The sequence below is a fragment of the Microcoleus vaginatus HSN003 genome, assembly GCF_022701255.1.
GTDB classification, from domain to species: domain Bacteria; phylum Cyanobacteriota; class Cyanobacteriia; order Cyanobacteriales; family Microcoleaceae; genus Microcoleus; species Microcoleus vaginatus_B.
On record NZ_CP031705.1, the window covers coordinates 4,907,025 to 4,964,552 of the forward strand.

Genomic DNA, 57,528 nt, shown 5'->3' on the forward strand with positions numbered 1-57,528 from the left:
CTCGGTCTGGTCTACAATCTTGCAGCGCTTCGTAGACGCTTGACCACTCACGCCGAAATAAGGGATTGAGGGCTAAATCTCCTAAACATGAGACGTGGCGAGTCGTCATTATCGCGTCTGCTAGTTCAAAGGTGGCGTCTTTGGCATTGCCGAGACATTCATAAGCTTGTTGACGAAATTCCCGTAATTGTTCAAACTTCATGGCAGGTAGATTTGAGATTTTTAGCTGAATTCTCAATCTTCTACCCTTACGCTGTCTGTTGAAACTATCGCAGACAGTTTTTTTTTGAGGTTGTCAGCCGAAGAGAACGTCAACGGTCGTCGGCATCTATGCTAGTGGTTGAGCCTCATAGCTCTTCACCAGCGACCATTGCCGTTCTTAAGTTGAAATCTAACCGTGCTTTAAGAGGTGCTTAGTCTAAACTCCAGTTAGTTGGCGGGAGCGACAATGAAACGCTCTTGGGCGGACGCGGTAATGACTCTTTGTCGGGTCGTGCTGGGAATGACTTGCTCAATGGTGGAGATGGCATCGACACAGTATCTTACAGTGGTGGAAGAGCGGGCGTCTATCTCCAGTTGGGGGCAGTCGGCGACGGGTCTGGGTTAGGTCGGGCTTCCGACGAGCTAGGTGGCATAGACTCGCTCTCCGGCATCGAAGTAGCGATAGGTTCTAGGTATAACGATACTCTCCTTGGTGGAGACGGCAGCGAAACGTTGATTGGCGGGGAGGGCGACGACTTATTGTTTGGCTTCAGCGGCGATGACTATCTCGTTGGTGGCAGCGGGGCTGACAAGTTTAGGCTTTGGAGGAGTTCGGGAATAGATACTGTTGCTGACTTCAAGCAAGGTGAAGATAAACTTTTGGTACGTTCTGGCGCTCCGTTTTTGGTAAGTTCTCGCTTTCCGTTTAGGGTACGTTCTCGCGCTCCGTTTACAGACATAATTTCTCAGTTGAATGGTTCAGATACCGAGATTCGTCAGAATGGCCAAATCATCGGAATTCTGAAGGGAGTTCAGATCACAATCACCGCCAGTGATTTGATTACTGGGTGATTGTATTATCTGCGTTGATCGGCGTTAATCTGCGGTTAAGAGTTCCAAGTTATTCTGGCTGTTGTTTCGGCAAAATATACCGCAGATAAACACAGCACAAAAATATAGCGACTCGGCCAAAAAATATAGAGACGCGATCGCCCGCGCCTCTATAATTACTAAAAGTTAAAATTCAACACCAAAGTTTTGTCAAAACTTTGACTACATCCGGAACTGTTCTACTTCGGGAGTATAGCCGATCGGCAAAACGTAATCCAGATTCTCGTGGGGACGAGCAATTATGTGATACGATAGCAACTTTCCGCCATCGACCTTTTTAACTGATTCAATTCCAGCAGCCACTGCTGCTTGCACTTCAGAAACATCTCCTCGCACTATAATTGTCCAGTAGGCGCGGGTTATTTTCTCATAGCGAACTAAAGTAACACTGGCTGCTTTCACCATTGAGTCCGCAACTTCTACTGCAGCGGGAAATCCTAAGACTTCAACCATTCCCAGTGCAACACCCATTACAACATTCTCCTAAATTTCACAAGATATCTGACACTCATTGTATGTGAAATTGTTGACAGAAATTGGTTCCGAGGATTTTGGTAAGCTAGAAGTCCGATCGCCCAAAATTAAAAAAGCCCCTCAAAAGCCCCAGGAACTGTTGCGGCATTTAAATCCAACAGCAGGAAGCGCGCCGGAAAGCCCGCCACACAGTGTGGCTTCGCACAGCAGAGTTCAGCGGAACCCTCGCACTCCGGTATCATTCGGATGTAGCTATCTGGTTTAGTACAGCCGAGCCAAGTGGGACACTCGCACTCCGGTATTATTCGGATGTAACTGGATTTGATATGACTGAGGACTAATAACTGAGGACTGATGAGTGATTCAAAACTCGTCTAGCAACCACTCCGAGGCTCTTTCACCCAAATCTAGAGGAACGCTGACAGCTTTACCCAAGCGGGGGCGATCGCGAGTAGTGACGATGTATTCTCTCACCTGTTCTGTGCTCCCCCAGCCGTTGAGGTAATTGGCCACCGCATCCAAATGCTCGAAATAATCAGCCTCCGTCATCGGAAAAGATGCCTGTTCTAAATATTTCCACATAACTTGCACAAAAATCTTGCCCCGTGTTCGCCGCAATCTGATATCGTAAGACTTTCCCCATTTTTCTAGCAGTAGTTGGTGTAAATCCTTGCCCGTCATGGTTGCTCCTGAGTTAATCCATTAAACAATAAAAGACAAAGTTCAAAAAATGTAATAATACTCTAATAAAGGCTGGAAGGCGCATTCTTAAAAGGAATTTTCGCGGCCTAAAATTTGTGCGAGCAGATTAACGGCAATTATCCTCCTTCCTCTGCACGTACAGGTTCGCTAACAGCTAACAAACAAACAAACGTAACTTAAAACCGTAAAGGCAGGTCATGGCTCAATCTTCTGCTGGAAATCCCGATGTTCCCGATATGGGGCGTCGCCAATTTATGAATTTGCTGACGTTCGGTACAGTCACAGGTGTGGCACTGGGCGCACTCTATCCCGTTGTCCAATATTTTGTTCCTCCGTCGAGTGGGGCAGTTGGTGGCGGAGTGACAGCTAAAGATGCTTTGGGTAACGACATCATCGTTAGCGAATATTTGGCTTCGCACCCTGCGGGCGATCGCAGCTTAGCCCAAGGTCTCAAAGGCGACCCCACCTATGTTGTGGTGAAAGAAGACCAATCTATCGCCGACTACGGCATCAATGCAGTCTGCACTCACTTGGGTTGCGTCGTGCCTTGGAATGTTAGCGAAAACAAGTTTATCTGTCCTTGCCACGGTTCTCAATACAACAATGAGGGCAAAGTGGTGCGCGGCCCCGCGCCTTTGTCTCTGGCCTTGGCCCACGCCACTGTCGCAGATGACAAGATCGCTTTTACAACTTGGACTGAAACAGATTTCCGCACCGGCGAAGCACCTTGGTGGTCTTAAACTATTTTGGATTTGAGATTTGAGATTTTAGATAGGGGGTGAATGGTGAAAACCACAGATAAGTGCATCCCTAAAGCAGTCTAATAATCCAAAATCCAAAATCCAAAATCCAAAATCCAAAATCCAAAATCCAAAATTGTCTGACCTTTGAGATTGAATACTCTAATGCCACAAACTAATTTATCTGCGATATTTCGCCGCAGTGCCAGGACGATCGCGAAAACAGCCTTAATTGCGATCGCAGCTGCAGGATTTTTCCTCACCAGCGACATCGCACTTCCCCAAGCAGCATTTGCTTACCCTTTCTGGGCTCAGCAAACAGCACCCGCTACTCCCCGCGAAGCAACAGGCCGCATTGTCTGCGCTAACTGTCACCTCGGTGCAAAAGTGACTGAAGTTGAAGTGCCGCAATCTGTTTTACCTGACACAGTGTTTGAAGCTATTGTCAAGATTCCCTACGATACTAGCGTGCAACAAGTTGTCGGCGACGGCAGCAAAGGTGGCTTGAATGTCGGCGCAGTTGTGATGTTGCCCGAAGGTTTCAAGATTGCTCCCGAGGACAGAATTCCCGAAGAAATGAAGGAAAAAGTCGGCGATCTTTACTTCCAACCTTACAGCGAAACCCAAGAAAATATTCTTTTAGTGGGCCCAGTGCCGGGAGAACAGTACAAAGAATTGGTATTCCCAGTTTTGTCGCCGAATCCGGAAACTGACAAGTCCGTTCACTACGGCAAATACCAAATTTATGTTGGTGGCAACCGCGGTCGCGGTCAGGTTTATCCTACTGGCGAAAAGAGCAATAATACTGTTTACAATGCTTCGGTAGCTGGCAGCATTTCTAAGATTGCTCAACCTGAAGATGGCGGTTATCAAGTGACAATTCAACCTGCCGAAGGTGCAGCGGTTGTTGAGACGATTCCTGCCGGGCCAGAACTGATTGTTTCCGAAGGACAAACAGTTGCAGCAGGCGAACTTTTGACGAACAATCCTAATGTGGGCGGCTTCGGTCAAAAAGACGTGGAGATCGTGCTGCAAAGTGCCGATCGAGTTAAAGGATTGATGGCTTTCGTGGCTTTGACCATGCTGGCTCAAATTCTGCTGGTTCTCAAGAAGAAACAGGTCGAAAAAGTTCAAGCTGCTGAAATGAATTTCTAAATGCGGCTGTAATTAGTTGGGTAAGGTGCTCTGTGCACACCCAACTGTTAGGTAAGTAGGGCGGGGAATACCCGCCTTATTCTTTGATAAATAACCAGTAAAATAATGTTAATTGATGAGAAAATAGTTGAAGTAGGCTCGCTGAAATGGTTTTATCGGGAAACAAATCCGGTTAACGCCACTGGTAAACTGCCCGTACTGCTGCTGCACGGTTTGCCGTCCCAGAGTTTTACCTGGACTGTAATGATGCCGGATTTGGCTGCACAGGGATTTAGATCGATCGCCCCAGATTGGGTGGGCTACGGGCGATCGACAAAACCAGACAAACGCGACTTTGCCTACACTCCCGATGCTTTTGTTGACGCCCTCTCTGGCTTTATTCAAGCTATAGAATTAGACCGATTTTACCTCGTTGTCCAAGGATTTTTAGCTTCAGCCGGCATTCAATACGCTTTACGCAATCCCGATAAAATTGAGCGTCTAGCCATCATAAATACACCAGTTTCACCTGATATCAAATTGCCTTGGAAAATGCAGCAGTTGGGACTGCCTTTTATTGGCGACATGATGACGCAAGACCCGCTTTTGGTTGACAGAACTCTCGAAGGCGGCAGCCGCCAGACAATATCAGACAAGGATTTAGATGTTTACCGCGGCCCGTTTTTGAAGAGTTCGGATGCAGGTCGATCGCTGATGAATACTGTCCGCAATATTCAATTGCCGCAGTCAATGGCCGAAATTGAATCCGGCTTGAAAGGATGGACTCGACCAACTTTATTTGTCTGGGGTTTGACAGATCCTTGGCTGAGTGTTGAACCTGTTCAAAAGCTAGTCGGTTCCCTGCAAAATGCAGAGTTAGTCACACTGGAACAAGCGGGGCATTATCCTCAAGAACATTGGTCAGACAAAGTTGGCAATTCTGTGATCACTTTTCTGCGCCGCCAGGAGGTAAAATAATATTTTGTACATAACTCTCGGTGCTAGGTCAGTGAACCAGCTCCTCACCGAGCTGCATTCCCAGCCTCTTCCTGAGAACGAGAAATCTAAAATCTAAAATCTAAAATCGATATGACTCGTCCCCGTTCAATTTTTGCCTTGATGATGGCGTTTTTGATGGCTTTTCTGGTTAGTTGCAGCAGTGTCGAAGCAAAAGTTCCAACGACTTACACAGCAGCCCAGACCCAGCAAATTCAGCGCTATGTTCCTACCCTGACAGAGTTCCGATCGCGCATGGATAGACTGGGAACCCTAATTCAACAACGGAATTGGGTTGATACCAGAACTTACATTCACGGGCCTCTAGGCGACTTGCGGAACACCATGAAAACCGTCTCTGCGAGTTTGTTGCCTAGTTCTAAACAACAAGCTGTTGATTTAACTAAGAGTTTGTTTACCGATTTGGTTAACATTGATCTTGCTGCTAAAGAGCTTGACTATGCAAAAGTCACGACCAGCTATCAAAAAGCTGTCAATGATTTCGATAGCTTCTTGCAGCTACTTCCTAAAGCTTAATAGCTTTAGGGCTTGGCAATGGATTGGTGTCAAATTAAGACTGAAACCCATAATAAATATCGCTTGTAGTCGAGTCTAGATCCCCCCTAACCCCCCTTAGTAAAGGGGGGACAAGAGTATTCAAACTCCACCTTAAAAAGGGGAAAGAGCATCCAAAGTCCCCCTTATTAAGGGGGATTTAGGGGGATCGAGACTTCGAGACAAACGATAAAAACATAGGGTTTTACTGTTAATTTGACACGCTTTGCGCTCAGAACCCTACCAGAAACTTCTATAAAATCTAAAATCTAAAATCTAAAATTGAATGGTTCGCGTTGCAATTATTGGTTGCGGTATTATTGGGGCTTCAATCGCCTTTGAACTCAGTCAATTTCCCGAACTAAAAGTTACTGTGTTCGACAAACAGCCGCCGGCACAAGCTTCTACTGGCGCGGCACTCGGTGTTTTGATGGGAGTTATCAGCCACAAAACTAAGGGTAGAAATTGGCAGTTGAGGGAAACCAGCCTTCAGCGCTACGAAACTTTGATTCCCGAATTGGAAGCAGTTACGGGGCGAAAAATTCCTTTTAACAAACAAGGAATTTTGATGCTTTGTTCGGAGGGAGAGGATTTAAGTAAGTGGGAAAAATTGATAGCAACTCGCCGTTCTCAAGGTTGGGAATTGGAACTTTGGGATGTGGAACGAGTGCGTGATCGCTGCCCTCATCTCTCTTTAAACGATCGCATTATTGCTGCGATTTATTCGCCTCAAGACCGGCAAGTCGATCCGACGGCGCTAACTTTGGCTTTGGTTGATGCTGCTGAACGAAATGGGGTAATTTTTGAGTTTGGCGTGGAAGTTGAAGGAATTACTGAGTTGAATTCTCAGGTGTCTCAGATTCAACCCCCATCTTCCATTACTGTCAATATGTCTTGTGGAACAGGCATCTTGCCTGTTATTGAAAATTTCGATCGACTAATTGTGGCCGCTGGTTTGGGTTCTGCTGCTGTGACAGCATCGTTAAATCAGTTGGTTGACATTCGCCCAGTGTTGGGACAAGCGCTGCATTTGCGATCGGCCAAGCCTTTAGGAAACCCGGATTTTAGGCCAGTAATTACTTGCGATGACGTTCACATTGTGCCTTTGGGAAATCAGGAATTTTGGGTGGGGGCGACGGTGGAGTTTTCCGAAAATGGCGGGGAAATTCAGGCGAATGCTGATATGTTGGCGCAAGTGATGGCGCGGGCGAGTTTGCTTTGTCCGGGCTTAGCAGAAGCTGAAATAATCAGGAAATGGTCTGGATTGCGCCCGCGGCCGGAAGGGCGGCCGGCCCCAGTTATCGAGACGCTTCCCGGTAACGATCGCGTTCTCATCGCCAGTGGCCACTATCGCAACGGTGTTCTGCTGGCCCCTGCAACAGCGCGATCGATTCGAGAAATGATTTTGCAATAATTAACAAATCTTAATACAATCAAGATAGCCATTCATATCTTACATTAAAAAATGTCCGACAAACCTTTAGGTAAGCCGCGCTCTTTGTGGCGAGTAATTTTGCTGTCTGGAGTCAGCTTGCTGCTATATTACGGATGGTACAAATGGATTATTCAAGAAGAATTGCGTCGCTATAACGGCAGCGGTTGGTCTGGAACTCTTTGCTTGCTTCCCTTTGTTTTAGGAGTAGCCGTCCCCCAAGCTTTGCGGATATTTGACCCTGACGTTCCCGGATGGTTTGGTTGGTTTTCCCTCCTCGGTATTGCCTGGATTTATATCGTGCAGTTCAAACTTTACAACACAGTTAATGAATTGTACCGCCAAGAAGGAATCAAAGAACCGCTAACAGTTTGGTGGATTTTTGTACCTGGTTTAAATTTAGTTGTAGGCTTGCGGCAAATTCACTTTTTGAGTCAGTTTTGGGCGAGAAAACAGGGAATTGAAGTTAAGGATAACTTAGCCGAAAGCATTCCTTTTCTGTCAGCTAACGCTTAAGGGGAAATTTTTTACACTGATATCATAAGTTTGTAGGGTGCGTCAGTAATCATAGCTCGATTTTCCAATCATTTACCTGACGGAGGTACCCTACAAGTTTATACTAAGAGTAAAAAGTGGTTTGACGCGCGAATTAGGGCGGTAAGATGCGCCTCGCCGCACATTAGATAATTAGGTTCTGCATCCATGACTGAATCACCAAAACAGATTCGGCAAATCCGCAAGAATGAGTTTGAGTTCCGGTTCATTAACCCGCTTAATTGCTTTAGGAATACTTACCCACTGCCGCTTTCTCTTGCTAGCTTCCGGCCAATTTTCTAGAACTGCGTACACTTGCATTAAAAATACTTCTACCTGACAAGTATAGCCCGACTTTTGATACTCGTAAGTTCCCAGCAAATCCGGGAACACTTTACCCAACAAACCTGCTTCTTCCCAAGCTTCCTTGGCGGCGGAATCTTGGGGAGTCATGTCAGGTTCAATTAATCCTTTAGGAATCACCCAACGCTTGCTAGCGGAAGAAGTAATCAGCATTACTTCAATTTCTCCGTCTTCAATGCGATAGGGAATTACCCCCGATTGCTCAATCAGTAAAGCGGTTTTTATACTCATGATGTATGCAATATGTCTGGGTGCAAAAGTTGCTGCAACCTCATGAACTGTTTACCACTAAAAAATAAACCTTGCATCCTGATGCTAGATGAGTCCGGATTTGAGACAAGAACAAAATGGGGAATAGAGATATTTAGCTTTTAGACTTTGTGGAAAGTAGCAAATTTAAATGCACTCCCGCTGAACAATAATATTATTATAATAAGCGCGCGCAATCCTCTACCTACAAGCAGATAAAAGCCGATCGCCAATATCGGCTTTTATCTGCGTTGGTAGGATTTTACACCTAATCTTTCTTCGCCTTAGCCTCCAAATTTTCCATCCGACTCCTCAAATCTTGATTCTCCTTTTTCACCTGGTCTAATTCCTCCCGCAACTGCTTTACCGCTGCATCAGAACCAGCATTTTTCTGCACTCTTTGCACAGCTTCATCAGCCATGCGGCGAACGCGACCATCGGGAGTTTGGTCAGCTAAAGAACGCAAAATGCGAATTGCTTTGCGAGTTTGCATTTGTCCTAGTCCCGCTACTACAGAGACTTGAGTCAAGAAAAAAGTCTCTTTAGATAATTCTGCCAATCGCTGCAAAATCCGTTCTAAATTGACCTTGGTTTGACCAGTCGAAATTGTGCCCAAAGATCGAATTGCAGCCAAGCGCAAAGCTTGCGGAGTACCGGCGGCTGTGTATTTCAAAATTAGATTCAGCGCATCTTCAGAAGTTTTCATCTGCGCCAAACCTGCGATCGCACCCGATCGCACAACCTCATTCCAGCCCTGACGCTCTTTCAGCACCAATTTTAACTCTTTCAGTACCTGTTCGTCGGTCGGTTTTTCGTCGGGGTTAGCCCCTGCAATGGAGCCCATAGCACTCGCTGCTGCTGCTTCTACGTAATAGCTGTCGTCGCCTTTTTCGACGATCGATCTTAGCGCTTTATAAGTTTCGTGAGTTTGGATTTTACCCAGCGCATTCACCACAGCACGACGCACACGAGCATCTTTATCTTTTAAACCACTTACTAAACCTTCAAAAACTTGGTCGAGTTTAATTTCAACTAACTGACCGGCAACTTCCGCCCGCACTGCCCAAAACGGCTCTTTGTTGAGAACTTCTGATAGCGTTTTCACTGCTTCCAGTCCTCCCTTTTTCGCCAAAGCTTGGGCCGCGTAAATCCGGGAAACCGGGTCTGGATCGAACTGCAACTGAGCTTTGAGCTCCGCAACTCCATACTCTAAAGCAACTGTTTTTAAGTAACTATTGCCGACATCGAAACTGATAAACGCCGGCTTCTCTTCTAGGGGGAAATAGAAGCTTTGCTCGCGTTCGTATATTCTGACTGTGAAAGTTTTTAGGTTAGCAGTAGAACGTGAATAACTGTTATCTTCTGCATCTTTTTCCGGCTTGTAACCGAAGCCGATCGGAATTTTTAGGTCAAAGACATCTTTGCTGTTGCCGTTGTCATTTTTGCTATCTTTTACCTGAGTTTGGGTAACAGTAACTTTTGCTAATTTGCTGTCGCCATCCCAGGAATAACCAACTTTATAATCTGGATGACCGCCACGATAAACGTACTGGTCAAACAAAAACATGAGATTGCGACCAGTAGCCTTTTCTATCGCCCTGAGCAAATCGATCGTTTCTACAGTTTTGTGAGCGTTATCCCGCACAAAAGTGTGAATTGCTTTGTAAAATAATTCGTCGCCCAACTCGGCGCGAATCATGTGATAGACGCAAGCGCCTTTTTCGTACAAATGGCGATCGTACAATTCAATTGCTTCGCGGTAAACGTGAGTAACGATCGGGCGCCGATAGCGGGAACTGTCTTCAGCCAAATAATTACGGGCTTCATTTAACATATAGTAAGCCGCGTCTTCTTTGCCGTATTCTTTGTCAGTCCACAGCACCTCAGAATAAGAAGCCATGCCTTCTTTTATCCAAGCATGAGACCAATGTTTAATTACTACTAAATCACCGAACCACTGGTGAGCCAATTCGTGGGCAACTAAGCTTTCAGTGCCTCGATTGTCGAGGGTGGCACGTTCATCTAACAAGCACCTATCTGTTAGCAAAGTTGTGGAAGTATTTTCCATACCGCCGAAGATGAAATCATCGACGCAGACTTGAGCGTATTTGGGAAAAGGGTAAGGATAGCCAAATGCTTCAGAGAAGAATTCAATCATTTGAGGCGTTTTGCCCATGCTGCGCTTAGCGTCTGCTTCGCGGCTTCTTTCCACGTAATAATTAACTGGTTTGCCGTTCCATTCGTCTTTGATTTCGGCGAAATCTCCGACTGCTAAGGTCATTAAATATGTCGGGTGTACCTGGGTTTGCGACCAGTGATAAATTTTATCGTCGCCTTCGTTTTTTGTACTAATTAATTCGCCGTTGGAAATAGCAAAGAGTTGTCTCGGAACTTGCACTCGAATTTCCGAAGTAGCAAGTTGTCCAGGATAGTCGAAACAGGGAAACCAGAAACGGGAATCTTCGTCTTCGCCTTGAGTCCAAACTTGTGTTGGTTTGTCTGGATAGTTTTTGTCCGGGCCGACGAAATAGAGGCCGCGCTGGGGTTTTTCGACCGAGTATTCGATCGCAATTGTAATTGGTTGGTAAGCTTCGGTTGGTTCGTGTAGTTGAATTTGCAGCACTTCGCCATCGCTGTCGAAATTTTGCTCAATTTCGCCGACTTTTACTGATTTGATATTTAGGTTTACAGCATCTAAGGTTAATTTGTCAATACCGCTGCGGACTGGATTGATGCGGATGCTGCAAGTGCCACGAAAGCTTTGTTTGGGAATATTCAGCACTAAGTCGAGGAAAATGTGCTCTACTTGACCAGGGCGATCGGGGTTGTAATGCGGCCGAGCACCGGGCATCTCGAAGGATTTGTGACCGTTTTCAGAATCAAAGTAAGTGTGTGACATTGTGATGGCAAAGTTGTGAGTCGATCGGCGATCGCTGGCAGGGCAGATCCGGCTGAAGTGCCAGCTTATTATAGAGTAGCGCGTCCTAGCTGCTGTTGTCGCTAACTTGTTAAAAACTGCGTCGATCATTGACTGAAGGGAAAATATGATTTTTTCGCTACAATATCAGCAAGGCTAATGTCTGTAATCATCAGCCTGCAATTGAAATTCTGAGGGAAATCTGTATGACAGCTACACTATCAGTTCCCAATTCCATCGAGTCTTGGCTTGGCGACGAAGCCGAAGACTTGCTCACCCATCAAGCGAAAGTTTCTAAAGATTTGTTGCACCTGCCGGGGCCGGATTGGGTCGATCGCATTTTTGCTCAAACCGATCGATCTCCCCAAGTTTTGCGATCGCTTCAGCAACTCTATTCTAGCGGACGCTTGGCAAATACCGGCTATTTATCCATCCTGCCAGTAGACCAAGGAATTGAACACTCGGCCGCCGCTTCTTTTGCACCGAATCCCATCTATTTTGACAGCGAAAACATCATTAAATTAGCAATTTCTGCTGGCTGCAATGCTGTCGCGACAACGCTGGGAGTTTTGGGGAGCGTATCTCGTAAATACGCGCATAAAATCCCTTTTATTGTCAAGCTCAATCACAACGAGTTGCTGACTTATCCCAATCAATACGACCAAATAATGTTTGCGACCGTCGAGCAAGCTTGGAATTTAGGAGCAGTGGCAGTGGGCGCAACAATTTATTTTGGTTCCCCGGAATCGACGCGACAAATCCAAGAAGTCAGTCAAGCTTTTGCACACGCTCACGAATACGGAATGGCGACAATTTTGTGGTGCTATCTCCGCAACGATATCTTTAAACAAGACAAAGATTATCACATTGCGGCAGATTTGACAGGTCAAGCCAACCACTTGGGAGTGACAATTCAAGCTGACATTATCAAGCAGAAATTGCCCGAATGCAATAACGGTTATGAAGCTGTGGCTAAAGCTAGCGGCCACAGTTACGGCAAAACAGACAAGCGCGTTTATTCGGATTTGACCACGGATCACCCGATCGATCTAACTCGCTATCAAGTGCTCAACTGTTATGCGGGAAGGATGGGTTTAATTAACTCCGGCGGTGCTTCCGGGAAAAGCGATTTTGCAGAAGCAATTCGCACGGCGGTAATCAACAAGCGCGCTGGCGGCTGCGGTTTAATTTCCGGTCGCAAAACTTTTCAGCGTCCTTTTGAAGAAGGCGTAAAATTGTTCAACGCCATTCAAGATGTTTATTTGTCGCCAGAAATCTCGATCGCCTAAAAATTTACCGCACAGAGATTGGCCTCAATATCACAACCTAAATGTAGGTGGACACGACCCACAAATCGTCGTAAACGTAGGGTGCACACTGTGCACCTTACGTGATTAAAATTTCTTAATCTAAGTTGCAACTTCGCTGTAGTATTAAACTAGCTGAACATATATACAGACACAGTATATAAATTTTAAAATGCCCCACAGCCTTGTTTTAAACCTGCTGCCAGTTGCACCAATTCCATCCCAGTTTTTAACGGGACGGCACCTCCACGCCTTATTTTTGAACCTTGTGAGTGCTGTAGACAGCGATTTGAGCGCATACCTGCACGACCAATCTCATGAAAAAGCTTTCACTTTAAGCCCTTTTCAAGTAAGCAGAAAAGAGGCTTACAAAAGCAGCACGCCCCAGCCACAAAAGAGAGTTTTGCCTTCGGCTTCCCGCACAATATCTCCGGCTGTACAGTGGGAACACAAGCAAGCAATTCAGGAAAACACGCCGATTTGGTGGCGAATTTCTCTGCTGGATGACGGTTTGTTCGATCGCCTAACTCAACTTTGGCAGCAACTTAATTTCGATATCCCTTGTCATCTCGGCCCGACAAATATATACATTACTAATATTTTGAGCGAACCGCAATCACACCAGCCTTGGGTAAACTTTTGTACTTACGCCGAATTGTTCGAGAGAGCTTCGGAAACTGAGCGCCAAATTGCTTTTACTTTTTGCACTCCTACTAATTTTCGGCAAGGTGTATATGATAGTGCTATGCCAACTCGTGAAAGTATTTTCGGCAGTTTAGCGAATCGCTGGAACAAGTACAGCACGATTGCGATCGAGCCTACTTTCACAGAAGCTATTTTCCCCAGTTTCTTCGAGATCCGAACCGAAGTTAGTACGGATTCTCGCAGTAAATTTATTGGCTGCGTCGGCGATATTAGTTACCGAATTATGGGAGATATAGCTCCTGCTACTATCAAGCAAATTAACACTTTAGCAGATTTTGCGCTTTACAGCGGAGTCGGGCGAAAGACGCCGATGGGTATGGGAATGACGCGCCGGTTGCAGGTTTTTTAATTATTCACTTTTCGGCTGAATTTCACTGACAATTTCATAAACATCAGTGTCTGGTATTTTCGCAAACAAAGGCGTCATCTGCTTCAATATTTCCTGATAAGCTTCGCTTTGATTGGCTGCCATATCTTCTACGCTTTCCCAAAAAATGATGGCAATACCTTTGTCTGTATTGGGCAATTGCAGCAAGTATGCTCCCTTAAAACCGGTGGCATAAGTTGCAACGGCTTTTTCAAAAAGTTGTTCTGCAGCTTCAAATTTTCCTGGTTTAAATTCGCCAATGGCAACGTAGGCAAACTGATGTCTGAGAAAGTCTAGAAATTCTGACATATCTTTTTCCTCACTTAATAGCGATACACCACGTTATATTTTACCCGATCGCCCGAAATTTGTGAACTTCACAGGTTGGAGTTTCGCGCTTAGCTCATCGGCGGATTTATTAATTACACGTAACTGCGATCGCCCTTCAAATAGAAACTTTTTGAGTCAGGCGGCTGGAATCTTTATTAAATAAACTGTTGAATGGCTGATTTTAGACGTTCACAATCCTAGGTAGCCCGGAGCGACTTCTACCGCTAGTACACAAGGTAAAGCTGCTGATAACTCAAGTCTTGTGTGTAACTGCGAGCATACACAAAGCCGTAAAAAGTTGCCAGTCAAAAGCGGTTTTTTGCAATAACCCTCTTGAATTCTTTAAAACTCACCTGTAACAATTATAACAGAGGCCTAAAAACAAAGTAAAGAGCCAGCTCAAACCAATGAAAAAAATATTAGTAATTGAAGACGATGATTTAATTCGAGAAACGGTATTAGAACTTCTGCAATCGCGCGGTTTTGAAGCTGTGGGTGCTGAAAACGGAAAAGTCGGTATCCAGTTAGCAGCCGAAATTCCCGATTTAATTTTGTCTGATGTCATGATGCCAGAACTAAACGGTTTTGAAGTATTCGCCGCCGTGCGATCGCACCCTGCAACCGCCAGCATTCCGTTTATTTTTATGACGGGTTCAGAAATGGAAACAGCGCTGGAACTTAAAGCAGACGGCTATCTCAAGAAACCTTGCAGTCTCGCAGAAATGCTCAGGGCGATCGCCACTCAACTAGAAAAATCGATAGTTACCAACCCCAAATATCAAAAAGTACAGGACAATTCTGCCCCTTCAACTCTTAGCTTGCGCGCCAGGAATCAAAAAGGTCGGTTTGAGATTGCCTCGGTTTGCTGGCAATGACACGCACAGTAACGTTATTGATACATAAGTTGAGGGAATTTCAAATTGGTTCCACCCAGGGGTGGCTTAGACTGGGTATGTTGAATTTGGTTAAATATTTATGAACGCACAACCCAAAGGCCGCCTAGTTTGGAATCACTCTACCCACCTTCCCGGTTTGATACCAATTTTAGAGCGCCTCACCCTAAAAATCGGCATTCAAACTGTCACTCCGGGCGTCATCAACAAAGTTAAAGGACACATCCCCCGCATGACATTAAGAGTGTCAGTACCCATCCGCGGGGGATTTAAAATCATCGCCAGACAGGGCAAAACCGTACAAGAAGTCTTTATATTAACCACTCTCAGTCAAGGGGACTTGGAAGAGACGATCGCCCAAACCCTACCCAAGTGACAATTTTTCCTTAGCAAGCAAAGCCCGGGCCCTAACCGAAGTAGTTTCATCGGTTTGGGCGATTTCCTCAAGCCTGGCGGAAACTTCGGCTAACCAATCCGGTTTAACAGTCGCAGCACCCGCCAAAGCTTGCAAACCCCCCGCTGCTGCGTAGCGAACCACCCATTCTGGATCACGGGACGCTTGCAGCAGCGTTTTCACCACGCGAAGTTGAGCATCGGCAATTTGTTCTGCCGGCATCAGTTCCCAGCAAATCGTCCCCAAACCCCTAGCGGCCGCCCGCCGCACGCTCAAAGCAAAGTCATTCGCTGCTGCATCAAGCAAAATCTCCAAACCCCTGGGGTCGCCAATTCCCGCCAACGCCCGCACAGCCCAAGCTCTCGCCCCGTAATTGTAGCCGTCAAGCTGTTCTAGAAGTGGCAGCACCGCAGGTTCTCCGAGTTGAATTAGCCCGTCAACGGCGGCCACAGCGGCGCCTGGGTTGTTGTAACCGAGCACTGTAATTAAGGTAGGAATTGCTTGTTTTGAGGAAGCTGCCGCCAGTGCTTTGACTGCGTTTAACAAGCCTTCGGAAGAATCTGCTTGTTCGACAGCCTGAATTAGTTCTAATGCCATTTATTTGTAAGCTTTACCGTGACCATTTTAATTGTAGGTTGGGTCGATCATCGCGCGATCGAACTTTTTCCCGCCTCACCCACCAACATTCTCATCCAAATAGGGTTTGCTGAATAATCGATCGCAAACTAAGAACAGGAGCGATCGATATATTCAAGCAGAGTTAAATATAAGTTTTTTCTGTATCGAGTCCCCCCATCTATAATTGGGGATTATCTTCAACCCAAAAACAGGTGTTCTTTTTCCAAATAGACATAAAAACACACAAAAAAGCCGACGCCACCAGGTAGCAAGGTTCATTACCAAAAAACTAATTGCAATAACTGTACCAGATGTATTATCAAGTTTTGCCATCACTCGATTGAGACCGAATCTTCGTTTCCCTTGCCCAAACTTGCCCTCAATTGCATTTCTAATTCTCTCATCTTCCAACGCTTGCTTCTTTTTTGATTTACTCACATTTGCTGGGGGTCTTCCTAGAGGGGGCCCACTGAGCCTAATTCCTCTTTCTTTGCACCACGCTCGGTTTGATATTGTACGATAAATGCGATCTGCATGAACTGACTCTGGATAATATCCTGTAAATCTATAATAAGCTTCTACTTGTGCTTTTAAGTCCCCTGATTCGTTAAAGTTATCCCAGCTCATCCGGTCTAAAAATACATATCCTTCAAAACAACTGGCTGACAGTTTGGCTCCAAACTCTACGCTTTTCCCGGCTTTTCCTCTGACTATAGGACGAATATGGGGTTGACTTAAACTTACTATTCTATCCTCAATACTCTGTTTATCGTTGTCAAATAACCACTGTTGTTGGCGAGCGACTTCTGTGAGGACTAGCAAAGTTTTATATTGCTTTTTATTCAGACCTTCTATGGTCGCACCTAAATCGATTAGCTGTTCAATATGAGCTAGGTTTCTTTTGATGTACTGAAGTTGTTTTTTAATTGCCTGTCTTCTTTTGTTTCGGGTGGGTCGTCTTTGTTTGGCTACTGCTAAGTAATCTTTTCGGGCGAGATTACGGTAGGTTCTTGGTTTTTTATGGGTTTTTTCTTTGATTTGTTTATAGAGAATGTCTAGGATTTTTTCTGTATGAACTCTGGCTCCGTTTAATAGTCCTAAGTCGGTCGGATAACTAATATCGGCTGGGGCACAGGTTGCATCTACGATCAACTTACCGCGATTGGGTGACTCATTTTTGCCGTCCGAAGCCTTTTTTTTTTCTGGTTTGATTGGGGTGAGAGAGCGCATTTTTTCGACCATGCGTTCGTTGACTTTATTGATGAGGTTCGGACTGATTCGTTGCCGAAAGTGTACTAATAGAGATGGGTCAAATGCGAGTTCATTACTGTAGCTTGATTGACCGATAAAGTATTGCAGATAGGGGTTTTCGCGAATCTGTTCTACCGTTTCGCGAGCGCTAATTCCCAGTTTTTCTTTGATGATTAATGCTCCCAATGCCATCCGAAATGATTTGGCTGGTGCGCCCTTTTCTGTGGGGAAGTTTTGGGCATATTCTGCTTCAAACTCTGACCAGGGAATTAGTTCGGCCATTTTTACCCAACGGTTGTCTGATGACAACCTTCCTCCAAAGGGCAGTTCAAACTCGGATGGGGGACTTGAGGCAAGCTCAGCTTTTCTGTACACGCTCGCACTGGGTGATGCAAGGCTTTTGTACTATTTTACCTGTTTATCTTGCACACTTTCCTTGATCGGACGATCGCATAACCAAGCCGTGTAACCTTTCTGCACTTATCCAGCAAGCCCCAAATAGGTAGGGAAACAGCACTGCTGTTTCCTGCCTAAAATACAGATATGCCGTAGGGACACAGCACTGCTGTTTCCTGGATATACTGTGTCCTAAATATACGGCAGACAATTGAGAATCTCTACAGCAATCCTATTTTAGTTGTGAACTAATTTTTTAAAGTAAACTATCCATTAAATCCATAACCCGGATAGCATCATCTGACAAAGATAGTGATTCTTCTTGATTGAGGTGATGCTCCAAAACTCCTTTGAGCGCTATCAATTTCAGGCTATTTTCTGCTAAAGTTTCAGAAATAGCTTGCGCTCCCGGCAAATAGCCGATCGCCCCCAAGTCCATCAAAGCCGATCGCCTCAACTGCAAATTATCCCCATTCAAAGCACTTACCAAGCGCTCTCCGTAAACCCGCTCACCAGTTAACTGATACATCGCCCGCGCCGCAGCGTACTGCACCCGCTCCACAGAATGTTCTAAAAAAGGTGAAATTAGCGGTATTGCTTCTGTGGCTTTTAGCGTTCCCAAAGCTTCAATTACCGAGTCGTAAGGTTGCACGAGGTGCGATTTTCCGGGCACTCGCACGGCCACAGCTACGCCCCCATCCAATAGATTCACTAGCGGCCCAATAGAATCGATCTCGCCCAGCATTTCTAGAGCTTGGGCCGCCGCTTCCCGCACGTAATAATCGGCGCATTCCAAACAACGAATCAGGGCCGGTAAGGCTTGTTTGTCACCCAATTTACCTAGAGCCCGCGCCGCATTTCGCAATAGGGAATAGTCGCCGATTTTTGTTTGTTCTGATTCTTCTTGCAATGCGGCAATTAAAGCTGCAATAGCTGCCGGTTCCTTGACTCGAAATCTACCAATCCACCAAGCAGCATAATACCGGAGACTGTAATCTTGGGAGTGCAAATTTGCGATCGCCTGTTCAACCGTTAAAGACTCGCCCTCAGCTATACCCGCCGACGGTGAGTCGGATTCGTAATAATTCATAGTCATTAGTTATTAGTTATTAGTTGTTAGTTATTCGGCGCTTGAAATCCCTGCTACCCAGACAAAACCTGCAAGGCAAGGGTTAGGCAAACTCGGCTATTAAAATCGCTACTAAACAGACAAAACCCGCCTGCGCGGGTTGCATTAACTCTTAGTCGTCTTGGAGTGGACGAAAGTTTGTGTAGGAGCGATGAAAATCGCCCCTGTTAGGTTGTGTAGGAGCGATTTTCATCGCCCCTGAACCAAACTATTGGTGATCACCCGAGGATTCATGGGATGATTCATGGGATGATTCATGGGATGATTCATGGGATGATTCATGGGATGATTCATGGGATGATTCTGCACTCCCGCTTAAAGGATGAATGCTGACAATTTTCCCGCCCATGCGATTAATCCGCTGCATTTCTTGATTCATCCGATTGTAAGGCACGGTGATAAATGTACTCGCGCTCGATCGAATCGAATAATCCACATTATTTGTTTCATCGCTTTGGCGCAAGCCGACAACTTCATACCGAAAGCAGCGACTAGCCGAAGCTGTATTGCCACTTATTCCAGCTACAATTTGACCCAACATAAGCTTCTTGGTAATTGGTGATTCTGACTGTTGACTGTTGACCCTTCGACTTCGCTCAGGGCATCGCTGTTGACTGTTGACTGTTGACTGTTGACTGTTGACTGTTGACTAAAAGCTAGTAACTGCCAACTGCCAACTGCCAACTGCCAACTGACTAAATTGCAGTAATGCTGGCGATTTTTCCGCCCATGCGTTGAAATTTCTGCAGTTGCGAGGACAAATCCTCAACAGGTACGATGAAAGCCTTGCTGCTGCGGCGCACGCTGGGATAGCCGCCCGTGCGAATGCCGGAAACTTCCACGCGCAACAGCCGCCCTTCTTTGCCGTAAGCTGCCGCGCCACCGAAAGTGCTGCTGGGAGTTACGTTTCTAGCAGAAGGCCGATATGCCCAACCTTCGTTACCGCCAGAAGGCCCAACTACAGCCGTAGCGCTGTTAGTGCCGAGTTCGACAGCTAAGCGAGAGTTATTGCCTTCTAGTTGGGAAGTATCGCTGTTTGCATAGCCGCGATACAGGCGAAACATCCGGGTAAAACCAACGGTTTTTTGACCACGCTGGGTGTTAAAGCCGCGGTAGTAAGGTACGATACTCTCGCCGAAGTTTTCTTGATACTCTACTGAATCGATGTAAGAATCAATATCAGCGTCGTAGCCTTGTGTTTGATACAAATCTAAGTGCTCAACTACTTCAGATTCGTCGTAGGGAGCGCGACCGAGCAAGTGTTTGTAGTTTAGTTCGATCGTCCGAGTTTGGAAACTGTTGTAGAAAAACTTGGTTTTGTACAGTTCTGACTTAGCTACAGCGCGTACAAATTCTCGTACCGTCAAACTGCCGTCTCGCAGCAAAGACTCGGAACTTGTAAGTCGCTCGGATTTCATTAAATAGTCGTTGCCTAGCACCTGACGGTAAACCGCACGAATCACAGTTTCTACGTCGTCTTTGCTGTAGTTCGGGCGCAATTCTACCTTGGGCGCATCGCTCAATGCGGATGTTCCCAGTCTGGACGCTGCTGTCGTAATCGCCACCAGATTTTCTCCTAAATTATTAATGACAAAAGTTTAATGCTTGGTTGCACTTGAAATTTTTAGGACTAAGGATAATATGCCTCAAACTAGGGCGCGCACTGCGCGCCTGCTCAAAGTAGGGTGTGCACTGCACACCTTACCTATACACATAAAATTGAAGAATTTTTTAGCCTTAGTCCTACTTTGCTAAAGACGTTTCAAAAAAACGTCAATACACAAACTTTAGGCTGTGGTAATACTTACCACTTTGCCGCCACGTTTGTTGATTTGCTGCAAGCGGCTCGAAAGTTGCTCGTAAGGCACAAGATATTCGGTAATTGTCCGCCGCACTTGAGGCGAAAACTTAGCCGCACCTTGCATTGCGGTGACTCGGTAGAGTTGGCCGCGAGAACCGCCGGAAGTCCCGCCAAGGGCTTTTCCGGTGGAGGCTGTGTGTATCGGCGAAGCCATATTTCTCGCTACTTCCCAAGTCAGCCGGGCTTTAGTTTGGTTTTGCGAGCGATCGCTCGAAGCAAAACCCCGGTATAGTTGAAACATCCGGTTAAAACCGACGGTTTTTTGACCTCTTTGAGTCGCGAAACCGCGATAGTAAGGCACTACACTTTCGCCAAAATTTTCTTGATACTCAACTGAGTCAATGTAAGAATTGATTTCAGCTTCGTAGCCTTCTGCATTGTACAAATCAACGTGGAAAGCAATTTCCGACTCGTCGTAAGGAGCGCGGCCCAATAAATGCTTATAATTAAGCTCAATTAACCGCGTTTGCGAGTTCGGATAAAAAAACTTTTTCCGATAGGTTTCGGAATGTGCAATTGACCGCACAAAATCTTTCACTGAAATCTGCCCTTGCAGCAGCAGAGATTCAGCACTGGTAAGTCGTTCGCTCGACATTAAATACTCGTTGCCGAAAACTTGGCTATAAGCAGCGCGAATTACTGCTTTCGCATCGTCTTGCGTCCAGTGGGGGCGCAGTTCTACTCGTCCCGCTTCTTCAAATGCTTTTATTCCCAACCGTTCTGCTGCACCTAATCCCGCCATCTTTGCTTCTTCCTTTTTTGCTTTAAAAATTGAAAACTGCTTAAAAAAAGTATTTGCAAAACTAGGCTTCGATCGCAGATGCCCGGAATTCTAAACAACCGCTAACACTTAAGCTAACAGCAGCTTACAATTCCGGGCATCACGCAAATCTAGCTTAGAGCGTTGATTGCGTAGTCGATGTAGGAATTCGCTTCAGTTGCAGCGTCGCCACTGAGACCGTGGTTGCCTTTGATGTACTTGAGGGCTTCAACGTACCAGCTAGGAGACAATTCAAATGTCCGGTTGATTTCGTCAACACCTGCAATCAGGTACTCGTCCATCGGACCGGTGCCGCCTGCAACTAAGCAGTAGGTGACCATGCGGAGGTAGTAGCCGATGTCGCGAGAGCACTTCGCTTTACCTGTTGGGGTAGAAGCGTAGTTGGGGCCTTGCATTTGTTGGGTGTACGGGAATTTGTTGTACACAGCTTGAGCTGCACCGTCGATCAAGCGCTGAGAATTGGCGGTCAACGCTTTGGCTGCTTCCAAACCTGCTGCTGCTTGGCGGAAACGGCCGAAGGCGACTTGTAGTTCAGTGCTGCTCAGGAAACGGCCTTGAGAATCGGCTGCTGTTACTGCTTCAGTCAAAGGGGTTTTCATTGTTCTGGTTTCTCCCTAATGTTGTGTTGTTTTTGTACAAAAATGATTGTTTGCAAAAATGCGATGCTCGCTTCTTTACAAGAAATGTTCGCTTGGCTATTTTTAGCCGACTGCATTAGCTGCGCGGTCGAAGTAGCTGCCGATTTCAGACATCAGCGAGCTGCAATCACCACGGGTAACACCGTTGGGGTCGTTAGCGAGCGCGATTGCTGCTTCTTTCATTTTTTGCACACCGGCTGCAACTGAGCCACCGGGAACTCCCAGAGCTTGGTATGTTTCACGCAGACCGTTCAAGCAGCGGTCGTCCAAAACGCTGGCGTCGCCTGCAAATGTTGCATAGGTGACGTAGCGCAAGATGATTTCCATATCGCGCAAGCAAGCTGCCGCGCGGCGGTTGGTGTACGCATTGCCACCAGGAGCGATCAGTTGCGGCTGTTCGGCGAACAGGGCGCGAGCTGCATTGGCTACGATGCTGGATGCGTTGCCGGTGATGCGGTTTACTGCGTCAATCCGCTTGTTAGCGTCCGAAACCATGCTGCTGAGAGCATCTAGTTGACCCGGAGCTAGAAATTCGCCCCGAGCGTCAGATTGGGAAACCACTTTTGTAAATGCGTCAAACATGAAACAACTCTCCTACTTGAGTTAATTGAGTTTGGTTGCGGTATAAAACCGTTAAGTTAAATTTGTTCAGGCTGTTAAGCCTGCCAGGGTTGAAGGTAGACGCCAGCTACTACACTTGCCGGCTCGTTCTCTCCCTTTCCGCTACCTGCACTATTGTTACAGTGCAACGGAGGATTAAGAAACCTTAGAAAATTTTACACCTTTTATGAGATTGCGACAAACCTTGTCAATCAGTGTTTTGGTTAACTTTGGCCTGTCGTTTCAACCCTCTGATAATCTTTATACAATGCTCGTCCGTCTTTGTTTATTACAAATTATTACAGAAACTTATCTCTCTAAGAAGGTAAATATCGGGGGGGTAAATGCGGGCAAAACTCCTTCCTAGGGTAGATGCGCGATAGCATGAAAAAAGGAAGAGTTTGCTTCGAGCGCCCCTGCAGTGGGGGTGGAACCGCCCCAAACCCTCCCGTCGCCCGATCGCCTTTGTTGGCTTTCTTTGGAAAAGCCGAATTGTTAAGAAGTATTAAGTAAATTTAAGTTTTCGTAAAAGAAGCCTGGGGGAATAGGGAAAAAAGCAAAAATTCTGCCCCATGTCAGGATGGCAGCAGAATTGGGTGTGGGCACAATCCCAAAGATTGTGAACCCGATCGCCACAGCCTCAGCTTTTGCCGGAAATATCAGCATTTAGCGACAAAACTCAGCCGTTGGAAGTTGAAAGACCGGGCCCGGTCTTTCATAACGCGGGGATTCTTGTATCACAGGCAGTCATTGAACTTGACGCCATAGCCAGCATCTATCTACTGTGTGTCCCCGCAGCGGTTGCAAAAAAATTTTCTTCATCTATCTATGTTTGTTCTATCTTCTGCTTCCCACAGGCTAGTCGCACAGAAGCGTGTGGGAAGCTGAGCATTGTCGGTGGTGAGAAAACCAACAGAGGCGATCGACACCTTTTACCGCAGCGCCATTTTTCTTTTAACAATTGGAAATAGACGGGTTCGGATACGCGCGTTTTATGACGTTTTTTTTAAGGAAGGTAGGTTTTGACCTGCGGCGCACGCTTGCATCCCCGGACTAAAGTCACTCTTGCTCTCGGCTTCTTTTGTGTGTAAAAGCCGAAGGGATTGCTAATTTTTAGTATTGACACTCCCCGGCCTGAAGGCACGAGGATTCTTTCTTCAATCAGTCGATTTGCTCGTTGATGCTGCCACCAACAAGTAGAGATCGCTCTGTCCGAAAGCGTTAATTTCGGTGTGCCCCACCGTATTTAAATTAATTGCTGCCTGCTTCAACCCTTTGGCTAAAATATTTCGACCTGCATTATGATCGCGATCTAAAACTGTACCGCAACCACAAATATGGGTTCTAGTTGATAGGGTTTTCTTAACAAGATTCCCGCATCCCGAACAATTTTGCGACGTGTATTGAGGTGGAACAGCGACCACTATCTTACCGTACACTTTTCCATAATATTCTAGCCATTGGGCAAATTGTGACCACGCTGCATCGCTAATCGATTTAGCAAGCTTGCGATTCTTAATCATGTTCTTCACCTGAAGGTCTTCGTAGGCTACAAAATCGCTAGATTTTACTACGCACAACGCCGTCTTAATGGCGAAGTCTTTGCGCTGTCTACTGACCTTCAGGTGTTTTCTTCCTAACTCATTAACCGCTTTCTTGCGATTTCTAGAACCTTTCTTTTTTCGGGAAACTCGCTTTTGCGCTCTTCTGAGTGCTTTTGCGCTCTTGCGAAGATAGCGAGGATTGGGAACAGTGTCACCATTGCTATCAGTATAGAAATGGTTTAGCCCAACATCTATTCCAACAGCTTCACCAGTCAGAACGGATTCCTCTTTTCGTTCCACATTTATGCAAAACTGGGCGAAATAACCGTCGGCACCACGAATAACTCTGATTCTTTTAATCTCATCAGGTGCATAATAATGCAAGTCACGACTGCCAACTAGCTTAAACTTTCCCGCAGCAAAGCCGTCCTTAAAGGTCAGGCATCTTTTGTCGGCCGAAAGCGCCCACCCTGTTGTCTTGTATTCGACGGAACGAGTATGTTTCTTAAAAAGTGGAAATCCTTTTTTCCCTGGTTTCTTGGCCTTGCAATTTGCAAAAAAACGTTGAATAGCAAAAATGGCACGTTGGGCCGAAGCTTGACGCGCCATTGAGTTAAGTTTGCCTGCCCATTCAAACTCTTTTGCCATAATGGCGCATTGTTTGTATAGGTCTACCAACTTACATCCTTGATTCTCGATCCAGTATTTAAGAGTTTTGTTTCTGACAAATTGAGCTGCCCTGATCATTTCGTCAATGACCCGGTATTGCTGTGCTTTGCCTTTTAATTTGAACTCTATTACTATCATGCAATGATGGTATCCCATCCAGGAATCACTATGTCTATAAATGGGTTTATTTAATAAATTCTTTGCATTTATAGTGGAAATTAAAGCCGTCCTAGAAGGACGGGGCTTTAGACCCCAATTTTTGGTAAGGTGGATAGGTGCTATCAGCCGTAGGCCTACAAACGGCGCGATCGAGCCACCAGACGCAGTGAAGTTAAAAGCTTTTTGCTTCCCCGGCATCGAACCGCCCAAAACGAGTCCCAAGTTAAACAGTTTTTGATTCAGAACTCAAAACTTAAAAGTCTCTGGCTGTAATCAGCCACATCCATCGGCTGTAGCTGTCCGGCCTGATTCGCCTAATTTCCCCATGCGCGATCGTAATTTATGTCTTCAACTTCTCCCTCTTCTTGGCACACCGTAGCAATTGACAAAACTCTCCAGCAGCTAAGCAGCAACAAAGAGGCTGGCTTGAGCAGCCAACAAGTGTCAGAACGGTTGCAGCAATACGGCCCCAACGAACTCGAAGAAACAGGAGGCCGCAGTCCGTGGTCGATTTTTGTCGATCAGTTCACCAACATCATGTTGTTGATGCTGATGGGTGTGGCCGTGATTTCGGCTTTTTTGGACATTCGGTCAAATACTTTTCCCAAAGATGCGATCGCCATTTTTGCGATCGTCATACTCAACGGCATTCTCGGCTATTTCCAAGAAAGCAGCGCCGAAAAAGCCCTCGCAGCGCTCAAAAACCTCGCTTCTCCCCTCGTCCGAGTCCTGCGGGACGGCAAAACTTCGGAAATAGCAGCCAAAGAACTCGTACCCGGAGACGTGATGCTGTTGGAGGCTGGGGTAAAAATAGCAGCAGACGCACGCTTGATCGAAACATCAAATCTGCAAGTCAGAGAATCGGCTTTGACAGGAGAAGCTCTAGCAGTAACCAAGCAAGCCAATCTAGAACTTCCCGAAGATGCTTCCTTGGGCGATCGACTCAACCTGATTTTTCAAGGGACAGAAGTTGTTCAGGGACGAGCAAAGGCGATCGTCACCAACACCGGAATGCAAACTGAACTGGGCAAAATTGCCACCATGCTTCAGTCAGTAGAAACCGAACCGACTCCCCTGCAACAGCGGATGAGCCAGTTGGGAAATGTTCTAGTCTCCGGTGCCCTAACCTTAGTCGCAATAGTCGTCATCGGCGGCATGATTACCTTCCAAAACGGCGGCATCGGGTTCGATACCAGCAGGTTTGAAGAGTTGTTAGAAGTTTCTCTCAGCATGGCTGTGGCTGTGGTTCCCGAAGGACTCGCAGCAGTCGTGACAGTTACTCTGGCACTCGGAACTAGGCGCATGGTGAAGCGAAACGCCCTGATTCGCAAACTGCCTGCGGTTGAAACTTTGGGTTCGGTAACTACCATTTGTTCTGACAAAACAGGTACTCTGACTCAAAATAAAATGGTAGTTCAGCTAGTGTCTACGGGCGACTGCACAGTCGCCGTCGCAGGATCTGGCTATGCGCCGATCGGAGATTTTACCGATCGCCTGACAGCGGCCAAAATTAATAATTTAGAGGAATATCCAGAACTCGAATCTTTATTAATTGCCTGTGCAGTTTGCAACGACGCAGTGTTGCAACAAGAAAAGCAAGAATGGCAGATTTTAGGCGACCCCACAGAAGGAGCTCTGCTGTGTGTAGCAGGAAAAGCAGGCATTTATAAAGAAAAACAGTCTCAATTGCTGCCGCGGACGGCGGAATTTCCTTTTTCTTCCGAACGCAAGCGGATGAGCGTAATTTGCGAAGTGCCCGGCCGATCGGGAAATTCGGGATTTCCCGCACCACAAGGACAGCAGTCGAATTATTTGATGCTGACCAAAGGCTCTCCAGAGTTGACTTTGGAGCGCTGCAAAGGCATTATAGTCGGCGATCGAGTACAACCTTTAACGCAGGAAATGCGCGATCGCATCCTCGCCGAAAACAACAACATGGCAAGCGGCGGTTTGCGAGTCCTCGGGTTTGCATACAAACTCTGGGAAAACGTGCCGCCCGAAGGTTCTGAGGAAACCAGCGAACAAGACATGATTTGGCTGGGACTCGTCAGTATGCTCGACGCCCCGCGCCCGGAAGTACGGGAAGCAGTGGTGAAGTGCCGCAATGCAGGCATTCGGGTGGTGATGATTACAGGAGACCACCAATTGACTGCAAAGGCGATCGCCTACGATTTAGGTATTGCTAATGAAGGCGATCAAGTTCTCACCGGTCAAGAATTAGAAAAGCTCAGCCAAGAACAACTCAAACAGCAAGTCGAACAGGTTAGCGTTTACGCCCGCGTTTCCCCCGAACACAAATTGCGAATAGTCCAAGCTTTGCAAAGTTGGGGCAAATTTGTCGCGATGACCGGCGACGGAGTTAACGACGCCCCCGCCTTGAAACAAGCCGATATCGGCATCGCCATGGGGATTACCGGCACCGATGTCAGCAAAGAAGCTAGCGATATGGTGCTTCTCGACGACAACTTCGCAACTATTGTCGCCGCCGCTGAAGAAGGGCGAGTAGTTTATAGCAATATTCGCCGCTTTATTAAATACATTTTGGGCAGCAACATCGGCGAAGTTTTGACAATTGCCGCCGCACCTTTAATGGGTTTGGGAGGAGTGCCGCTGACCCCGCTGCAAATTTTGTGGATGAACTTAGTAACAGACGGCGTTCCTGCTTTGGCCTTGGCTGTGGAACCGGGGGAACCGAACGTGATGAAAAAGCCTCCTTTCAGTCCGCGAGAAAATATTTTTGCGCGGGGTTTGGGTTCTTACATAATTCGGATCGGAATTATTTTTGCAATTTTGACGATCGCCATGATGTCCTGGGCTTACGGATATACTCACTCTCCCGGACACCGCAATCCAGATGCTTGGAAAACAATGGTGTTTACAACTCTTTGTTTGGCACAAATGGGTCACGCGATCGCAATTCGGTCTAACACTCAGCTAACTATTGAGTTAAATCCCTTCACTAATGTTTTTGTGTGGGGGGCTGTAATTGTGACTACTATTATGCAATTGATGCTAATTTACGTTCCGCCGCTGAGAGCTTTTTTCGGCACTCATTATTTAACGGCGTTTGAATTGATGGTTTGCTTCGGTTTCAGCGCCCTGATGTTTGTCTGGATTGAAATGGAAAAACTGTTCGTGCGCTTTTACAAATCTAGAAAGTAGTGTTAAGGGCTGATGAATACTGAGCGATGTTTCCTTATTAGCTAGAACCCTCGCAGGCAATATTCTCTCTTCACATCCGCCAGGGGTTTCAACCCCTGGGTGAAAGCCAAAGTCATCGCTATGAAGACTAAAGAGATTTTGTCACAATAAAACATTTATTACTTCGTTATAATGTCATTGCGATCGCAACGCTCGGCGAAAATCGCAATCGTAAAGGCGCTCGGTTGCCAACCTGTAATATCAATTCCGGTTGCACCGGAATTATTGTTGACTGTTGACTGTTGACTGTTGACTGTTGAGTCGGGGTCGAAAAACTGAATGGTTGAGTGTTAACTGTTGACGCGATTTTATTATTCCGATGCAACCGGAAACGATATAAGGTGCGCCCGATCGTACACCATACTATGACTGTATTACCAATTACCAATTACCAATTACTAATATTATGTATTTGAAAACGCTGCACCTACGGCAGTTTCGGAACTATTTCGATCAAAAGGTAGCGTTTGACGCTCCCAAAACCATTTTAGTAGGAAATAACGCTCAAGGAAAATCTAACTTGTTAGAAGCGGTAGAGTTGCTTTCTACATTAAAAAGCCACCGGGTAGGGCGCGATCGCGATTTAATACTCGACTCAAAGCCCATCGGGCAAATTGATGCTACACTCGAACGTCAAACCGGAGCGATCGACTTAGCTTTAACTCTTCGCTCTGGGGCGCGTCGAACACTGAAGCTCAACGGTGAACCGCTGCGCCGCCATTTAGACTTTTTGAGTGTCTTAAATGTAGTGCAATTTTCTTGTTTGGATTTGGACTTAGTGCGCGGCGGACCCGAAGGAAGGCGCAATTGGATCGATCGCCTAGTCATCCAATTAGAACCGATTTACGCGCACATTTTGCAGCAGTACAACCAAATTTTGCGCCAGCGAAACGCTCTGTTGAAACGTTCTAAAGAAATCAGGAAAGCGGAATTTTCTGACAGTTTTGACAAGATGCCATTTGTTGCACCCGAAAGTCCCGAACCGGAAAATACAGAAGACTTACCCATCCCCAATTCCCAATTTCCAATTCCTACCTCCCAATTCCCCATTCCCGGTTCGGAATTAGCTTTGTGGGACGCGCAGTTGGCGACAGCGGGCGCTCGCGTCATCCGCAGGCGCGATCGAATTTTGGAGCGTTTGATGCCTTTAGCTCGAAATTGGCACCGGTCAATTAGCGGTTCAGCAGAAGTTTTAGATGTGAAATACGATGCTAATATTGAAGTAGGGGCGGAATTAATCGCTAAAGATAATCTCGAAGGAGTGCGACAAGCATTTTTAGAGAAAATTCAAAAAAGGGCGATCGCAGAACAGTTTCAAGGAACCACTTTAGTGGGCCCCCACCGCGACGACATTACATTTACCATTAACAATACCCCAGCTCGTCAATACGCATCCCAAGGTCAGCAGCGAACTCTGGTATTAGCATTAAAATTAGCCGAATTGCAGCTTATTGAAGAAGTCGTCGGCGAAGCGCCTTTACTGTTGCTCGACGACGTACTTGCAGAACTCGATTTGAGCCGCCAAAATCAACTTTTAGAAACAATTCAAGAACGATTTCAAACTCTGATTACTACAACTCACCTAGGCGCTTTTGATGCTCAGTGGCTGCGACAAACCCAAATTCTCTCCGTCGTTGCTGGACAAATCAATCGATTTTAGATTTTAGATTTTAGATTTTAGATTGACAAATTTTCTGTTTCATGGTAATGGTACAAAAAAATGAAAAATTGGCATTATTAACTCAATTCGAGATAGGATAAAGGTTAATTTTGATTGCCGTTTTCGCTTCCATTTTTCTAACCCTTATGAAGCATTACATTTCCCGTCTGTTAGCCCTGGTATTAGTTGTTGTCATCGGCGTAGCGGGCTGTACCAATGTTCCGGCCACTCTGAGTGGAGATTATGGCCAAGACACATTAGCATTAGTGAAGAGCTTGAGAACAGCGCTCACTTTGCCAGAGGGCACGCCGGAAAAAGCAGCCGCTCAAGCCGAGGCTCGCACAAGTATCAACGATTTTTTTGCTGCTTACCGCCGCGATCCCGCTCTTACCAAGCTGGCCTCTTTCACGACAATGCGGACGGCATTAAACTCTTTGGCAGGACATTACAGTTCCTATCCAAACCGTCCCGTTCCTGAAAAATTGAAAAAGCGTCTTGAGTCAGAATTTCAGCAGATTGAAGCTGCTCTTAACAGAGGAGCTTAATCTCAAAATTTAGGATCAAGGATAAATTTTAACAATTCATCTTCATCCTTGAGATTTGAGTGTTAACAATTTTTAGTAGAAGTATCAACTGCTTTTAGCGCCCACTGTATCCAGGCGCTTTTTTATGCAGAATTTAGGGAAAAAATACTGAAAAATCGAACTGGATATGATATCAAATCCGGGCTTTTTACCCTCTTTATTTTTGAGCCGGCGAAGGCGCGTGCCTGCGCGCCAACACTTAGGCAGAGGAAAGTTTGTATAACATAGCAGCGGTTTAATCACCGAGTCTTATCTTGCCCGATCGCCCTGGTTCGATTTAAATAGCCGCCAGATAGAATTTGCATTGTGCGATCGACTTGTGCCATAACTAAGTCAACCGAAAAAAGTAGAAAATTTGTAGCTGCTTGTTGAGCGCGATCGCAAAAATGCGATCGCCAGCCAATTTAAACTAGAAAACCCCATTCAACTCTCCCATGAAAATTGCACCAACTCGCATCGCGAATTTTCAACACCAGCGACGCTTTTTCAGTGCGGTAACTGCTGTTTTAACCAGTAGCTTCATCAGCCAGCTTGTTTGGCCGTTTATCGGAAATCAACCAGCTTTGGCCCAAACATCAGCCTATTGCCAATTATCCCAAGAACAAGTAAATCAAAAAGAAGACTTGCGCCGCGCCGCCCTGTCAGGAAAACGGGAATCTCAGCAAGCATATTTTGCTGTTTTGAACAAACACGCCCGGGAAATAGCAGACTGCCGCCAAAAAACTTGGCCGGAAACCCAAGCAGTTTGGCTGCGTTTGTATCCCTGCGATGTCAGACCCGGAGAACTCGATCGAGTATTAGACAAAGTTGTGAATAAAGGCTACAACCAAGTCTATGTCGAAGTGTTTTACGATGGTCAAGTGCTTCTCCCAGTTGCAGACAACCCTACGGCTTGGCCTTCTGTTTTGAGAAATCGCGGTTACGAGAAATACGACTTGTTAGAAAAGGCGATCGCCAAAGGCAAACAGCGAGGTTTAAAAGTTTACGCCTGGTTATTTACCATGAACTTTGGCTATAGCTATGCTCAGCGTCCCGACAGACAGCAAACCCTCGCTATCAACGGTAAAAATCAGACAAGTTTAACAGTAAGTGAATACGCAGCAATTAACGAGGACTTCGGAGAAGTTCCGGGCAACCAAGCCTTTATCGATCCGTACAACCCACAAGCACGGCAAGACTATACTTTGTTAGTAAATCAAATAGTCAAGCGCAAGCCACAAGGAATGTTATTCGACTACATTCGCTATCTACGGGGCATCGGACCCGCTTCAGTTGCTACCAAAGTTCAAGACTTGTGGATTTACGGCCCAGCATCGCAGCAAGTTCTTTTGCAGCGGGCTAACAATCAGCAAGGGCGAGATTTAATTCAGCGATATTTGACTAGAGGATTTATCAATACTAATGATGTTCAAGCAGTAGTCAAACAGTATCCAACTGAGCGAGAACCTCTTTGGCAAGGGCGAGTTCCGCAGGCGATGTCAGTAGCAACTTCACCTTCAAGAACGCAGAATGCCACATCCAGATCTGCCTCAACAAATCCCGCCACTAACAAGCCAAACCCTACAACTCCCACATCAAGACCGACATCGCGGCTTCCCGATACCGGCATTCTGCAAAAAGACCTGTGGAAACTGAGTGTTGCTCACGCAGTCCAAGGGATTTTAGATTTTTTTGGGATAGCAATTCAACCAGCGCAAAGGATGGGCATTCCTGTAGGAGCGGTGTTTTTTCCCACTGCAAATCAAGCGATAAATCAAGGGGGATATGATTCGAGATTGCAGCCTTGGGACACATTCCCGGCTAATGTAGAATTCCACGCCATGTCTTACGGAAATTGCGGCGATGTAAGCTGCATTGTGCCACAGGTGCAGCGCACAGTAAGTTTAGCGCCTGCGGGAGCAAAAATTATTCCTGCCATTGCTGGAGATTGGGGAAAACCTCTCAAAAATCGGCCGTCTTTAGAGATTCAAATGCGGGCAATTCGCTCGGCGACTCCGCAAATTAATGCGGTAAGTCATTTTGCTTTTGGGTGGCAAGAACCGGAGGATGAAAGGGCACGGCAAACTTGCCGGTTGTAGGGGGATTAGTTGTTGTAGAGATGCGATTTGTAGCGTCTCTACAAATCGGAATTTGGGAAAGCAGCTAACTGTGGGACAAACTCTTCGTGCGTGGCACTGTTTAATCCGGCTTGAAGAGTTGCGATCGCACTTGGCATATCCCCGTCTAAGAGTGCTGAAACAGCCAGCCACAACCCCGGAAAAACTCTGCTGCGGATAATTCCTTCTGCATCGGGTAGCAGAGAAATATATTCTTCTTCCTCCAAGGAAAACCAATCGAGCCGGCGATCAATTACTTGCCAAACGAGATATTCTCTCACCATGCTGCGCCGGTAAACTCGCTTTTTGTCCCGCAGATCGATCGTAGCGGTACTAGCAGCTATTTCGGCAACAAATTCCGGCGCGCCTACAATGTAGCCGTCATCACTGAGGCTAGTTGCACCGCCGCGTCGGGAATCAATTAGCAGTACAGCATCGGGCTGGGGTTCGTTATCCACGTCGAGACGCACGGTGGGGTTATCGCCGAGCCGAGTATGTTTGGTAAAAGCAGCATAGAAGCCAAGACAAGTCATCAGGCGAGCATGGGATTCGGCGTGAGGTTCAAAGCGTAAGGGTGAAGCCATATAAACAATTCCTTCGATCAATTCTGCTTTTTTGAGTCCCGGCATCGCTGTATAGCGTCGCTCGAATTCGGCACGGGTGAGTAAATCGCCATTTTCCAAAGGAGGGATGCTGATGCGGCTGAGGTTTGCGGGAGCAATCATGGCTTTTCTCCTGTTGTTATGCGTCGGTATCTTGCGATTTTAGCTAATTTTCGGCATAGCTGTAAGCCAGAGTTATATTATCAGAAATAAATGCTGGGGCAAATGAGTACCAAATTGGCAAATCAAGGGGCGCTAAAAATCTTGTTATTAATCGGATCGAGCGCCCTAATTTTCCTTATTTCTGAAACGGGACAAACTGCAAACTCAAATTCTATCGCCCAACCACTCGCACCCATTGAAAATACCCCGCCAAACCTGCTGAAACCCCCAAAACTAAAAACACCCTCTTCTCTCCCCGCAACTCTCTCTCCCAAACCTCCCGAACAACCTTTAGTCTTCGCACCGCCCGCGCAATTTCGCAGCCAGATTGTGTATAAAGCAAGTATTAACAACTCAAAAGTTATCGCCCTGACATTTGACGATGGCCCTTCGCCTGAAACTTTGAAAATATTAGAAGTTTTGCACAAACATAACGCAGTAGTTACATTTTTCTGCTTGGGTGCAAATTTGCGGCAGTATCCAGAAATTGCAAAAAGAGTTGTGCAAGCGGGAAATGCGATCGGCAACCATACTTGGCATCACTATTCTCACAATGTTACCGAAAAAACCGCCTCAGATGAAATAGATAATACTGGCGTTCATATTTATCGATCGAGTGGGGCAAAAAGTTTCTTGTTTCGCCCCCCCGGCGGCCGCTTAAATAACGGTTTGGCAAATTACGCTAAAAAGAAGAATTATGTAGTGGTGATGTGGTCGATCGACCCTAAAGACTTTTTGCAACGTCCGGCCGCTGCGATCGCCCGTAGCGTGCTATCCCAAGCTTCAACGGGGGCGATTGTATTGTTGCACGACGGCGGCGGAAATCGCCAGCAAACAGTCGAGGCGCTATCTGCAATTATTCCCAAACTCAAACAGCAGGGATATCGTTTTGTAACCGTGCCGCAATTGCTGGAAATGCAAGCAGCGCAAAAACAGCGAATTGCCGATCAAAAATCCCCATAAACAGACATCTCACCAAAATTAACTTACTCGGAATTTCATCTGCGTTCATTTGCGTTCGTCTGTCGTTAAAAATCCCAATTACGCTATCCTTATTAATAACCATAAAAGGCTTTATTAATCATAGTGCAAAAACTACAAGCAAGAGATATAAACCTCCGCTATCTAATCGATAACTTCGGCTTGCAGCGAGTTCGCAACAGTGAATTTTTCCGAGAATGGCAAGAAAACTTACCCGAAGTAACAGACTCAGAAAAACAATTGCTCGATCGCGTCCAAGACATATACTTCAACTTGGTAGACACCCCGCCTGTATTGGAAAATGCAGTCAAGCTAACAATCATCAGCCCTATTTTGTTTCTTGCCGGTCTGTATGAGTCTCCTTTTCCAGTCAAAGCCGAAAAGTCGATACCTATTCAAGAGGAAGACGAAGGCAGAATCATCGAAGGCAAAATAGATATCCTAATTATGAAAGCAAACTTGTGGGTGACAGTAATTGAATCCAAACAACTTTCGTTTTCAACTGACGCAGCACTTGCCCAACTCCTGACATATATGCTGGCAGATCCCAACCCAGAAACTCCTACTTTTGGCATGATTGCCACAGGTGCTAACTTCAATTTTGTCAAGTTAGTTAGAGGAGAAACTCCCCAGTATGCGCGATCTGCGGAATTTGTTATTTCCAATCCCGGCAATGAATTGTACCGGGTTTTGCAGATTTTAAAACGCCTGAGTCAACTTCCACACTAGCAATAAAAGCCATTTTAAGTTATCTTTCAAAGCAGACAATATCTAATATCTCAAATTTCAAACTGGTGCGAGCATGGTAAATTACTGGATAGTCGGCGCTGTGGCAATAGCTTCTGTCTGCTGGGCAGAAATAATACGAGACTTTTATCACGTCGTGTCCCATTATTGGGCACCCCTGCAAAAGCTGCACACTTGGCATCACCGCGTTTTCCGCCCGAATTTGACAGCCGTCAGTGAGACAATTTACAAGCAAGCACACTGGCGTCACGACGTACCCGAAGGTGCGGCGATGATGGTTTTGGGCTTGTTGCTGTGGGTGGTAGCTTATTTTGGGCTGCCGGAATATCACTGGGGCGCAGCAGCGGGTTGTATTTATACTTTAGGCTTTTTGTTGAGCGCGATCGCCCGCGCGTGCGGCATCAAAGGCGCAGACGAATTAACCGACATCACCCACCAACCGGGAGACTTTCTGACTCCCCCTGGCAAGTGGTTAGTTAATAAACCTTATCACTGGCGGCATCACTTCGACAATCAAAATGCTTACTATTGCGGTACTTTCACCTTAATAGATAAACTTATGGGTACAGCACTTTCTCTCAAAGGCAAAACTGTAGCCGTCACCGGTGCATCGGGAACTTTAGGTCGTTCGCTTCTCAAACATCTGCACAAAGCTGGTGCAAAAGTGATCGCCCTCTCCTCTGGAAATGAGGAAATTAGTTTGGATGTAGACGGCGAAAATTTACCTGTAAAAACCGTAACTTGGCAAGCTGGCCAAGAGGCAGACTTAGCCCTATTGCTAGAAAAAATTGATATTCTCGTCATCAATCACGGGATTAACGTACAGCGAGAAAGAACAGGAGAGGCGATCGCCAACTCATACGAAATTAACACTTTTTCCGCGTGGCGGCTGATGGAACTCTTTTTCTTAACAGTCCGCACTAACGAAAACATCGCTTGCAAAGAAGTGTGGATCAACACTTCAGAAGCAGAAGTAATTCCCGCTGTCAGTCCCCTGTACGAACTCAGCAAACGCGCCCTGGGAGATTTAGTCACCCTGCGCCGGCTAGACGCACCCTGCATCGTTCGCAAACTGATTTTAGGGCCGTTTAAAAGCAACTTAAACCCGAGCGGCATCATGTCTCCCGACTGGGTAGCGCAGCAAATTGTCAAACAAGCTAAAGCCGATGCGCGCAATATCATCGTGACAATTAATCCTTTGACTTTTATCATTTTTCCAGTCAAAGAGTTTTTTGTTTCCCTCTACTTCCAAATCTTCAGCCGAAAGGCGATTTCAGAGATAAAGGAAGCTGCGGCATCTGAAAAACCTAGCGTTGAAGCTAAGAGTAATTGATCAACCAAAACCGGGTTTCTGCAGGGGCGGCGGCTCTGACTGTCCGCCCTGCTGCTAAATTCCACAAAACTAAAGCCTTTGTCATATCGTCACGAGTAAGCTCACGCCCCCACTCCCACAGTCGCCAACCCACTCTTCTAATACCAATTTCATAAAATACTGCTACAGTTAGTAGCAGTGCATTTTGCAGTTGTTGTGTAGCAAAATTGAGGTCAAAGCAATGTCAGGAGTTGTCAAAATTGTCATTCGAGAAACCGCAGCAGAACTGAAAAGTTTGCTGTGCCGAGAGAAAGAGGCTGGGCGCCACGAAAAACTGTTGGTTCTGTATTGGCTCAAAACCAAAACAGTGCATAGTGTATTGTCTGCTGCGGTGCGGTTAGGTAAGCATCGTACCACAATACAAAGATGGTTGTCTAGCTACCGAACTGGGGGAATAAAAGAATTATTATGCCAGAAACCTCGTCCCGGTCGGCCCCGAATAATGACTCCAGAAACTGTAGAGAAATTATCAGAAGAGTTAAACCAAGTAGAAGGATTCAGTAGCTACAAAGAAGTACATCAATGGTTGACAAGCTGTTGTGACATTCCCATGGCATATCGGACAGTGCATGAATGGGCAAGATCTCGCCTTAAAGGCAAATTAAAAGTTCCACGTCCGGTGAGTGAAAAGCAAAAACCAGGAGCAGTAGAAGAGTTTAAAAAAAACTGCCAATCTTAATTAAAGCCAGTCTGAGTCAAAGTCAGAGCTTTTTAGAACAATGGAAAAAACTGCGGTATTGGAGTCAAGACGAAAGTCGGATGGGGTTGCATACAATTCAAAGAAGAAAGCTAACAGGTTACGGCATAAAACCGCAAGGAAAAGTACAATGGGACTTTACTTATTTGTGGTTGTATGGTGCAGTAGAGCCGCTAACAGGAGCCAGTTTTTTTTATGAGTTTACTCATTTAGATACAGTGTGCTTTGAGAAATTTTTAGAGCTATTTGCTAGTGAGTACCCGGAGGATTTACATCTAATTCAAGTAGATAATGGAGGGTTCCATAACTCTTTAAACCTCAGTATACCAGAGAACGTTATCTTACTATTTCAACCCGCCTACAGTCCGGAAGTAAACCCAATAGAAAGACTGTGGGGATATGTAAAAGAACAATTGAAATGGTTGAGATTTGACCAAATAGAAGAGTTGAGAGCAGCGGTGCAAAAAGAGTTAAATAAGTTGACGTTGGAAGTTATTGCTTCTTTGACGGGATGGGAATTTATTTTAGAGGCTCTATCTGTAGCATGACTTTAGGAACTTGGTATAACTCATTGGGTCAAAACCGTTGGGGGGGACTGGAATCGAGAGCTGTTTCGGCTCCCATTCCCAACAGGGTTATGCTTACTGATACAAATTATTATAGCATTTCTCAGAAAGATGAGGTATGATATAACTGACTTGAACGGAGTGAAAAATATAGAAACCTAAAATGTTATGCAGCTCTAATTAAATGGAACGCTCTTGGAGCAGTAGTCCCTCACCCCATAGCAGTCACTCGAATGACAACTATCAATAATTTTAGCAAGTATCACACATTAGTAAAAATGAAAACTTATTCGATTGATTTTAGACAAAAAATTATGGACGTGTACCATAATGAACCGCTGTCACAAAGAGCAATAGCCAACCGTTTTTGTGTAGCCCTAAGTTTTGTCCAAAAAATAATTAAACAGTATCGTGAGACCCAAAATATTGCTCCTCGAACTGAGCGATGCGGAGTCAAATTAAAACTGAATGCAGAGCAACTGCTGATCAAGCGCGAAATTGATTGAAGAAAATAATGATGCGACTCTCGAAGAACTCCGTTATTTACTCTACCAAAAAATTGGTTTTACCATCAGCGTAGCAACGATGGGAAGAATGGCAAAACTCTTAAACATGACCTTAAAAAAAACTCTTTTCCCGTCAGACAAAGGCAGTGAAAGAGTTCAGAACCTGCGATATTAGTTCTGGCAAAAAATTCGACAAATTTGTTTGAAAGACTTAATATTCATTGATGAATGTGGAGTAAACTTGGCAATGGTTAGGTTATTATATGCAAGGGAGGCTAAAAGGTTCAAGAGCCCAGGGGTCAAAACCGAATAAACGGGGCAGAAATGTCTCAATAATTGGAGCTATATCGGTCAACGAAATCCTAACATCCATCAATTTAACAGGTACAACTGATACAATTACATTTGAGGCTTTTATTATCCGAAAGCTAGTACCAAAACTCTGGAAAGCGGTTTGTGTAGTGATGGATAATTGTACTATTCATACCGGAGAAGAAATAGAAAAAGCCATCAAAAAGAAAGGGGCAAAATTAATATACTTGTCGCCCTATTCGCCCGACTTCTCACCAATTGAACATTTATGGTCAAAACTCAAAAACATTCTCCGTTCTATCAAGACGACTAATTATCGAGAATTAGCAAAAGCGATAGAGTTTGCGTTCAATCAAGTTACATTATCCGATCTTGGGAATTGGTTTACTCACTGCTGTTATTGTACCTCATCTTTCTGAGAAACGCTATAAGTATTTTTACTAACTACTGTCTCTCCTTAGTCACTTCTATCGGCACGGGGTACTGTACGCGGCCCGTTGCGGCTGCTGAATGTGGGTTTCAACTATGCTCGTTGGTTAGTTGATACGTCCAGGACTCATAAGTGTAATTTGATAGTGGTGGAATTGGGCGATCGCGATCGTTAAATATAACAAGCAGCACACCGCTATCGAGCGCCAAAAATAAACTTTTGTAAAGGTTCGAGAAAATCCCGGAACTTACTTTGGGACAGACGTAATCAGTGAAATCACCGGTCAGATAAATACTTTCGATAACAAGTATGAATTGATAAACTCTTTTCACAGGTTGTGAGAGGCAGGCAAAAGTTTGGCGATCGGGATCTTCAGGATGCGTCTTTCGATCGAATCTACTTTTTCAAAAGGAAAAACTGAAATGCCAAGATCGCTTGAAATCTTTAGCGATGGTCGCGTGTACGAAATAAAAGACGACCTAGCCGTTAAAGTCACGGAGACAAATGGGCAAGTAAAAGCATTAATCGATGCTTTAAAGTTCAGCGTAGCTAAAACATACAACATTAATCCTCCCGACGAACAACCGCCTGATGTGGCAGAATCCAGAGGTTCAAAGCATATCAATGGAGAAGGCTTTAAACTTCTCACTACGTTTGAAGGATGTGAGCTCACTGCTTATGATGACGGCGGTGGAGTTTGGACTATTGGTTACGGGCACACTGGCAACGATGTTTTTCCAGGACTGACCATTAGCCAAACGCAAGCAGAAGAATTGCTGCGCCTAGATTTAGAAAAATTTGAATCCTTTGTTGAGGATGCGGTTGAAGTTCAGATCAATGATAATCAGTTTTCTGCACTGGTTTGCTTTTGCTTCAACGTGGGTCCAGGAGGTTTTGGAAGTTCAACTCTTCTCAGGCTTTTGAACCAGGGAAATTATCAAGGAGCTGCTAATCAGTTTCCTGTGTGGAATAAAGTCAATGGTGAACCCTGGCTAGGGCTGACACGCCGACGATTGGCTGAACGATCGCTGTTTTTGGGAAAACCCTGGCAGTCATTCTTAACCTATGAAGGAACAGGCGAAGAAGTAACAGGGCAAACAATCGCAGAAGCACCTCGCACCTTGAAACTCACCGAACCCATGATGCAAGGTGAGGATGTTCGTCGAGTACAAAAAGCTTTGAAAGCAGCAGGAATCAATATAGAACCTGATGGAGTATTTGGTAATGATACTGACAAGGCAGTGAGGCAGTTTCAGAAGCAAAAAATGCTAACTGCGGATGGTGTTGTAGGTTCTGAAACTCGGAAAAAACTGGGAATATAAAATCGATTTTGTAAGAAAGGGGAATGACGCAATCCAACAATTTTTACACGATTCCTGGAACCCAGGTTTAAGAATAACACGCTACAGGTAGAGTTGTGCGTCTAGAAATGACCAAATTCCAACTAATTTGAGAAAAAAACTATGACTGACTCAAGCAATATTCTATTTAATCAACCTGTAATTGTCGAAGCCTGTGAAGAATTTGTCGAACGGGATCGGTTGGGAATTAGAGGCAGTTTTCCCGGATTACTCCAAGATGCACCCATGTCTTCGACTGCGGTGGTAAATGGCTTATCTCAGCAGTTAATTTATCAACTGCAACTGATGATGCCAGATGCCTTTGTCAGTTTTGATGACCTCAATGTAGACTTGCTGGATGCAGCCTTTCCCTATGTACAAAGCCCGGCAAAACACGCACTTCAGAGAGCGATTCAAGATCGAGGCCAAACGATGCAGGTAAACTCTGCCTACCGCACGATCGCTCAGCAAATGTTGCTGTATAACGATCGCTTCAACAATCCTAATCCTGTAGCTCCACCGGGAGCCAGCAACCACCAAACTGGGTTAGCGATCGACATTGAAGATGCACCAGGCTGGGAAGTTTATTTGATGCGGTATGGCTGGAATCCATTACCAGGCGATCCACCTCACTTCGATTACCAAGGCGATAGTACGATCGACCTTCGCAGTCAATCAATACTTGCATTTCAGCAACTTTGGAATCTGAATTATCCTAATCAAAAGATTAGCGAAGATGGCGGCTTTGGCCCTCAAACCGAGAATGCACTTAATCGATCTCCTGCTCCAGGGTTTCCTAAAGCGCCGTGGAATGACAAACCCCGAACGTTGCGCTTGGCGATCCCCCGAATGGAAGGCTCGGATGTACTCAAGCTTCAGGAAATTTTGAAGAAAGCTGGCATTGTAGTTGGGGCTGATGGTGAATTTGGGCCAGCAACAGATAAAGCCGTCAAGGAATTTCAGCAGAAGAAGGGTTTGAAGCCAGACGGCATTGTCGCTGTAAAAACCCGCGAACAAATGGCTTGAGGTGTTCGCGATCGAGTTAACAAAATCTGGAACTGAAAGATACGTTGCTGAATATGCAGAGTTTTCTGAAGAGCTATAACTTACGGCTCCAGAACTCTGCAGATCTGCAACTCACTGAATTAGACAAAGATACTGGAGCAATGAATTAAAAATGGCTGACAAACCCGAGCAAACACTAAATATTTACGCACTATTAATCGGTATTGACTGCTATATGCCGAATGTCTTGCCTGATGGTAGTCGTTACAAAAATCTTGGAGGGTGTGTACGAGATGTTAATCATGTAGAAGCTTTCTTAGTTGATGAGCGGAAAGTTCCCAAAGCACAAATTTTGAAACTGACAGCTTCGGTTAACCCAAATGAACCTACGAAGCCTCTTGAATCACCGGAAAAACTACCAACTCGTCAGAATATGATCGATTCCTTTAGGAAACTGGGGGAAATGGCTACGGAAAAGGCGCAGGTATATATTCATTACTCTGGACATGGTGGACGGGCAAAGACTGTTTTCCCATCTATTAAAGGTGAGGATGAAATTGATGAGGGATTAGTCCCTACAGATATTGGCACTTTAGAAGGACAGTATCTCCGCGATCTCGATCTAGCAACACTGTTGAAGGAATTGGTAAATAAACAACTAACCGTTACGGTGGTGTTGGATTGTTGTAACTCGGGAGGTGCTACGCGAGGGGATGTAGAAATTCGAGGGGGAGAAGGAATTGATGAAAAACCTCTCCAACCAGGTCAAGAACTGGTGGCACCTCTAGAAACTCTAGCAGCAACTTGGCGATCGCTCACTGAACAAACCGCTCGCGGACTAAAAGCTTCTGGATTGCGTGTCGCCAGAGATTATGTGCTTCTAGCAGCCTGTCGTTTGAATGAGTATGCTTACGAGTATGCCTTTAATCGTGAAACCAAGGAGCGAAATGGAGCGCTTACCTATTGGTTGTTGGATACTCTAAGACAGCAAAACCCCGGACAAACTTATCAGGATTTATTCGATCGCATCAATGCTAAAATTCACAGTCAATTTCCTCAACAAACCCCAATCTTGATGGGCGAGGAAAACCGAATTATTTTTGGCAATGAGCTAGCTGAGCGAGTGTATGCAGTACCTGTCTTAAAGGTTGAGAAAAACGCTGAAACAGGTGAAATGCAGGCTGTGTTAGGGGTTGGGCAGGCAAATGGTATGAGTAAGGGAGCAGAGTTTGCCATCTATCCTCGTACAACAAGGGATTTGACTAAAAAAGAGAATCGAGTTGCGATCGCCAGAATTATTCAACGAGGGGCAACAGACTCGTTGTGCAAGCTTGAACCCATTAATGGAGAAAAATTAAACGTTGAAGACGGAGATCGGGCTGTGTTGGTATCTCCGTCCGTCAATCTTGTGCGAAAAGTTTATCTCATTGCTCAAGAGGCAGCTTCCGCAGAAGATTTAGCTAAGCCCTCATTACCCCCTAACAAGCTTTTACCCGAAATTTTTAAACAGCAGGAGAAAAGCCTAGAGGCTATCAAAAATGCTCTACCTGGAAATGGTTGGGTGGAATTGGCAGAAGAGGTCGTAGCTGCTGATGACGATGAGGGAGTTGCCTATCAACTTCTTCTCAATAACAAGGAAGAGTATGAGATATGCGATCGCACGGGACATCCATTTGCAGGAATTCCTCCCATAAAGACAAGTGACCCTGATGCGGCTCCGAGAGTGGTGAAACGTCTTGTACACCTAGCGAAATATCATGCTACAGCAGAGCTAGACAATACGGACAAAGATTCACCTTTAGCAGGCAAATTAATCGTTGAGTGGCTTGGGACATCAGACATCTATCAGTTAGGAGATAAAACTCCACCCCCATCACAGTTGAAACCATTCGCCGATACCAGAAAACCAAGTGTAAAACTCGGCGATTACGTATTTCTGTCAATTCAGAATGACTCTTTCCAAGCTCTTAACGTTGCTGTTCTAGATCTAGCATCTGACTGGTCAATTGAACAGATTTCCCCAGGTAAAGGAGAAAATTTCATTACTATTGAGGCGGGTAAGAAGGAATCGATTGGGATACCGGCAACATCCGAAGGAGAAGACGTGGTTAAAATCCTTGCTACAGTTGGTCCCATCAATTTCCGCTGGTTAGAGCTTCCATCTCTTGACGAGGATATTCAATCTAAGGGGTTGTCTCGATTGGGCAATCCTCTAGAAGCTCTGCTGGTGGCGATCGATAAAGAGCAACCTCCAACTAGAAAGTTGTCTGTTGCCCGCTCTCCAAGCCGTGAGTGGACAACAAAGCAAATAAGCCTGACCATCACCAAATAATCAAAGGGTATCTCAACCTTGTTAGTTATTCCAGCAAGGATGATAGGCTAATCCGATTTTTTATTATTCTTGCTGGATGCCTTTCTATCAAAAGTATGGAGACATAAAAATTGAAAAAATTACTACTAATGGGTCAGCACACTAAGCTGCTACGCAGCTAAACCGGATAAAATAGCATTGCCTTTATTTTTGATTTTTCGCTCCCATTTGATAACCATTTCTCCTTCATTTAATAATCTATGTAGTAATTCTGACAATTCTTCTACTGACTTAAACAGTCGATGTGCTATATATTCTTTCGCTGAATGCCAGACCAATTCAATCAAATTATAATCGGGGCTGTAAGGTGGCAAAAATTCTACAATAATATGAGGCATTTCGGCTGATATTTGGCTCAGAATATCTTTCTTTTTATGAAAACTAGCATTGTCTAAAATAATTACAATCTTTATTCCTGATTCGGCAAAACTTTCAGCTTGATTACCCAGTTCTCTCCATTCTTGGACAATCGAATCATTTAAGGCATTAATTTGCTCATAAAACGTATTCGAGTCTCCTTTTTTTATGACAACAAAATTTAACCTTTTTTTGTCATAATATCTCAATCCACCCATGATATTTACTCTGCCTCTTCTCCTTTGACCTGTGATTTTTTTTCGACTACCTTTTTTACCCCAAGTTTTTCTTCTTATCACTCGCAAGCTAAATCCACTTTCGTCCCAAAACCATACCTGTAAAAGCTCTGGGGTTTGTTTTGTTATTTTTAAATACTCGGATAGCTTCTGTTTAAATACTTCTCTTTCAACGGGATTTTGTTTGTCCTCTAAACTATATTTAGCCCAAATGTAAACGTATTTTTTTTTATGTAATATCCTGGATATTTGGGAACCACTCAATTTAATTCCTGTGACTTTTTCTAAATATGTTGCTAGTCTGGCTGCCGTCCATCTCCCAAATTCATATCCATATTCTGCCGGAGCTTTATCGATTGTATCTATCAATATTTTTTCATACTCTGGAGTGACTTTGCGAAAATTACCTTGGCTTCTTTTATCTAAAAAACTATCCAAATTATCTGGGTCGCCATGAACTGACCAATAAGCTACCGTTGTGTAAGCAATCTCCATGAATTCACTGATTTGTTGATAACTTTTTCCGTCATTTATTAGCAATAAGATTAGAACTTTTTCCCTCACATAATTATCCTCAGACTCTTTTAATAGTTTAATGAGTCTCTGTTTTTGATTTTGAGATAGATGGTTTTTGGCTGGCATACATTATAACTAATTATCGCTTATTTTATATTTATATTATACAATCTAGCTGCGTATCAGCTTATTACTTACGCCAGGCATTGTTTGCTTTAGTGAAACAAGAAATTATGTAATTTAAATTACTACTCATGTATTCATTTTCATGAAAATCTTAATTTTGGCATCCAATCCACGAAAAGACCTTAACCTCGATCGCGAAATCCGTGACCTAAGAGGGGTGATTGAGAAATCGCGCCATCGAGAAGAGTTTGAGGTGGTTGATGAGTTGGCAGTACGGGTTGGAGATTTGCAAGAACTGCTGTTCAAGCATCAACCAGAGATTGTCCATTTCTGTGGGCATGGGGGTGGAGAGCCAGGTTTGGTGTTTGAAAGCGATGTGGGACGAGAGCATTTAGTAAGTACCGATGCGTTGTCCAATCTCTTCCGGTTGTTCTCCAGCAGTATTGAATGTGTGTTGCTGAATGCTTGTTACTCAGAAGAGCAAGCAGTTGCCATTGTCGATCGCATCAACTATGTGATTGGTATGAATCAGGAAATTCGCGATGATGCCGCAATCGCCTTCTCTAAAGGATTCTACCGTGCCTTGGGATATGCCTGTTCCATCGAACAGTCCTATGAGTTTGGCTGTAATGCTATTCAGTTAGAAATTTCAGGGAGTTCCGTAGTGCGATCGGCAGTGTCTGAAACAGAACGCAAGCTTGGGGTGGCTGATGCAGTTGCGAAAATAGCCATTCCAGAACATCAAAAGCCGATTCTCAAAAAGAAGCCAACGCTAACGCCGAATTTAAGGGCTAGTAACACCAGCCCTAATCAAACACTCTCCCAAGAAAAGCGAATCGAGATTCAACTGGATATCGACAAATCTCTAAAAGCTGACTCCAAGATCGAGATTCAGCTTCAAAAAGAAACCTCCTCTAAAAAAGAGGTTGCTAGTAGATTTCAAGGATTTTTAGTCCCAAACGGTTCTTGGATTAAATGGCTGACTGCTGTGTTGTGCATTCTGGGAATAACTGGAGTAGTTGTTAAGCCTATAAGTAAATTAATTAATACTAATTTCAAGCCGCTGCTACAAATCCCTCTTGAATCTGATGCAGAAATTAATTACCAATCGCTGCAAAGAACTCTGAGCGCTAAGGATTGGAAGAGTGCCGATAGTCAAACAATGAGTAGCCTGTTAGAAATCGCTAAGAAAAAGAGACCCGCCCGTAGTTCAAAGCAAACTTGGCTCGATCCCAAGGATATTAGAGAATTGCCTTGCAATGACCTTAGAACTATTAACCAACTTTGGTCGGTGGCTAGTAAAAACCGTTGGGGATTTATGACTCAATCGATAATTTGGCAGCGTGTAGGGGGAACCACAAAAACAGCACCTGATAATTCTGGTGTTCGGAAAAACTTTAGTATTGCAGTAGGCTGGCACAGAGCTGATATAGGTCAATTTGACTTGGAGACACTTTATGAAAAGCTAAATAACAATCCACTTGAACAACATCCAGAAGGCTATCTTCCGTCTGCTATTGGGCGGTATGAAAAACGGCAAATTTGGGTTGGCGAATTGAATGAGTTTGCTGCTCTCACCTGGAGGTTGAAGCAGTGCAAAATTTTCCAACAGTAGCCGGAGTAAGCTGATGATTAAAGCTCTCTTTTTATCGTGCAGAAGGAACAGTAGAAATGAATGATCTGGAAGTAAAGAAAATTCTGATCTTAGCAGCCAATCCTCAAGGAACCTCACACTTACGCCTCGACAAGGAAGTGCGGGACATAGAAGAGGGGTTGGGGCGATCGCACCTTGGCGATCGGTTTCAAATAGAGCAGCGATGGGCAGCCCGTCCGCGAGATGTACAGCGATCGCTACTGGATGTAGAGCCGCAAATTGTACATTTTTGCGGACACGGGCAAGGGCAATTAGGATTGGTACTGGAAGATGAGACAGGGCGGGTCAAGTTAGTCAGTACAGAAGCGCTGTCAAAGCTATTCGAGTTGTTTGCCGAGCAAGTCGAATGTGTCCTCCTAAATGCCTGTTATGCTGAGGTGCAGGCAGATGCGATAGTTCAGCACATTAACTACGTGATTGGGATGCGTCAAGAGATTCTGGATGATTTGGCGATCGCTTTTTCCGTTGGTTTTTACAAGGGATTAGCAGAAGGTCAATTAATTGACATAGCATTTGAGTCTGGATGTCGTGCCATCCAGTTTGAGGGCGATCGCAATGCAAATACTACTCGGAAACTGGGTTCGGTAGACTGGACTAAGAAGGCTGATGATTCATTTTTTCCGGACTACCCGCTCCCGGTGTTGAAGAAAAAAGCGAATTCCATATAATGCTAAAAAGGCAGTCAGCAATGTCTGTGATTCAATTCTATGTCTGAGCCAACATCTAAAACTTTCAATATTTCAGGTAACACAATTAATAATCTGGCTGGCGACAACATTTATTACAATGAAGCGCCTCAGATACAATCAAATCTAATATCGGAGGATGCAGTAAAGACTATCCTGTTTTTGGCAGCAAATCCTCAAGGAATGCAGCCGCGATCGCTAGAGGAAGAAGCACGGGAGATTAGTGAAGGTTTGCGGCGATCGCAGCATCGCGATCGGTTCATCCTGAAGCAATGTTGGGCAGTCCGACACAGAGATATGCACAGAGCTTTGCTGGACTATCAGCCTCACATTGTTCACTTTGCCGGACAGGGTAGTAGCGAGGAAGGATTGTTTTTAGAAGATGATACTGGACGAAGCAAGCCTGTTAGTCCTGAAGCGATCGCCAACCTATTTCAACTTTTTCCTAAAATCGAATGTGTGGTTCTTAACGCCTGTTACTCGGCAGTTCAGGCTAAAGCAATTGCTGACTACATTCCCTATGTCATCGGTATGCAGCAGGCGATTGGAAATAAGGCAGCGATCGAATTTGCAGTTGCTTTTTATGATGCACTGGAGACTGGAAAACCCATCGAATTTGCCTACAAGCTTGGCTGTGTTGCTATTCAAATGGCAGGGATTTCCCAACATTCAATACCCGTTCTCATACACTGATAGTATAGACTCCTATTTGTCAACCAGCAGCCCAGAAGCCGATCGGACTAAGGACTTTAACCCAGCTCTCTAACCCATTCCAAATCCCTTTAGCAGGATTCGTCCGTTGTTCAGTTTTGCTAGGTGTCAGTTGATCGACAACCTGATTAGAATTATTGCCTGGAAAGTCCAAAATCATGACTAAGCATGGTATCTTTACTTCTCGACAGAATTGCAGATCTAATGCTGTGGCTGTATCTGACTGTAAGCCACTGGAAAATTGCAGAGGAGAATTGCTCAAAATGGATTGTAAAACGATTTCTGCATAGGTTTTATAGTTAAACATATTGTCTGCATAGTAAAGACTTAGTATGTTTTTTTCCTTCAAGGCATCAGTATCGAAATTTATACGAATTTCGATCGCAACATCACCGCTCTGATAATCTTGCTGATTGATATACTCAATCCCAGCTTCATATTTGCCATCACATTTTTGCAAAACATCTCTTACTTCAAAACCTGGCGTTGAAAATGAAAAGATATTTTTCAGTAATGTTTTAGCTATAGTGATTTCCTGCTGTGAATGTTCAGCACTGGGAGCATTTCCTCGTTCATAACCAACTAAAATATAGATCCTGCCCTTCAGTGGTTGTTTTCCTTGTCTAACCACGTACCTCTCATTATCTAGAAAAGCTGCCACTCCAAGTTCGCTTCTACGTGTTTCTAAATGCTTTACCATTTCACATACCCGTGTCCCTAAATTGCCTTGAACTTCCAATTTTTGTTCATCCGATTTTTGTTCATTCCATTTTACTAAAGCAGCATGATGTAAACCTACAAGTTGCCATTGAGAGTTGAGGATGGGACTACCCGATGAGCCAAAATCGGCATCAGCTTGGTATTGCAGAAAATTTTGAGAGATATTTTGTACTTGGTTATTGAAAAGAACAATCCTCCTCTGTGCGCCTTGCGGATGCTGAATAATAAAAACTGGTTCACCAGATAAACCAGCATAAGGTATCCTTTCGCTATTAATTTTTTGAATATTTTTGACCTGCTCGCGAGTAATAGGTGGGGCAATCAGCGTTGAGTCCATTAACATTGGCAGCCAACCAAAATTTTCACCAGCTTCAGGAAATGCTAGTCCGATATCGTTGTAATCCTCCCGTGCTTTGACTCGAATCAGCGTATAGTCAAGCTGCTTATCGCTGACACAAAAACTTTCTGGATCTAGGTAATATTCCACTGTTAGAGCATTCTGCCCCAAAGCATTTTGCTCGTATCTAAATTTAACAATAAACTTTTTAATATTATCTTTATCCTTTTCATTAAATACATGATAATTAGTTAACAAGTAATTTTTGCCAACTAGAAAACCTGTAGCGACTGGAATCACAACAGTACCTTGACGCTGTTTTTCTTCACCAGAAACTTCCTTCAATCTATCTCTGAATTTACCCAGAGGTTCTTTAATCCTTTCCTCCTCCAGGGCCTCAGCTACTTGTTTATAATTTCCCCAAACATCCTGGCTTCCACCAGGAAATTTGTCAGAAAAAAGATTGATTTTCTCCGACAGTCGCTTGAGAATCTCAGGCACATCTTTTACCGAACGGTTTTTGATTAGCTCAATTATATCTTCTATCCAAAAACCTCGTTCAAGCAAACACACAGCCGCACTACATCTTAAGCCACGTTCTAAGAAAGCAGATGATAGATAATCTGGTTCGTTAAAAAATATAGAATTAGATGAGCGAGCTTTATCTAATCTCTCTAAGCGTGCGTTGATAATATCGGTTAAATCGATTGGCGTTTGTTCTGGGAAATCCCTAACCTCAGTTGCTTCAGGGATATTATCAGTTACCCATCTACAAACTTGTGGGTTATTAACAACATTACAGAGAGGTCCACTAACATTCCGATTATTTATTGTATTTGTTTGTAAACTATAAAAGCTCATTTTTCCAAACTCCTATAATATCTAGTTAAGAATTTGATATTTAATCTCATGAATAGATACAACCGACAAGTTTATGGTCGAAAATTCTCGCAAGCATTACTAAATTTAGATTTGCGAGAGGTTACTGGTGGACAGGCTCGTTTTTTCAGATTCCTCGTTTTGCTCTGCACCTTTAGCCTTGCACTTTTTGCTGGTAGCTTTGCCGGAGCAGTGAGCGGTTATCTCAGCAGGACTCTCTTCTCCTTACCTCAGCCTGTACAGGGAGCTTGGGTAACAGCGAGTGTTGTCTTGGTTATTTGTGTATGGTCTATAGAGACCAAGCAATCTAGCATAGCTAGTGGCTTGTGGAAAGGTGGTTTAACAGTAGTTTTCACCTCTATTGCAGCAATAGTAATACTGCAAAACCCTAATTTGGGCTTGCTAACTCTTATTGCTACCTCAGTTTTTTTAGGATGCTATTGCTTAGTTTTTATAGCAAGTAGTTTTTCCCTGTCTCTTTTCCTGGTTCTACTGAATCACAGCATATACAGAAATGTCAAGACTTACCACAAATTCTTAATGATTTCTTTATCAATCCTTGTTTCCTATTTGATTGGTAGCGATCCTCCTGCCCATTATAAAATTTCATCTCAATATTTTGTAGAAATCAAACTGCTAGCTGGCTTTTTAGTTGGGGTCTTTAGCGTAAAACTAAGTTGTGAGGTTAGTGATATTAATGGAAAACCTAAAAAAACTTTTGAATTTTTAAGGAACTGGGCGATCGCCTTCAGTACGTTTGGAAGCACTTCTTTTTACAATCTAGACCTCAGTAATATCGATTTCACGGGTGCTCAGCTTGCTAACACTGATTTAAGAGCCAGAAAATTTTATCGTACACGCTTCAAAAATGTAGAAGGTTTGGAACGAGCAAGAGTCGATAATCGTTATTTTGACCTTGATCAACCCAAATTTCAAAAACTTCTTACTCATGGATCTTGTGAAGAAAAGGATTTCAGTGGCATCAATTTGCAAGGAGCATATCTACAAGCAGCCATCATGCGTGAGTATGATTTCACAAGTGCTAACTTAAGTGGAGCTGATTTGAGTGAAGCTAATTTAATAGATAGTATTTTTGTGCAAGCTGATGTAACTGGCGTAGATTTTACAGAAGCTACTCTGACAGGAATCTGTATTGAAAACTGGAATATAAACAGTCAGACTTGCTTCACTAATGTTAAATGTGACTATATTTTCCGCAAGCGAGATAGTAAAGGAAAGCCAACCGATCGCCACCCCAGCGATCGCAATTTTAACCCTAGAGAGTTTGAATCCCTCTATCAGGAAGTTGGCAACATTGTGGAATTGGTCTTCAAGGAGGGAGTGAACTGGCGAGCATTTGCCTTTACCTTACAAAAACTCCAGCTAGAAGATGAAGGAATGGGCTTGGAGTTACGCGGGATTGAAAAGCGTGGCGACCTATGGATTGTGAAAGTCGCTCACAATGACAATGTTCTTAGTGCTGAGGTTGAGCGCAATTTGTATGCCAGACATGAAGAAATGCAAGCACTCCTAGTAACAAAAGAGCAACAAATCAATCAGCTATTGGGAATTGTTTCCGATCAATCTGCTGCTCTCAAAAACTACAGTCAAAAACCCTTTGGTCAAAATTTCTTTATCTCAGGCAGTACCATCACTAACTTAGCAGGTGAGGCGATCGAATATCGCGAAGCAGCAGGTCAAGTACGGAATATTATCGCCGGCCCCAATCTAGGAGAAATTGTCACCACCACTCAAAGCTTTCTCACGCAACTATCTGGACAAAAGGTAGCTGCCACGGCTGAAACTCAGGTAGACCTGATCCAACAGGTAATGCTAGCGGAGGCAGAGAAAGATCCAATTTTTAAGCAATTTTTGCGGCAGCAAGGACAACAGATTTTGGCAACCATTCCAGAGGGAGCTATTGCAACAGCGCTACGAGGAGCGATCGCTCAACTCTAGTAAACCCTGATTGCATTGGCAATCGAGCCACTATTTAGTTTGCCGTTGGCTTTTATGACGCTTTAGGGGCTGGGCGATCCATTGATGATGCGTTTAAGCTTGGCTGTATCGCTATTGATTTGGAAGGGATTCCCGAGTCTCTAACGCCCGTACTGAAGAAGAAAAATGTATAACTAGCAAAACATCAAGGATAGTCCAACAGAACATCTAAATTAACAGCACTGAACTTTCTAAGCAGGCGATCGCTTCCTCACAGAGTTTGTGTTACTAATCTTTGTATAAAGCTAAAGCTCAGCTTGCAGGTTTTACTAAACTTTTCTCCCAAGTCTCGCAAATTCCCGTAGCCACGTATTTGGAAACTTTTTTAATGATTAGAGTTGCAAGCAGAGTAGCAACAGCAGGAGCTAACCCAACTCCACTGACTAAAACAGGAGCCAACATCCCAGCCGCTTTGGTATAGTTCTGATTTATTGTTTCATCTAAAATCTTCCGAGTCTCTGCATCGTCTCCTCCGAGGGGTTTACACATCAGCTCGTAAGTTAAGGGGTTGACGCGATCGAAAAGCTGCCGACCAGCATCTAAAAATCTTGGATCGATGGATGCTCTAGCCGCAACGTTCACATCAATAGATTCCAAGGAAGCTGGGTCTATCCCTCCTGCTCCACGTCCAGCAACATCATCTCCTATAGCTTGTACGCGAGAGCCTAGCTGAGCTTGCAATACATCATCATCCAGCTCCCACAAACTTTCCACAATGGCTTCAACTTCTGTCATTTCTACTTATCTCCAGGGTTTAGTTAACAAGACTGTTACTGATTATTCTGGGAATATACAAAAATCTCCGGAAACCAATCAAGGTAGTTTAATTAAAATATAGTGATCTCTCAAAAATCTCAACTATTCTTATCATTTTTTTATTGAGCCATTCTCTCTCGGGAGATCAACCGTATTCGCGACTAATATCATTCCGGCTGTGCCGGAATGATATTACCCACCAAAAGAAGTCGGGGGTAGCGCGGGAGATCGTTTTACGTTTAATTAGAACGACCTACTTAATTACTAACCTCAGCCATTTCAATCACGCGACCGTCATAATCCTTGACCAAAAAATTTAGCGGCTTTTCCCGGCGAATTTTATAACTAATGCCGCGAGTTTGTACCCTCATCAATAGCTGATCCAAACATTCGCGATCGAAACAAACGTGACGCTGGCGATTTTTTTCCCCTGCACCGGCCCCGCTAATAATGTGCAGTTGGGTATTTTTCATCAACTGATACCACAAACCATCGGGACTGCCCAGCGTTTGAGAGGTCGTTGCCCTCCCGACATTCGGCGACAAATACAGCGGATCGATACCAGTTGTGCCCAAAGTTTGCTCGTAATTGTAGTAGTAGTGCAGCGGCACTTCTGCTACGGGCAGGTTTAGCATACCTTCATAGAACTCCCTCGCTTGTCCGAGATCCGATACCATGACCGTGTGTACCTTCGGAGCACTGGTGAGAAACATCCACATCGCCCCGGCATAGGCCGCCAGCAGCATTACCATAATCCCTTGAGTCGAAAATAAGCTGTCCAGGGGCAGGGACGGCAAAAAAGAGCTCAAGTACAAAGGCCGAAGTCCAAAAGCAATAAAACTAACTGCTAGAGTCATGAATTATAAGAAAGGTAAACAACGAAATTTAGGAAGATTGCAGTCGCGATCGCCCGCGAGACTTAAACTATTAGCTTAGCCATCTATGTTAGCAAAAACTAGCGGTTAAGCCCTACCCGATGAAAGTCTTTGTATACGGCACTCTCAAACCGGGGGAGTCCAACTACCTCCGCTACTGCGAAGGAAAAGTTGTGGATGCTTGCCCGGCGATCGCCCGCGGTCAACTTTTCGCCCTGCCGATCGGCTATCCTGCGATGATGGCCGGAGATGGCACAGTCTGCGGTTTTCTCCTCTGTTTCGCAAACTCTGCTATTTTGGACGATTTAGACCGACTGGAAGACTATCATCCGCTGCGGGAACCGACACAAAACGAATATCAGCGGCAGGAAATCGAAATTTTCGATCGACACCTCAAACCTTTAGGCACGGCTTGGGCATACTTCATGTTACCCGATCGCGTTCGTTCCCTAGGAGGCATCTGGCTGCCCCACGGGAGGTGGGAAAATCGGTTTTTCACCAAATAAGGTGGTTAATGCCGATGAGCTTAGGAAATGGCCATTGCCGTGGGCGAAGGCGGCTCGAACCTGTAACCATAACCCCGAATAGTTTTAATAAACTGCGATCCAGTAACATCAACTTGAATCATTTTCTTGCGAATCTGACCGATATGTACGCTAAGTAGGGCTTGCTGGATAAGTGCAGAAAGGTTACACGGCTTGGTTATGCGATCGTCCGATCAAGGAAAGTGTGCAAGATAAACAGGTAAAATAGTACAAAAGCCTTGCATCACCCAGTGCGAGCGTGTACAGAAAAGCTGAGCTTGCCTCAAGTCCCCCATCCGAGTTTGAACTGCCCTTTGGAGGAAGGTTGTCATCAGACAACCGTTGGGTAAAAATGGCCGAACTAATTCCCTGGTCAGAGTTTGAAGCAGAATATGCCCAAAACTTCCCCACAGAAAAGGGCGCACCAGCCAAATCATTTCGGATGGCATTGGGAGCATTAATCATCAAAGAAAAACTGGGAATTAGCGCTCGCGAAACGGTAGAACAGATTCGCGAAAACCCCTATCTGCAATACTTTATCGGTCAATCAAGCTACAGTAATGAACTCGCATTTGACCCATCTCTATTAGTACACTTTCGGCAACGAATCAGTCCGAACCTCATCAATAAAGTCAACGAACGCATGGTCGAAAAAATGCGCTCTCTCACCCCAATCAAACCAGAAAAAAAAAAGGCTTCGGACGGCAAAAATGAGTCACCCAATCGCGGTAAGTTGATCGTAGATGCAACCTGTGCCCCAGCCGATATTAGTTATCCGACCGACTTAGGACTATTAAACGGAGCCAGAGTTCATACAGAAAAAATCCTAGACATTCTCTATAAACAAATCAAAGAAAAAACCCATAAAAAACCAAGAACCTACCGTAATCTCGCCCGAAAAGATTACTTAGCAGTAGCCAAACAAAGACGACCCACCCGAAACAAAAGAAGACAGGCAATTAAAAAACAACTTCAGTACATCAAAAGAAACCTAGCTCATATTGAACAGCTAATCGATTTAGGTGCGACCATAGAAGGTCTGAATAAAAAGCAATATAAAACTTTGCTAGTCCTCACAGAAGTCGCTCGCCAACAACAGTGGTTATTTGACAACGATAAACAGAGTATTGAGGATAGAATAGTAAGTTTAAGTCAACCCCATATTCGTCCTATAGTCAGAGGAAAAGCCGGGAAAAGCGTAGAGTTTGGAGCCAAACTGTCAGCCAGTTGTTTTGAAGGATATGTATTTTTAGACCGGATGAGCTGGGATAACTTTAACGAATCAGGGGACTTAAAAGCACAAGTAGAAGCTTATTATAGATTTACAGGATATTATCCAGAGTCAGTTCATGCAGATCGCATTTATCGTACAATATCAAACCGAGCGTGGTGCAAAGAAAGAGGAATTAGGCTCAGTGGGCCCCCTCTAGGAAGACCCCCAGCAAATGTGAGTAAATCAAAAAAGAAGCAAGCGTTGGAAGATGAGAGAATTAGAAATGCAATTGAGGGCAAGTTTGGGCAAGGGAAACGAAGATTCGGTCTCAATCGAGTGATGGCAAAACTTGATAATACATCTGGTACAGTTATTGCAATTAGTTTTTTGGTAATGAACCTTGCTACCTGGTGGCGTCGGCTTTTTTGTGTGTTTTTATGTCTATTTGGAAAAAGAACACCTGTTTTTGGGTTGAAGATAATCCCCAATTATAGATGGGGGGACTCGATACAGAAAAAACTTATATTTAACTCTGCTTGAATATATCGATCGCTCCTGTTCTTAGTTTGCGATCGATTATTCAGCAAACCCTAAGTAGCTAGACAAAATTAATTACATAGTTTTCTCCAAATTCTTTCAGGATTTTTTCCACAGATGTAACAAAAGTTCCCCAACTCTTGTAAGCACATATCTCAATCCATTCATACTTAATAAACAGCCATTTAATTTCAATTAAATTTAATTCAGGAGAGTAAGAAGGCAACTCAAAAAGAGTAATATTACGTTGTTTCCACTCTTCAAGTTTGTCAACAATAGCATCACTGGTATGAATAGAAGCTTGATCTGTGACAATTACCGTTGGCTTATGTACTGCGGGTAAAAAAGCATCAATACAGGCAATAACTACATCTGAATTAATACTTTGAGATGAAATATAAGTTTCAAGATGGTTATTTCGATTCATGATTCCTAGTACATTCATTCGCTGACTACGACGACTAGGAATTGTTAAATATTCTCCGATATCCTGCCAGCCATAGGGGACACAAGGAATCATACAAAATCCCGTTTCATCCAAGTAATATAAATCAATCTTACCCTCATCATCCAATTGTTTTAATTCTTCTAATTGCGCCTTTTTATCTTGATATTCTTGGGCTGGAGGCTTTTGATCAACTCCTTTACGCATACGATGCCAACTCATCTTCAGCATTTTTAGTATTCTTTGAATTGTTTTTATACTCGGACTTATCCCCCAGGCTTCTTGAACTTTTGGGCTAACCTTTTTTAATTGCCTTGGTTCTTGTTTGGCCCACTCTTTGATTTGGGCTTTCTGCGAAGAGTTAAAGAGTGCCTTAGCACCCAGGGTAAGAGCGTCTCAATTATGCTTGACAAAAGGAATCCGAAGAATCTAAGATCTTGTCAAGAAAACAAGAACTGATAATTTGAATCAGATAATCATTATCCATAGCGGCCCGTTTCATTTTTTGTCGAAGACTACGTTTGTAAGTAGGTTCGCAGTTGAGGGCATTCAGCGCAATACGTCGCAGGACAGCCAAATTCCGGGGACTGTGGAAAGAGCGAATCCGGCAAGCATCTTCAGCAAAGGTACAATCTAAAGTCCAATGAGCCTGATTTTCAATCCCCCAATGTTTTCGGATGGCTCGACCCAAAAGTTGGGCATCACTATCTAAAGAAGTTAGATAGAATTGCACTTCCCGAGTAGTTTTGTTCCAAAGATGACGCACTCGAACAACCATGACCACACTTTTTAATCCCGCCCATAATCGCGGTTGGTAAAGCTCAGCAATGACCGTAATTGGCACCGACCAAACTTGACGGATTTCTCGCCGATGATGACCGGACTCAATCCGTTGCTCATAACTGACATCAATCCCGGAAAATTGCTGTGCAGAAGCTCTATCAAACCATTCTTTAACCTGATGATGGAGAGTCGGATGATTAGCTTTAAGTGTCAGGACATAATTTCCTTTTTTTTCAATAATCTTTTGAGCAATTTCAGTTTGAGTCCCCATAGCATCAATAGTAATGATAGAATCAGTGATGTCTAGCAACTCTAATAATGCCGGAATAGCCGTGATCTCATTCGATTTATCATCCACTTTCATCTGCGCCAAAACCAGACGTTGTTCAGAAGACCAAGCAGTAATAACATGAAGGGCCGATTTGCCTTGATTGCGGTCATAAGAACCTCTAATTGTCTTACCATCAATGGGAATAATTTCTCCTCCTGTCTTAGTGACGAGAGTTTCTACCCATCGTCCAAAGCATCGATTCAATGCTTCTGGGTCAATGAACTCAAATACTCGACGAAAAGTGTCATCGGAAGGGATACCATAAGGTAAGGTCAAAAACTCTTCTAACCACTTTTTTTTACTAATGCCATAATTCTCGATGTCTTCCCACCCTTGCGCTCCGGCGATGATAGCGAAAATTGCGATCGCTAGGATATCGGTG

General features: G+C 44.6%; 54 protein-coding genes and 1 pseudogene (2 of these 55 running past the window's edge). 32 read left to right on the plus strand and 23 right to left on the minus strand.

Translation table 11 applies throughout. The annotated features are described in order from the left end of the window. Positions 1 to 202: the start of an NF041680 family putative transposase gene (locus tag D0A37_RS21250; RefSeq protein WP_242716831.1), read on the minus strand. It extends 1,106 nt beyond the left edge of the window; only the first 202 of its 1,308 coding nucleotides appear in the window; the start codon lies at positions 200 to 202; the stop codon falls past the left edge of the window. Positions 203 to 459: 257 nt separating this feature from the next. Here D0A37_RS21250 and D0A37_RS21255 point away from each other — a divergent pair, with 257 nt between their 5' ends. Then, the gene (locus D0A37_RS21255; RefSeq protein WP_242717311.1) at positions 460 to 1,053 is read left to right on the plus strand and encodes a calcium-binding protein; all 594 of its coding nucleotides are present in this window, start codon (positions 460 to 462) and stop codon (positions 1,051 to 1,053) included. 201 nt (positions 1,054 to 1,254) lie between these two features. Here the strand turns inward: D0A37_RS21255 and D0A37_RS21260 are convergent, their stop codons facing one another. Beyond that, entirely contained in the window at positions 1,255 to 1,563 is a 309-nt protein-coding gene (locus D0A37_RS21260) for a carbon dioxide-concentrating mechanism protein CcmK (protein WP_190740164.1), read from the minus strand. Between the two features lie 46 nt (positions 1,564 to 1,609). Between D0A37_RS21260 and D0A37_RS21265 the strand changes: the two genes are divergently transcribed. Beyond that, positions 1,610 to 1,831: a hypothetical protein gene (locus D0A37_RS21265; protein WP_242717313.1), complete on the plus strand. Its 222-nt coding sequence runs from the start codon at positions 1,610 to 1,612 to the stop codon at positions 1,829 to 1,831. 98 nt (positions 1,832 to 1,929) lie between these two features. On the opposite strand, the gene D0A37_RS21270 is transcribed toward D0A37_RS21265, so the two are convergent. Next, positions 1,930 to 2,247: a DUF3067 family protein gene (locus D0A37_RS21270; protein ID WP_190661639.1), complete on the minus strand. Its 318-nt coding sequence runs from the start codon at positions 2,245 to 2,247 to the stop codon at positions 1,930 to 1,932. Between the two features lie 218 nt (positions 2,248 to 2,465). Between D0A37_RS21270 and petC the strand changes: the two genes are divergently transcribed. From petC to D0A37_RS21300, 6 genes are all read left to right on the plus strand, one after another. Next, entirely contained in the window at positions 2,466 to 3,008 is a 543-nt protein-coding gene (gene petC / locus D0A37_RS21275; RefSeq protein ID WP_242717315.1) for a cytochrome b6-f complex iron-sulfur subunit, read from the plus strand. 165 nt (positions 3,009 to 3,173) lie between these two features. Beyond that, a complete protein-coding gene (gene petA, locus D0A37_RS21280; RefSeq protein WP_242717317.1) occupies positions 3,174 to 4,163 on the plus strand; it encodes a cytochrome f in 990 nt (329 codons plus the stop codon). Between the two features lie 105 nt (positions 4,164 to 4,268). Further along, on the plus strand, positions 4,269 to 5,120 hold the full coding sequence (locus D0A37_RS21285; RefSeq protein ID WP_242717319.1) for an alpha/beta fold hydrolase: 852 nt from the start codon (positions 4,269 to 4,271) through the stop codon (positions 5,118 to 5,120). 111 nt (positions 5,121 to 5,231) lie between these two features. Beyond that, complete coding sequence (gene psbQ, locus D0A37_RS21290; RefSeq protein WP_242717322.1) at positions 5,232 to 5,675, plus strand: photosystem II protein PsbQ; 444 nt, start codon at positions 5,232 to 5,234, stop codon at positions 5,673 to 5,675. A 304-nt stretch (positions 5,676 to 5,979) separates the two neighbouring features. Beyond that, positions 5,980 to 7,107: an NAD(P)/FAD-dependent oxidoreductase gene (locus D0A37_RS21295; RefSeq protein ID WP_242717324.1), complete on the plus strand. Its 1,128-nt coding sequence runs from the start codon at positions 5,980 to 5,982 to the stop codon at positions 7,105 to 7,107. A 51-nt stretch (positions 7,108 to 7,158) separates the two neighbouring features. Then, positions 7,159 to 7,641: a hypothetical protein gene (locus tag D0A37_RS21300; protein ID WP_006631243.1), complete on the plus strand. Its 483-nt coding sequence runs from the start codon at positions 7,159 to 7,161 to the stop codon at positions 7,639 to 7,641. A gap of 195 nt (positions 7,642 to 7,836) precedes the next feature. On the opposite strand, the gene D0A37_RS21305 is transcribed toward D0A37_RS21300, so the two are convergent. After that, on the minus strand, positions 7,837 to 8,253 hold the full coding sequence (locus tag D0A37_RS21305) for an NUDIX hydrolase (protein WP_242717326.1): 417 nt from the start codon (positions 8,251 to 8,253) through the stop codon (positions 7,837 to 7,839). Between the two features lie 286 nt (positions 8,254 to 8,539). After that, complete coding sequence (locus tag D0A37_RS21310) at positions 8,540 to 11,170, minus strand: M1 family metallopeptidase (RefSeq protein ID WP_242725682.1); 2,631 nt, start codon at positions 11,168 to 11,170, stop codon at positions 8,540 to 8,542. A gap of 224 nt (positions 11,171 to 11,394) precedes the next feature. Here D0A37_RS21310 and D0A37_RS21315 point away from each other — a divergent pair, with 224 nt between their 5' ends. Both D0A37_RS21315 and cas6 read left to right on the plus strand, forming a co-directional pair. Beyond that, positions 11,395 to 12,477: a class I fructose-bisphosphate aldolase gene (locus D0A37_RS21315; RefSeq protein WP_242717328.1), complete on the plus strand. Its 1,083-nt coding sequence runs from the start codon at positions 11,395 to 11,397 to the stop codon at positions 12,475 to 12,477. Between the two features lie 190 nt (positions 12,478 to 12,667). Further along, positions 12,668 to 13,549: a CRISPR-associated endoribonuclease Cas6 gene (cas6, locus tag D0A37_RS21320; RefSeq protein ID WP_242717330.1), complete on the plus strand. Its 882-nt coding sequence runs from the start codon at positions 12,668 to 12,670 to the stop codon at positions 13,547 to 13,549. On the opposite strand, the gene D0A37_RS21325 is transcribed toward cas6, so the two are convergent. Then, positions 13,550 to 13,876, minus strand: coding sequence for an antibiotic biosynthesis monooxygenase (locus tag D0A37_RS21325; protein WP_242717332.1), 327 nt, complete (start codon positions 13,874 to 13,876; stop codon positions 13,550 to 13,552). Positions 13,877 to 14,304: 428 nt separating this feature from the next. Here D0A37_RS21325 and D0A37_RS21330 point away from each other — a divergent pair, with 428 nt between their 5' ends. Together D0A37_RS21330 and D0A37_RS21335 are read left to right on the plus strand one after the other, a co-directional pair. After that, positions 14,305 to 14,772 carry a response regulator gene (locus tag D0A37_RS21330; RefSeq protein ID WP_242717334.1) on the plus strand — a complete coding sequence of 156 codons (468 nt, stop codon included), beginning with the start codon at positions 14,305 to 14,307 and terminating at the stop codon, positions 14,770 to 14,772. A 100-nt stretch (positions 14,773 to 14,872) separates the two neighbouring features. After that, positions 14,873 to 15,166 carry a DUF2103 domain-containing protein gene (locus D0A37_RS21335; protein ID WP_242717336.1) on the plus strand — a complete coding sequence of 98 codons (294 nt, stop codon included), beginning with the start codon at positions 14,873 to 14,875 and terminating at the stop codon, positions 15,164 to 15,166. Here the strand turns inward: D0A37_RS21335 and cpcF are convergent. From cpcF to D0A37_RS21380, 9 genes are all read right to left on the minus strand, one after another. Further along, positions 15,155 to 15,781 (minus strand): C-phycocyanin alpha-cysteine-84 phycocyanobilin lyase subunit CpcF, encoded by a 627-nt coding sequence (gene cpcF / locus D0A37_RS21340; protein WP_242717338.1) that lies wholly within the window; start codon positions 15,779 to 15,781, stop codon positions 15,155 to 15,157. The genes D0A37_RS21335 and cpcF overlap by 12 nt on opposite strands. A gap of 153 nt (positions 15,782 to 15,934) precedes the next feature. Then, complete coding sequence (locus D0A37_RS21345) at positions 15,935 to 17,428, minus strand: IS5 family transposase (RefSeq protein WP_242717340.1); 1,494 nt, start codon at positions 17,426 to 17,428, stop codon at positions 15,935 to 15,937. A gap of 277 nt (positions 17,429 to 17,705) precedes the next feature. Continuing rightward, positions 17,706 to 18,545: a C-phycocyanin alpha-cysteine-84 phycocyanobilin lyase subunit CpcE gene (cpcE, locus tag D0A37_RS21350; RefSeq protein ID WP_242717342.1), complete on the minus strand. Its 840-nt coding sequence runs from the start codon at positions 18,543 to 18,545 to the stop codon at positions 17,706 to 17,708. 241 nt (positions 18,546 to 18,786) lie between these two features. Then, positions 18,787 to 19,119 (minus strand): rod-capping linker protein CpcD, encoded by a 333-nt coding sequence (gene cpcD / locus D0A37_RS21355; protein ID WP_242717344.1) that lies wholly within the window; start codon positions 19,117 to 19,119, stop codon positions 18,787 to 18,789. A 154-nt stretch (positions 19,120 to 19,273) separates the two neighbouring features. After that, on the minus strand, positions 19,274 to 20,143 hold the full coding sequence (locus D0A37_RS21360) for a phycobilisome linker polypeptide (RefSeq protein WP_242717346.1): 870 nt from the start codon (positions 20,141 to 20,143) through the stop codon (positions 19,274 to 19,276). 222 nt (positions 20,144 to 20,365) lie between these two features. Continuing rightward, positions 20,366 to 21,181: a phycobilisome linker polypeptide gene (locus tag D0A37_RS21365; protein ID WP_242717348.1), complete on the minus strand. Its 816-nt coding sequence runs from the start codon at positions 21,179 to 21,181 to the stop codon at positions 20,366 to 20,368. Between the two features lie 149 nt (positions 21,182 to 21,330). Continuing rightward, positions 21,331 to 21,819, minus strand: a complete 489-nt coding sequence (gene cpcA / locus D0A37_RS21370) for a C-phycocyanin subunit alpha (RefSeq protein WP_006631256.1) — start codon at positions 21,817 to 21,819, stop codon at positions 21,331 to 21,333. A 102-nt stretch (positions 21,820 to 21,921) separates the two neighbouring features. Further along, entirely contained in the window at positions 21,922 to 22,440 is a 519-nt protein-coding gene (gene cpcB, locus D0A37_RS21375) for a C-phycocyanin subunit beta (protein WP_242717350.1), read from the minus strand. 1,175 nt (positions 22,441 to 23,615) lie between these two features. Next, complete coding sequence (locus D0A37_RS21380) at positions 23,616 to 24,809, minus strand: RNA-guided endonuclease InsQ/TnpB family protein (protein ID WP_242717352.1); 1,194 nt, start codon at positions 24,807 to 24,809, stop codon at positions 23,616 to 23,618. A gap of 40 nt (positions 24,810 to 24,849) precedes the next feature. On the opposite strand from D0A37_RS21380, the gene D0A37_RS21385 reads away from it, so the two are divergent. The 5 genes from D0A37_RS21385 (at position 24,850) to D0A37_RS21405 (ending at position 32,353) form a co-directional block, all read left to right on the plus strand. Continuing rightward, complete coding sequence (locus D0A37_RS21385; RefSeq protein ID WP_242717354.1) at positions 24,850 to 25,068, plus strand: hypothetical protein; 219 nt, start codon at positions 24,850 to 24,852, stop codon at positions 25,066 to 25,068. Positions 25,069 to 25,172: 104 nt separating this feature from the next. Beyond that, complete coding sequence (locus tag D0A37_RS21390; RefSeq protein WP_242717356.1) at positions 25,173 to 27,992, plus strand: cation-translocating P-type ATPase; 2,820 nt, start codon at positions 25,173 to 25,175, stop codon at positions 27,990 to 27,992. A gap of 445 nt (positions 27,993 to 28,437) precedes the next feature. After that, positions 28,438 to 29,691 (plus strand): DNA replication/repair protein RecF, encoded by a 1,254-nt coding sequence (locus tag D0A37_RS21395; protein WP_242717358.1) that lies wholly within the window; start codon positions 28,438 to 28,440, stop codon positions 29,689 to 29,691. Positions 29,692 to 29,837: 146 nt separating this feature from the next. Continuing rightward, complete coding sequence (gene psb27, locus D0A37_RS21400; RefSeq protein WP_242717360.1) at positions 29,838 to 30,236, plus strand: photosystem II protein Psb27; 399 nt, start codon at positions 29,838 to 29,840, stop codon at positions 30,234 to 30,236. A gap of 473 nt (positions 30,237 to 30,709) precedes the next feature. Then, entirely contained in the window at positions 30,710 to 32,353 is a 1,644-nt protein-coding gene (locus tag D0A37_RS21405) for a family 10 glycosylhydrolase (protein ID WP_242717362.1), read from the plus strand. A gap of 38 nt (positions 32,354 to 32,391) precedes the next feature. Here the strand turns inward: D0A37_RS21405 and D0A37_RS21410 are convergent, their stop codons facing one another. Next, positions 32,392 to 33,096 (minus strand): Uma2 family endonuclease, encoded by a 705-nt coding sequence (locus tag D0A37_RS21410; RefSeq protein WP_242717364.1) that lies wholly within the window; start codon positions 33,094 to 33,096, stop codon positions 32,392 to 32,394. Between the two features lie 102 nt (positions 33,097 to 33,198). Between D0A37_RS21410 and D0A37_RS21415 the strand changes: the two genes are divergently transcribed. The 9 genes and pseudogenes from D0A37_RS21415 to D0A37_RS21455 all read left to right on the plus strand — a co-directional run bounded on the left by D0A37_RS21415 (position 33,199) and on the right by D0A37_RS21455 (position 43,423). Then, positions 33,199 to 34,098 carry a polysaccharide deacetylase family protein gene (locus tag D0A37_RS21415; protein ID WP_242717366.1) on the plus strand — a complete coding sequence of 300 codons (900 nt, stop codon included), beginning with the start codon at positions 33,199 to 33,201 and terminating at the stop codon, positions 34,096 to 34,098. Between the two features lie 123 nt (positions 34,099 to 34,221). Beyond that, the gene (locus tag D0A37_RS21420) at positions 34,222 to 34,845 is read left to right on the plus strand and encodes a restriction endonuclease subunit R (protein WP_445242424.1); all 624 of its coding nucleotides are present in this window, start codon (positions 34,222 to 34,224) and stop codon (positions 34,843 to 34,845) included. A 73-nt stretch (positions 34,846 to 34,918) separates the two neighbouring features. Further along, positions 34,919 to 36,196, plus strand: coding sequence for a bifunctional sterol desaturase/short chain dehydrogenase (locus tag D0A37_RS21425; RefSeq protein ID WP_242717369.1), 1,278 nt, complete (start codon positions 34,919 to 34,921; stop codon positions 36,194 to 36,196). Between the two features lie 220 nt (positions 36,197 to 36,416). Beyond that, a complete protein-coding gene (locus tag D0A37_RS21430; RefSeq protein WP_242717371.1) occupies positions 36,417 to 36,914 on the plus strand; it encodes a helix-turn-helix domain-containing protein in 498 nt (165 codons plus the stop codon). Between the two features lie 80 nt (positions 36,915 to 36,994). Next, positions 36,995 to 37,480: an IS630 family transposase gene (locus D0A37_RS21435; RefSeq protein WP_242717373.1), complete on the plus strand. Its 486-nt coding sequence runs from the start codon at positions 36,995 to 36,997 to the stop codon at positions 37,478 to 37,480. A gap of 296 nt (positions 37,481 to 37,776) precedes the next feature. Further along, positions 37,777 to 38,735, plus strand: a pseudogene (locus D0A37_RS21440) (IS630 family transposase). A 388-nt stretch (positions 38,736 to 39,123) separates the two neighbouring features. Continuing rightward, positions 39,124 to 40,068 (plus strand): glycoside hydrolase family protein, encoded by a 945-nt coding sequence (locus D0A37_RS21445; protein WP_242717375.1) that lies wholly within the window; start codon positions 39,124 to 39,126, stop codon positions 40,066 to 40,068. A gap of 141 nt (positions 40,069 to 40,209) precedes the next feature. Beyond that, positions 40,210 to 41,112, plus strand: a complete 903-nt coding sequence (locus D0A37_RS21450) for a peptidoglycan-binding protein (RefSeq protein ID WP_242717377.1) — start codon at positions 40,210 to 40,212, stop codon at positions 41,110 to 41,112. A gap of 151 nt (positions 41,113 to 41,263) precedes the next feature. Then, positions 41,264 to 43,423, plus strand: coding sequence for a caspase family protein (locus D0A37_RS21455; protein WP_242717379.1), 2,160 nt, complete (start codon positions 41,264 to 41,266; stop codon positions 43,421 to 43,423). 149 nt (positions 43,424 to 43,572) lie between these two features. On the opposite strand, the gene D0A37_RS21460 is transcribed toward D0A37_RS21455, so the two are convergent. Further along, positions 43,573 to 44,697, minus strand: a complete 1,125-nt coding sequence (locus D0A37_RS21460) for an IS630 family transposase (RefSeq protein WP_242717380.1) — start codon at positions 44,695 to 44,697, stop codon at positions 43,573 to 43,575. A gap of 142 nt (positions 44,698 to 44,839) precedes the next feature. Between D0A37_RS21460 and D0A37_RS21465 the strand changes: the two genes are divergently transcribed. From D0A37_RS21465 to D0A37_RS21475, 3 genes are read left to right on the plus strand one after another with little or no spacing between them, the layout of a single operon-like run. Then, positions 44,840 to 46,312: a GUN4 domain-containing protein gene (locus D0A37_RS21465; protein WP_242717382.1), complete on the plus strand. Its 1,473-nt coding sequence runs from the start codon at positions 44,840 to 44,842 to the stop codon at positions 46,310 to 46,312. 56 nt (positions 46,313 to 46,368) lie between these two features. Beyond that, on the plus strand, positions 46,369 to 47,019 hold the full coding sequence (locus D0A37_RS21470) for a CHAT domain-containing protein (RefSeq protein ID WP_242717384.1): 651 nt from the start codon (positions 46,369 to 46,371) through the stop codon (positions 47,017 to 47,019). A gap of 39 nt (positions 47,020 to 47,058) precedes the next feature. Further along, the gene (locus tag D0A37_RS21475; RefSeq protein ID WP_242717386.1) at positions 47,059 to 47,730 is read left to right on the plus strand and encodes a CHAT domain-containing protein; all 672 of its coding nucleotides are present in this window, start codon (positions 47,059 to 47,061) and stop codon (positions 47,728 to 47,730) included. A 19-nt stretch (positions 47,731 to 47,749) separates the two neighbouring features. Here the strand turns inward: D0A37_RS21475 and D0A37_RS21480 are convergent, their stop codons facing one another. After that, a complete protein-coding gene (locus D0A37_RS21480; protein WP_242717388.1) occupies positions 47,750 to 49,666 on the minus strand; it encodes a trypsin-like serine peptidase in 1,917 nt (638 codons plus the stop codon). Between the two features lie 558 nt (positions 49,667 to 50,224). Here D0A37_RS21480 and D0A37_RS21485 point away from each other — a divergent pair. After that, positions 50,225 to 51,643 (plus strand): pentapeptide repeat-containing protein, encoded by a 1,419-nt coding sequence (locus tag D0A37_RS21485; RefSeq protein ID WP_242717390.1) that lies wholly within the window; start codon positions 50,225 to 50,227, stop codon positions 51,641 to 51,643. Positions 51,644 to 51,934: 291 nt separating this feature from the next. Here the strand turns inward: D0A37_RS21485 and D0A37_RS21490 are convergent, their stop codons facing one another. Beyond that, positions 51,935 to 52,417: a hypothetical protein gene (locus D0A37_RS21490; protein ID WP_242717392.1), complete on the minus strand. Its 483-nt coding sequence runs from the start codon at positions 52,415 to 52,417 to the stop codon at positions 51,935 to 51,937. Between the two features lie 278 nt (positions 52,418 to 52,695). Further along, a complete protein-coding gene (locus D0A37_RS21495) occupies positions 52,696 to 53,295 on the minus strand; it encodes a VOC family protein (RefSeq protein WP_006631273.1) in 600 nt (199 codons plus the stop codon). 119 nt (positions 53,296 to 53,414) lie between these two features. Here D0A37_RS21495 and D0A37_RS21500 point away from each other — a divergent pair, with 119 nt between their 5' ends. Then, on the plus strand, positions 53,415 to 53,819 hold the full coding sequence (locus D0A37_RS21500) for a gamma-glutamylcyclotransferase family protein (protein ID WP_190740133.1): 405 nt from the start codon (positions 53,415 to 53,417) through the stop codon (positions 53,817 to 53,819). 20 nt (positions 53,820 to 53,839) lie between these two features. Here D0A37_RS21500 and D0A37_RS29545 read toward each other — a convergent pair whose 3' ends face one another. Continuing rightward, positions 53,840 to 53,941, minus strand: coding sequence for a response regulator transcription factor (locus tag D0A37_RS29545; RefSeq protein ID WP_445242425.1), 102 nt, complete (start codon positions 53,939 to 53,941; stop codon positions 53,840 to 53,842). A 155-nt stretch (positions 53,942 to 54,096) separates the two neighbouring features. On the opposite strand from D0A37_RS29545, the gene D0A37_RS21505 reads away from it, so the two are divergent. Next, the gene (locus D0A37_RS21505; RefSeq protein WP_242717340.1) at positions 54,097 to 55,590 is read left to right on the plus strand and encodes an IS5 family transposase; all 1,494 of its coding nucleotides are present in this window, start codon (positions 54,097 to 54,099) and stop codon (positions 55,588 to 55,590) included. Between the two features lie 58 nt (positions 55,591 to 55,648). Here D0A37_RS21505 and D0A37_RS21510 read toward each other — a convergent pair whose 3' ends face one another. Both D0A37_RS21510 and D0A37_RS21515 read right to left on the minus strand, forming a co-directional pair. Then, positions 55,649 to 56,416 (minus strand): IS630 family transposase, encoded by a 768-nt coding sequence (locus D0A37_RS21510; protein ID WP_445242555.1) that lies wholly within the window; start codon positions 56,414 to 56,416, stop codon positions 55,649 to 55,651. A gap of 16 nt (positions 56,417 to 56,432) precedes the next feature. Then, a protein-coding gene (locus tag D0A37_RS21515; protein ID WP_242716910.1) for an ISAs1 family transposase crosses the window boundary here: on the minus strand, positions 56,433 to 57,528 show its 3' portion. Its footprint extends 164 nt past the window's final position; the window shows 1,096 of its 1,260 coding nt (coding positions 165–1,260); the start codon falls outside the window, past its right edge; it ends in the stop codon at positions 56,433 to 56,435.

Excerpts from the sequence above, each read along its gene's own strand:
- D0A37_RS21260 (WP_190740164.1), bottom strand. The coding sequence starts at position 1,563 with ATGGGTGTTGCACTGGGAATGGTTGAAGTCTTAGGATTTCCCGCTGCA.
- D0A37_RS21270 (WP_190661639.1), bottom strand. The coding sequence starts at position 2,247 with ATGACGGGCAAGGATTTACACCAACTACTGCTAGAAAAATGGGGAAAG.
- petC (WP_242717315.1), top strand. The coding sequence starts at position 2,466 with ATGGCTCAATCTTCTGCTGGAAATCCCGATGTTCCCGATATGGGGCGT.
- petA (WP_242717317.1), top strand. The coding sequence starts at position 3,174 with ATGCCACAAACTAATTTATCTGCGATATTTCGCCGCAGTGCCAGGACG.
- D0A37_RS21285 (WP_242717319.1), top strand. The coding sequence starts at position 4,269 with ATGTTAATTGATGAGAAAATAGTTGAAGTAGGCTCGCTGAAATGGTTT.
- psbQ (WP_242717322.1), top strand. The coding sequence starts at position 5,232 with ATGACTCGTCCCCGTTCAATTTTTGCCTTGATGATGGCGTTTTTGATG.
- D0A37_RS21295 (WP_242717324.1), top strand. The coding sequence starts at position 5,980 with ATGGTTCGCGTTGCAATTATTGGTTGCGGTATTATTGGGGCTTCAATC.
- D0A37_RS21300 (WP_006631243.1), top strand. The coding sequence starts at position 7,159 with ATGTCCGACAAACCTTTAGGTAAGCCGCGCTCTTTGTGGCGAGTAATT.
- D0A37_RS21305 (WP_242717326.1), bottom strand. The coding sequence starts at position 8,253 with ATGAGTATAAAAACCGCTTTACTGATTGAGCAATCGGGGGTAATTCCC.
- D0A37_RS21310 (WP_242725682.1), bottom strand. The coding sequence starts at position 11,170 with ATGTCACACACTTACTTTGATTCTGAAAACGGTCACAAATCCTTCGAG.
- D0A37_RS21315 (WP_242717328.1), top strand. The coding sequence starts at position 11,395 with ATGACAGCTACACTATCAGTTCCCAATTCCATCGAGTCTTGGCTTGGC.
- cas6 (WP_242717330.1), top strand. The coding sequence starts at position 12,668 with ATGCCCCACAGCCTTGTTTTAAACCTGCTGCCAGTTGCACCAATTCCA.
- D0A37_RS21325 (WP_242717332.1), bottom strand. The coding sequence starts at position 13,876 with ATGTCAGAATTTCTAGACTTTCTCAGACATCAGTTTGCCTACGTTGCC.
- D0A37_RS21330 (WP_242717334.1), top strand. The coding sequence starts at position 14,305 with ATGAAAAAAATATTAGTAATTGAAGACGATGATTTAATTCGAGAAACG.
- D0A37_RS21335 (WP_242717336.1), top strand. The coding sequence starts at position 14,873 with ATGAACGCACAACCCAAAGGCCGCCTAGTTTGGAATCACTCTACCCAC.
- cpcF (WP_242717338.1), bottom strand. The coding sequence starts at position 15,781 with ATGGCATTAGAACTAATTCAGGCTGTCGAACAAGCAGATTCTTCCGAA.
- cpcE (WP_242717342.1), bottom strand. The coding sequence starts at position 18,545 with ATGACTATGAATTATTACGAATCCGACTCACCGTCGGCGGGTATAGCT.
- cpcD (WP_242717344.1), bottom strand. The coding sequence starts at position 19,119 with ATGTTGGGTCAAATTGTAGCTGGAATAAGTGGCAATACAGCTTCGGCT.
- D0A37_RS21365 (WP_242717348.1), bottom strand. The coding sequence starts at position 21,181 with ATGGCGGGATTAGGTGCAGCAGAACGGTTGGGAATAAAAGCATTTGAA.
- cpcA (WP_006631256.1), bottom strand. The coding sequence starts at position 21,819 with ATGAAAACCCCTTTGACTGAAGCAGTAACAGCAGCCGATTCTCAAGGC.
- cpcB (WP_242717350.1), bottom strand. The coding sequence starts at position 22,440 with ATGTTTGACGCATTTACAAAAGTGGTTTCCCAATCTGACGCTCGGGGC.
- D0A37_RS21380 (WP_242717352.1), bottom strand. The coding sequence starts at position 24,809 with ATGATAGTAATAGAGTTCAAATTAAAAGGCAAAGCACAGCAATACCGG.
- D0A37_RS21385 (WP_242717354.1), top strand. The coding sequence starts at position 24,850 with ATGGGTTTATTTAATAAATTCTTTGCATTTATAGTGGAAATTAAAGCC.
- D0A37_RS21390 (WP_242717356.1), top strand. The coding sequence starts at position 25,173 with ATGTCTTCAACTTCTCCCTCTTCTTGGCACACCGTAGCAATTGACAAA.
- D0A37_RS21395 (WP_242717358.1), top strand. The coding sequence starts at position 28,438 with ATGTATTTGAAAACGCTGCACCTACGGCAGTTTCGGAACTATTTCGAT.
- psb27 (WP_242717360.1), top strand. The coding sequence starts at position 29,838 with ATGAAGCATTACATTTCCCGTCTGTTAGCCCTGGTATTAGTTGTTGTC.
- D0A37_RS21405 (WP_242717362.1), top strand. The coding sequence starts at position 30,710 with ATGAAAATTGCACCAACTCGCATCGCGAATTTTCAACACCAGCGACGC.
- D0A37_RS21410 (WP_242717364.1), bottom strand. The coding sequence starts at position 33,096 with ATGATTGCTCCCGCAAACCTCAGCCGCATCAGCATCCCTCCTTTGGAA.
- D0A37_RS21415 (WP_242717366.1), top strand. The coding sequence starts at position 33,199 with ATGAGTACCAAATTGGCAAATCAAGGGGCGCTAAAAATCTTGTTATTA.
- D0A37_RS21425 (WP_242717369.1), top strand. The coding sequence starts at position 34,919 with ATGGTAAATTACTGGATAGTCGGCGCTGTGGCAATAGCTTCTGTCTGC.
- D0A37_RS21430 (WP_242717371.1), top strand. The coding sequence starts at position 36,417 with ATGTCAGGAGTTGTCAAAATTGTCATTCGAGAAACCGCAGCAGAACTG.
- D0A37_RS21435 (WP_242717373.1), top strand. The coding sequence starts at position 36,995 with ATGGGGTTGCATACAATTCAAAGAAGAAAGCTAACAGGTTACGGCATA.
- D0A37_RS21445 (WP_242717375.1), top strand. The coding sequence starts at position 39,124 with ATGCGTCTTTCGATCGAATCTACTTTTTCAAAAGGAAAAACTGAAATG.
- D0A37_RS21450 (WP_242717377.1), top strand. The coding sequence starts at position 40,210 with ATGACTGACTCAAGCAATATTCTATTTAATCAACCTGTAATTGTCGAA.
- D0A37_RS21455 (WP_242717379.1), top strand. The coding sequence starts at position 41,264 with ATGGCTGACAAACCCGAGCAAACACTAAATATTTACGCACTATTAATC.
- D0A37_RS21460 (WP_242717380.1), bottom strand. The coding sequence starts at position 44,697 with ATGCCAGCCAAAAACCATCTATCTCAAAATCAAAAACAGAGACTCATT.
- D0A37_RS21465 (WP_242717382.1), top strand. The coding sequence starts at position 44,840 with ATGAAAATCTTAATTTTGGCATCCAATCCACGAAAAGACCTTAACCTC.
- D0A37_RS21470 (WP_242717384.1), top strand. The coding sequence starts at position 46,369 with ATGAATGATCTGGAAGTAAAGAAAATTCTGATCTTAGCAGCCAATCCT.
- D0A37_RS21475 (WP_242717386.1), top strand. The coding sequence starts at position 47,059 with ATGTCTGAGCCAACATCTAAAACTTTCAATATTTCAGGTAACACAATT.
- D0A37_RS21480 (WP_242717388.1), bottom strand. The coding sequence starts at position 49,666 with ATGAGCTTTTATAGTTTACAAACAAATACAATAAATAATCGGAATGTT.
- D0A37_RS21485 (WP_242717390.1), top strand. The coding sequence starts at position 50,225 with ATGATTTCTTTATCAATCCTTGTTTCCTATTTGATTGGTAGCGATCCT.
- D0A37_RS21490 (WP_242717392.1), bottom strand. The coding sequence starts at position 52,417 with ATGACAGAAGTTGAAGCCATTGTGGAAAGTTTGTGGGAGCTGGATGAT.
- D0A37_RS21495 (WP_006631273.1), bottom strand. The coding sequence starts at position 53,295 with ATGACTCTAGCAGTTAGTTTTATTGCTTTTGGACTTCGGCCTTTGTAC.
- D0A37_RS21500 (WP_190740133.1), top strand. The coding sequence starts at position 53,415 with ATGAAAGTCTTTGTATACGGCACTCTCAAACCGGGGGAGTCCAACTAC.
- D0A37_RS29545 (WP_445242425.1), bottom strand. The coding sequence starts at position 53,941 with ATGATTCAAGTTGATGTTACTGGATCGCAGTTTATTAAAACTATTCGG.